This window comes from Candidatus Seribacter sulfatis, assembly GCF_964187635.1.
Taxonomy (GTDB): domain Bacteria; phylum Verrucomicrobiota; class Verrucomicrobiia; order Opitutales; family Seribacteraceae; genus Seribacter; species Seribacter sulfatis.
Map to the genome: position 1 here is coordinate 1 of NZ_CAXLMO010000037.1, position 42507 is coordinate 42507.

At 43.4% G+C, this 42507-nt stretch carries 35 protein-coding genes and 1 pseudogene; 18 read left to right on the forward strand and 18 right to left on the reverse strand.

Features of this window, described 5'->3' with window-relative positions:
• Positions 1-123 precede the first annotated feature (123 nt).
• The gene (gene phnE, locus ACKPQ5_RS04060; RefSeq protein ID WP_407677818.1) at positions 124-966 is read left to right on the forward strand and encodes a phosphonate ABC transporter, permease protein PhnE; all 843 of its coding nucleotides are present in this window, start codon (positions 124-126) and stop codon (positions 964-966) included.
• Here the strand turns inward: phnE and ACKPQ5_RS04065 are convergent.
• The 3 genes from ACKPQ5_RS04065 to purH form a co-directional block, all read right to left on the reverse strand.
• The gene (locus ACKPQ5_RS04065) at positions 952-2331 is read right to left on the reverse strand and encodes a M20/M25/M40 family metallo-hydrolase (protein ID WP_407677819.1); all 1380 of its coding nucleotides are present in this window, start codon (positions 2329-2331) and stop codon (positions 952-954) included. The genes phnE and ACKPQ5_RS04065 overlap by 15 nt on opposite strands.
• Positions 2328-3122 (reverse strand): M48 family metallopeptidase, encoded by a 795-nt coding sequence (locus ACKPQ5_RS04070; RefSeq protein WP_407677820.1) that lies wholly within the window; start codon positions 3120-3122, stop codon positions 2328-2330. The genes ACKPQ5_RS04065 and ACKPQ5_RS04070 overlap by 4 nt, the downstream gene beginning before the upstream one ends.
• 67 nt (positions 3123-3189) lie before the next feature.
• Positions 3190-4740, reverse strand: a complete 1551-nt coding sequence (purH, locus tag ACKPQ5_RS04075) for a bifunctional phosphoribosylaminoimidazolecarboxamide formyltransferase/IMP cyclohydrolase (protein WP_407677821.1) — start codon at positions 4738-4740, stop codon at positions 3190-3192.
• Positions 4741-4871: 131 nt separating this feature from the next.
• Here purH and ACKPQ5_RS04080 point away from each other — a divergent pair, with 131 nt between their 5' ends.
• From ACKPQ5_RS04080 to rph, 3 genes are read left to right on the forward strand one after another with little or no spacing between them, the layout of a single operon-like run.
• Entirely contained in the window at positions 4872-5282 is a 411-nt protein-coding gene (locus ACKPQ5_RS04080; RefSeq protein WP_407677822.1) for a Co(2+)/Mg(2+) efflux protein ApaG, read from the forward strand.
• A complete protein-coding gene (locus ACKPQ5_RS04085; RefSeq protein WP_407677823.1) occupies positions 5279-6631 on the forward strand; it encodes an MBL fold metallo-hydrolase in 1353 nt (450 codons plus the stop codon). Before ACKPQ5_RS04080 ends, ACKPQ5_RS04085 begins: the two co-directional genes overlap by 4 nt.
• Positions 6621-7394 (forward strand): ribonuclease PH, encoded by a 774-nt coding sequence (rph, locus tag ACKPQ5_RS04090; protein WP_407677824.1) that lies wholly within the window; start codon positions 6621-6623, stop codon positions 7392-7394. The genes ACKPQ5_RS04085 and rph overlap by 11 nt, the downstream gene beginning before the upstream one ends.
• Positions 7395-7412: 18 nt before the next feature.
• On the opposite strand, the gene ACKPQ5_RS04095 is transcribed toward rph, so the two are convergent.
• The 3 genes from ACKPQ5_RS04095 to ACKPQ5_RS04105 all read right to left on the reverse strand — a co-directional run bounded on the left by ACKPQ5_RS04095 (position 7413) and on the right by ACKPQ5_RS04105 (position 11145).
• Positions 7413-9368: a toxin-antitoxin system YwqK family antitoxin gene (locus ACKPQ5_RS04095; protein ID WP_407677825.1), complete on the reverse strand. Its 1956-nt coding sequence runs from the start codon at positions 9366-9368 to the stop codon at positions 7413-7415.
• A 222-nt stretch (positions 9369-9590) separates the two neighbouring features.
• Complete coding sequence (locus tag ACKPQ5_RS04100; protein ID WP_407677826.1) at positions 9591-10256, reverse strand: hypothetical protein; 666 nt, start codon at positions 10254-10256, stop codon at positions 9591-9593.
• A gap of 4 nt (positions 10257-10260) precedes the next feature.
• The gene (locus ACKPQ5_RS04105; protein ID WP_407677827.1) at positions 10261-11145 is read right to left on the reverse strand and encodes a polyprenyl synthetase family protein; all 885 of its coding nucleotides are present in this window, start codon (positions 11143-11145) and stop codon (positions 10261-10263) included.
• A gap of 40 nt (positions 11146-11185) precedes the next feature.
• Between ACKPQ5_RS04105 and ACKPQ5_RS04110 the strand changes: the two genes are divergently transcribed.
• From ACKPQ5_RS04110 to ACKPQ5_RS04125, 4 genes are read left to right on the forward strand one after another with little or no spacing between them, the layout of a single operon-like run.
• Positions 11186-11788: a hypothetical protein gene (locus tag ACKPQ5_RS04110; protein WP_407677828.1), complete on the forward strand. Its 603-nt coding sequence runs from the start codon at positions 11186-11188 to the stop codon at positions 11786-11788.
• Positions 11789-11824: 36 nt separating this feature from the next.
• Positions 11825-12145 carry an FmdB family zinc ribbon protein gene (locus ACKPQ5_RS04115; protein ID WP_407677829.1) on the forward strand — a complete coding sequence of 107 codons (321 nt, stop codon included), beginning with the start codon at positions 11825-11827 and terminating at the stop codon, positions 12143-12145.
• A gap of 25 nt (positions 12146-12170) precedes the next feature.
• The gene (locus ACKPQ5_RS04120) at positions 12171-12737 is read left to right on the forward strand and encodes a DJ-1 family glyoxalase III (RefSeq protein WP_407677830.1); all 567 of its coding nucleotides are present in this window, start codon (positions 12171-12173) and stop codon (positions 12735-12737) included.
• Positions 12738-13781: a zinc-dependent alcohol dehydrogenase gene (locus tag ACKPQ5_RS04125; RefSeq protein ID WP_407677831.1), complete on the forward strand. Its 1044-nt coding sequence runs from the start codon at positions 12738-12740 to the stop codon at positions 13779-13781. It begins immediately after the preceding gene.
• A gap of 162 nt (positions 13782-13943) precedes the next feature.
• Here ACKPQ5_RS04125 and ACKPQ5_RS04130 read toward each other — a convergent pair whose 3' ends face one another.
• The 5 genes from ACKPQ5_RS04130 to ACKPQ5_RS04150 all read right to left on the reverse strand — a co-directional run bounded on the left by ACKPQ5_RS04130 (position 13944) and on the right by ACKPQ5_RS04150 (position 22215).
• Positions 13944-15218 (reverse strand): FKBP-type peptidyl-prolyl cis-trans isomerase, encoded by a 1275-nt coding sequence (locus ACKPQ5_RS04130; protein WP_407677832.1) that lies wholly within the window; start codon positions 15216-15218, stop codon positions 13944-13946.
• A 132-nt stretch (positions 15219-15350) separates the two neighbouring features.
• Positions 15351-16823: a sulfatase-like hydrolase/transferase gene (locus ACKPQ5_RS04135; protein ID WP_407677833.1), complete on the reverse strand. Its 1473-nt coding sequence runs from the start codon at positions 16821-16823 to the stop codon at positions 15351-15353.
• A gap of 201 nt (positions 16824-17024) precedes the next feature.
• Entirely contained in the window at positions 17025-17876 is an 852-nt protein-coding gene (purU, locus tag ACKPQ5_RS04140; protein WP_407677834.1) for a formyltetrahydrofolate deformylase, read from the reverse strand.
• A gap of 6 nt (positions 17877-17882) precedes the next feature.
• Positions 17883-21101: a carbamoyl-phosphate synthase large subunit gene (gene carB, locus ACKPQ5_RS04145; protein WP_407677835.1), complete on the reverse strand. Its 3219-nt coding sequence runs from the start codon at positions 21099-21101 to the stop codon at positions 17883-17885.
• Positions 21102-21552: 451 nt separating this feature from the next.
• On the reverse strand, positions 21553-22215 hold the full coding sequence (locus ACKPQ5_RS04150) for an SDR family oxidoreductase (protein WP_407677836.1): 663 nt from the start codon (positions 22213-22215) through the stop codon (positions 21553-21555).
• A 106-nt stretch (positions 22216-22321) separates the two neighbouring features.
• Between ACKPQ5_RS04150 and gltX the strand changes: the two genes are divergently transcribed.
• The 5 genes from gltX to ACKPQ5_RS04175 all read left to right on the forward strand — a co-directional run bounded on the left by gltX (position 22322) and on the right by ACKPQ5_RS04175 (position 29874).
• Positions 22322-23833 carry a glutamate--tRNA ligase gene (gene gltX / locus ACKPQ5_RS04155; RefSeq protein ID WP_407677837.1) on the forward strand — a complete coding sequence of 504 codons (1512 nt, stop codon included), beginning with the start codon at positions 22322-22324 and terminating at the stop codon, positions 23831-23833.
• Between the two features lie 39 nt (positions 23834-23872).
• Positions 23873-25558 (forward strand): glutamine--tRNA ligase/YqeY domain fusion protein, encoded by a 1686-nt coding sequence (locus tag ACKPQ5_RS04160; RefSeq protein WP_407677838.1) that lies wholly within the window; start codon positions 23873-23875, stop codon positions 25556-25558.
• 120 nt (positions 25559-25678) lie between these two features.
• Positions 25679-27244 carry an MFS transporter gene (locus ACKPQ5_RS04165; RefSeq protein ID WP_407677839.1) on the forward strand — a complete coding sequence of 522 codons (1566 nt, stop codon included), beginning with the start codon at positions 25679-25681 and terminating at the stop codon, positions 27242-27244.
• A 102-nt stretch (positions 27245-27346) separates the two neighbouring features.
• A complete protein-coding gene (locus tag ACKPQ5_RS04170) occupies positions 27347-28519 on the forward strand; it encodes a Gfo/Idh/MocA family protein (RefSeq protein WP_407677840.1) in 1173 nt (390 codons plus the stop codon).
• Positions 28520-28641: 122 nt separating this feature from the next.
• The gene (locus ACKPQ5_RS04175; protein ID WP_407677841.1) at positions 28642-29874 is read left to right on the forward strand and encodes a PQQ-binding-like beta-propeller repeat protein; all 1233 of its coding nucleotides are present in this window, start codon (positions 28642-28644) and stop codon (positions 29872-29874) included.
• Between the two features lie 10 nt (positions 29875-29884).
• On the opposite strand, the gene ACKPQ5_RS04180 is transcribed toward ACKPQ5_RS04175, so the two are convergent.
• Positions 29885-30430 (reverse strand): iron-sulfur cluster assembly protein, encoded by a 546-nt coding sequence (locus ACKPQ5_RS04180; protein WP_407677842.1) that lies wholly within the window; start codon positions 30428-30430, stop codon positions 29885-29887.
• Positions 30431-30457: 27 nt separating this feature from the next.
• Positions 30458-32305, reverse strand: coding sequence for a signal peptide peptidase SppA (sppA, locus tag ACKPQ5_RS04185; RefSeq protein WP_407677843.1), 1848 nt, complete (start codon positions 32303-32305; stop codon positions 30458-30460).
• A gap of 88 nt (positions 32306-32393) precedes the next feature.
• Here sppA and ACKPQ5_RS04190 point away from each other — a divergent pair, with 88 nt between their 5' ends.
• Together ACKPQ5_RS04190 and ACKPQ5_RS04195 are read left to right on the forward strand one after the other, a co-directional pair.
• On the forward strand, positions 32394-33857 hold the full coding sequence (locus ACKPQ5_RS04190; RefSeq protein ID WP_407677844.1) for a TonB-dependent receptor: 1464 nt from the start codon (positions 32394-32396) through the stop codon (positions 33855-33857).
• A gap of 69 nt (positions 33858-33926) precedes the next feature.
• Positions 33927-34568: a class I SAM-dependent methyltransferase gene (locus tag ACKPQ5_RS04195; RefSeq protein ID WP_407677845.1), complete on the forward strand. Its 642-nt coding sequence runs from the start codon at positions 33927-33929 to the stop codon at positions 34566-34568.
• An 11-nt stretch (positions 34569-34579) separates the two neighbouring features.
• Here ACKPQ5_RS04195 and ACKPQ5_RS04200 read toward each other — a convergent pair whose 3' ends face one another.
• The 5 genes from ACKPQ5_RS04200 to ACKPQ5_RS04220 are packed head-to-tail and all read right to left on the reverse strand — an operon-like array spanning position 34580 to position 39981.
• Complete coding sequence (locus ACKPQ5_RS04200; protein WP_407677846.1) at positions 34580-35473, reverse strand: endonuclease/exonuclease/phosphatase family protein; 894 nt, start codon at positions 35471-35473, stop codon at positions 34580-34582.
• Between the two features lies 1 nt (position 35474).
• Positions 35475-37340, reverse strand: a complete 1866-nt coding sequence (locus ACKPQ5_RS04205; RefSeq protein ID WP_407677847.1) for a hypothetical protein — start codon at positions 37338-37340, stop codon at positions 35475-35477.
• Positions 37337-38815: an FAD-binding oxidoreductase gene (locus tag ACKPQ5_RS04210; RefSeq protein WP_407677848.1), complete on the reverse strand. Its 1479-nt coding sequence runs from the start codon at positions 38813-38815 to the stop codon at positions 37337-37339. Before ACKPQ5_RS04210 ends, ACKPQ5_RS04205 begins: the two co-directional genes overlap by 4 nt.
• Before the next feature lie 23 nt (positions 38816-38838).
• Positions 38839-39258 carry an ExbD/TolR family protein gene (locus tag ACKPQ5_RS04215; RefSeq protein ID WP_407677849.1) on the reverse strand — a complete coding sequence of 140 codons (420 nt, stop codon included), beginning with the start codon at positions 39256-39258 and terminating at the stop codon, positions 38839-38841.
• A gap of 36 nt (positions 39259-39294) precedes the next feature.
• Positions 39295-39981, reverse strand: a complete 687-nt coding sequence (locus tag ACKPQ5_RS04220) for a MotA/TolQ/ExbB proton channel family protein (RefSeq protein ID WP_407677850.1) — start codon at positions 39979-39981, stop codon at positions 39295-39297.
• A 153-nt stretch (positions 39982-40134) separates the two neighbouring features.
• On the opposite strand from ACKPQ5_RS04220, the gene ACKPQ5_RS04225 reads away from it, so the two are divergent.
• From ACKPQ5_RS04225 to ACKPQ5_RS04235, 3 genes and pseudogenes are all read left to right on the forward strand, one after another.
• The gene (locus ACKPQ5_RS04225) at positions 40135-41244 is read left to right on the forward strand and encodes a PfkB family carbohydrate kinase (RefSeq protein ID WP_407677851.1); all 1110 of its coding nucleotides are present in this window, start codon (positions 40135-40137) and stop codon (positions 41242-41244) included.
• Between the two features lie 12 nt (positions 41245-41256).
• Positions 41257-41907, forward strand: coding sequence for a dTMP kinase (tmk, locus tag ACKPQ5_RS04230; protein ID WP_407677852.1), 651 nt, complete (start codon positions 41257-41259; stop codon positions 41905-41907).
• Positions 41908-41919: 12 nt separating this feature from the next.
• Positions 41920-42507: pseudogene (locus ACKPQ5_RS04235) on the forward strand (hypothetical protein); the annotation flags it as partial.

The following is a 42507-nucleotide window of genomic DNA, read 5'->3' on the forward strand; positions in this document are numbered from 1 at the left end:
ATGGAAAAATTGTAATGTGTGCACTCCATGACCCCCAACTCATTTCCAGGTTCGCCGATTTTGCACTCAGTCTAAACCCTGCCCATCCGGAAGGATGGAACTTACGAGAAGTTCAAAAAAAACATGAAGCCTGAGGAAAAAGAAACAAGAATACCATCCGGATTACCAGGTAGAAATTGGTACGATCGCCTTAATCTGCTCAATATTCTAGTGATCCTTTTTCTATTCCTCACCATTTTTTCAGGAAAAAACCTTCTTCAAGATAATCGACCCGCAGATGTAATGGCAGGGGTTCGTTATTTTTTAAAAAAGTTTTTCCCACCCGACTTTTCTGACTTCCCACTTATCTTAGATTCTCTGGGAGAAACTTTTCAAATCGCAATCGTCTCAACCTTTATTGCGGTCAATCTTTCCTTAGTTATTGCCCTTGCAGCATCAAGAAATATTTCGCCCATCTGGCTCGTTCAACTAACTCGAATGTTTCTCAATATAACCCGAACCTTACCCAGCCTGATTTGGGCATTTTTATTCGTTATATTTTTTGGCCCCACTCCCATTGCCGGGGTCTGTGCTCTCACCTTTTACAGTTTGGGCTACCTCGGTAAGTTTTTTAGCGAAAGCTTTGAATCGATGGACATAAAAGTGGCTCGTGGACTGAAGCTTATCGGAGCGAATCCCATCCAGGCTTTTCTTTATGGACTTTGGCCAAATGTGAAAGCACAGGTGTGGAGTCATTCTTTATGGATGCTGGAATATAACATCCGATCGGCCAGTATTATTGGCTTAGTGGGAGCGGGTGGAATTGGAATGGAATTAAATAAGGCGATGGAGATGGCAAGTGGCTTTCAAAAAGTGACTACTATTTTGATCTGCATCCTGGTAATCGTAATTTTTCTCGATCTATTGGGCCAAGCTATTCGTCGCTGGATAACCCAAAAAATTAATCCCAAATCAATCTCGGATTAATTGCTTAAAGAATTTCTCAAAGGAATTAATGGCACGGTCCATTATGGTAAGATTAAAACTTTCATCCGGTGCATGCAAATTGTCTTCGTTTGTAAAAAGACCGATCATCAGGGAGTCTAACCCCGCTAATTCCTTCAAGTCTTGAATAATGGGAATACTTCCCCCTTCCCGTAGGAAGATCGGTCGTGTCCCAAAGCCAGACTCAATACAATCTTCCGCCACAGAAAAGGCTTTCTTCATCAATTCACTCTCCTGACCACTCGAACCTGGCTTACCCGGTGGGATCACAACATAAGGATCTCCTCCCCCCTTCAATTGTACTTCTACCCGAACCGCAGTGGGACAGGCTTCCTCGATCGCTTGCCGAACCTTATTGGCAATATCTTCTGACTTTTGGTCGGGGACTAATCGACAAGTAATTTTAGCAAACGCTTCAGCTGGGATTACCGTCTTCGAACCCTCGCCCTGATAGCCTCCCCCTACGCCATTAAATTCTAATGTTGGACAAAAACGTATTCCCTCAAGTGAAGAATATCCCGGAGGAGGAAAAAACTTGGGTACTCCAAGGAATTTCGCATAGTCCTCCTCTGTAATTGGTAATTTGGCCAATTCTTCGCGCTCCCACTGCTCGGGCGGTCGAACTGCATCATAAAAACCGGGCACAGTCACCCTCCCCTCCTGGTCATGAAGCGAGGCACATGCCTGCATCAAAGCCTGCAGAGGGTTAAGCAATGCACCCCCATGAACTCCCGAATGCAAGTCCTGCTTAGGGCCAAAAATCTTCACCTCCATAGCACTTAAACCACGTAAGCCGGTAGTGACTACCAATTGATCGGCCCCTGGACTGCCAGTATCTGAGACTAAGAGTAAATCCCCTTGTAGTTTTTGTTTATGTTCTTCTAAAAAACCTCGAAAACTCGGACTACCAATCTCCTCTTCACCCTCAATCAAGTAGGTAATATGTAACGGGTAGTCTGGATTATCTCGAAAAACTCGAGCCAAGGCAGACATATGAACAATTTGCGGCCCCTTATTGTCCGCCGCACCCCGACCATAAAGCCTGCCATCACGCTCCACCGCATCAAAGGGGTCAGTCGTCCACAGATCCAAAGGGTCTGGTGGCTGGACATCATAATGACCATAAATCACCAACCTGGGCCAGGACGGGTCTCCACGGGTCGCTAAAATAATAGGATGTACTGGGGTAGGAATTAAATCCACTTCAAATCCAAGTTCCTTAAGACGGGAACAGGCAAATTCACGCGCCCCACTGACGCCGTCCGCAAAGCTTTGATCTGCGGAAACACTTGGAAAACTGACATACTGACGCAGGGCATCAACAGGAGAATCTAATAATATACTCATGGATTTGGTTTTTCCCCGCGAGCCAACTTGGCTTGTCGATAAAGGGCAAGTGCATGGTCCATATTGGACCGCAAAAATTCAATTCGATTTCCGGGATTGGGATGGGTGGATAAAAACTCGGGCATTTTTCTTTTTTTTCCGCCCTGCATTTTTTGCCAGAAAGAAATGGCAGCCCGAGGATCGTAGCCCGCCCGGGCGGCATAAAACAATCCCTTGTGGTCCGCTTCTCGTTCCTGTGAGCGCGAGAAAGGAAGTGCCATCCCCACAGTTGTTCCCACTCCATAGGCTCCGGTGGCAAGAACTCGATCAGTGGTGCTTTTTTTGCGCATTGCCGTATTTAAAATAACTCCCCCCAAGGCAATGCCCATTGCTTGAGTCATTCTTTTGTTACTGTGGCGAAATGCAACATGGGCAATCTCATGACCTATTACCGCGGCCACTTCATCCTCGTTCCCATTGGCCAAGGTAATAAGACCACTATTCACTCCCACCTTCCCTCCGGGCATGGCAAAGGCATTTGGTTCTGCTTTGTTAAAAACCACAAATTCCCATTCTGTTCCTGGAAGGTCGACCTTTGCGACGCCTGCAATCCGCTTGCCTATCCGCTCAATCATGGCCTGGTGAGAAGGATTAGTGGAGAGCCTTTCCGATTTTTTCATCTGCGAAAACTGACTTTTTGAACGCTTGGCTAAGTGCTCGTCAGATAGCATGGCACTTCCACAACTACTGACTAATGACGCCAAAACGATAGTAACCAGAAAACCGGATGCTTTTAAATAGGGGACATTCATATTGATCAGTTTATATAATATTAAAAACTTAAAAAATCACCAATGAATGCAATAATCACTCAAAATATTAATGTCGAAAATGTCGGACCTTTGTAAATGCCATTGCCATACCACGATCATTGGCCGCCGCAATTACATCCTCATCCCGCACGCTCCCTCCCGGTTGAATCGCAGCAGTGGAACCGGCGTCTGCCGCGGCAATAAGACCATCCGGGAAAGGAAAGAATGCATCCGATGCAACCACGGAACCACCTAAGGACAATTCCGCCTCACCCGCTTTCCAAACCGCGATTTGGGAACTATCGACACGAGCCATTTGCCCGGCACCTACTCCTAATGTTCGCTCATCGCCCGCATACACGATTGCATTGCTCTTTACATGACGCACAACTCGCCAGCCAAATAACATCGATCGCCATTCCTGTTCACTGGGCTGCCGATCGGTAACGACTTGAAAGTCCTTGGGATTAATTCTTTTTTGATCCCGATCTTGAGCAAGAAAACCGCCTGGTACTGTACGAATTTCCTGCAAAGTTTCTGCACCAAAACCGGACTTGGAGACCAATAATCGAAGATTTTTCTTCTTGTGAAAAAGTGCAAGAGCCTCCTCTGTAAATCCGGGGGCAATAATAACCTCGCAGAAAATCTCCGAGATCTTGCGAGCCAAACCAATATCCATGGTATTATTCACTACAATAATTCCTCCAAAAGGCGCTTGTCGATCAGTTGCAAAGGCACGGTCCCAGGCAGTTTCCAAATCATCTGCACTTGCTACTCCGCATGGATTAGTATGCTTGAGGATTGCCACTGTTGGCCTTTCAAACTCCCCAATTAAATAAGCCGAGGCAGAAATATCTAAAATATTGTTATAACTTAATTCTTTTCCTTGGAGTTGATCGAAATAATTCAGGAAATCACCATACAAAGCAGCCTGTTGATGAGGATTTTCTCCATATCGCAGAGTCATTGATTTACTGGACTGAAAATCAAGTGTAGACGGAAAACCAGAAATAGATTCCATGTCTGGTTCGTCTTCCACTTGCTTTGAAAAGTATTCACTAATCGCTTTGTCGTAGGAAGATGTTCTTTGAAACACTTTTAATGCCAGCTCCCTGCGTAATCCACTCCAATCATCATCCAGTTTCATCGCATTCAGGACCCGATCATAATCACTTGGATCGCAAACCACAGCTACATCGCGATGGTTTTTGGCCGCACTCCTTAACATGGATGGACCCCCAATATCAATCTGCTCGATTGCTTCCTCAAAGGAAACATTCGCACGGGCTACGGTTTCCTCAAAAGGATATAAATTCACCACCACCAAATCGATCAGGGCAATGTCATGATCTTCCGCCGCTTTTAAATGTTCCGGGTTGTCACGCAGGCAAAGCAGTCCACCATGAACTTTTGGATGCAATGTTTTCACTCGGCCGTCCATCATCTCCGGAAATCCCGTCCTGTCACTGACATCGCTTACAGGGATGCCCTCCTCTCTCAATAATCGAGCAGTCCCTCCAGTGGAAAGAAGCGTGAAAGAATGTTGATCAACTAAATTTCGGGCAAAGGGAACCAAGCCTGATTTATCACTAACCGATAGAAGTGCGAATTTTTGCATTCTTCCTTTCTGTTTTCTCTGAGCTGAGGTGCAAGCGTTTTTCACATTTTTTTTACATTCTTGTGAATTAGTTCAAAAAGAATTGGTCTTTCTGCCAAGCCTGTTATGGTATGATTAACTAGAATAATATTGTGAATGAAGAAAGTACAGAATTAGAAGGACTACACGCGTCCCTAGACAAATTGGTTCATCATAAAGAAAAATCAACTGTTAAGGGGATCAACTTACATGCCTTCATTTACTTTATTACCATCCGAAATCTGAGTGACCGGAAAGTTTCTCTTCTGGGTCGAAAATGGATTATTGCCAATAGCGACGGAACCACCACGGTGGTGGAAGGAGATAAAATTGTGGGAGAAACTCCGACAATTGGTCCGGGTGAATCATTTTCCTACAACAGTTATCATGTCACCCACTTGTCCGCGGAAGCATCTGGCTCGTTCCACGGGTTGGACGAATTAAACAAGAAAGTTCATGTGAAAATTAATCCATTCAGACTTGATATACCCGACGAGCCCGAATTTGACCCCTCTCATTCATGAAACTCATTGACTTGAACCCGCATGGCGGAATTGGTGCTAATTGCACAGTTTGTGAAGTGGGAGGCTTTCGCTTTGCAATCGACTCTGGATTGCATCCCAAGTATGCGGGCAAAGATTCCATTCCCAGGCACGCGGTCCTAGATCGGGACACTCTCGACTTTATCATCCTGACCCATTGCCACTTAGACCACCTGGGAAGTTTACCACTGCTATCTCGCGAACATCAGGATGCTCCGGTCCTAATGAGTTATCCGAGCTCTGTGCTCGCTCGAAGAATGCTATCCAATTCAATTTCCGTGATGAAAAGACAACGGAATGAACTCAATTTAACTGAACTTCCGCTTTATGGAAGAGACGACCTGACCTCTCTTTATGATCGCGTCAAAATTCTCTCGATCAAACGTCCATTTAGGTTGGAAAAGGATGGACGGGCAATCGATGTAGTGCTTCATCATGCAGGTCATGTGGCAGGCGCAGTGTCCGTAGAAATTAAAACACCCAAAGAGAGAATTCTTTTCACCGGAGATATTCTTTTTGACGGAAGCCGTACATTGGATGGTGCCGAACCCCTCCTTGAAAAAGTGGATACGCTGGTAACCGAGACCACTCGTGGCCTTTCTGTTCGAGAACCATCCCGCCAGCGGGAATCGGAAATGTTAAACCTCCTCGAAGAATCCAGCAAAACATTATCCCGTGGTGGCTCTGTCCTCATACCCGTTTTTGCCTTGGGTAGAATGCAGGAAATGCTTTCCGTTCTGGACGATGCATTCAAGCGAAATGCCCTTCCCAAAGTACCTGTCTTTTGCTCGGGCTTAGGAATGGACCTAGTGAATCACTTTCACGAAATTTCTAAAAACACCAACCGGGTTCGTTTTAACCGAAAAGTACTGAGGAGCTTAGGTGCCCGTCCTCTCCCCCGAAAGCTTGAGCCCGGTCGCGAACCTCCCATGCAAGGAATTTACCTGGTGAGCAGTGGAATGCTGGTCGAGCATACCCCGTCTTATGTAATGGCATCTTCCATGCTTGGCGATGACCGCAACTCCATACTCTTTGTCGGGTACTGCGATCCCAGTACGCCGGGAGGGCAACTTCTCCAATCAGAACCAGGAACACCATTTGAATTTAATGCATACAATCATATCGAGCCAATTCGGGCTAAAATTAGACAATTTGATCTAAGTGGGCATGCAGACCGAGATCAATTAGTCGCCTACGCGGAAAAACTAGCCCCCAAGAATATTTTCTTACACCATGGCGACCCAGAGGCGCGGGAATGGTTTACCAATGCCCTTGCACCAATCGGGGCGAAAATCATCAACCCAGAACCACTTCAATTTTATGAAACCTGAAAACTCCGAACAATCTCCGCTTGCCGAACAGCTCAATCAAGTCTTTGTCCGCCCATCGGGGCGTGCAATCGATGAGATGCGGCAAGTTACATTTCAAACTAATATAGCCCCCCATGCAAACGGGTCAGTACTATGTTCATTTGGGGACACTCAGGTAATCTGTGCGGCCATGGTCGAAGATCGAATTCCAGGTTGGATGCGGCAACAAAAAGTGGGAGGAGGCTGGCTCACAGCCGAATACAGCATGCTCCCCTACTCCACACTTACACGTAAAGATCGCCCTATCAGCAAAGGAAAACAGGATGGTAGGAATATCGAAATTCAACGCCTGATTGGACGTTCATTACGGGCGGTATTAGACTTAAAGAAATTCCCAGATAAAACGCTGTGGATCGACTGCGATGTACTTCGTGCCGATGGCGGTACCCGGACAGCATCTATTACCGGAGCCTGGCTTGCCACTCGCATTGCGATTAATGGTTTATTAGAAAAAGGAAAACTGAAGGAAGATCCGATCCTTGACCACCTTGGCGCAATCAGTGCGGGTGTCTATAATGATCGCTGTGTTCTTGATCTTGACTACCCAGAAGACCGCGACGCCTCGGTCGATGCCAATGTGGTCATGACTGGGTCTGGGAAATTTGTGGAGATACAATCATCCGGGGAGGAAGCCACTTATTCACGCACCCAACTCGATGAACTCCTTGCACTGTCAGAAAAAGGGATTGGGGAATTGGTGGAAATGCAAAAAAGCCACCTGTAATCAAGGTTTCAATCGAACCTACTCGATTTCTTCATTACTTAAGTCAAGGGGCTCTTCGATTATTTCCCCGAGTTCTACTTTAATATAACGAATTAAAGTATTGGGGCCAAGGGGGGCGACTCCCGCGAATTGAATCGTAACTTCGGGATAAATATAAGCTGCACCATCTTGCGAAACTTGATCTGAATAAATGCACAGGTTCGAATATTTACGAATCATCAAGTTTCCATTTCTCATCTCCTCGAATCGGACTCCTGCATCTTGTAAGACTTTGATAAAAGGACCCAGTTTCTTATCGCGGGCATGTTGCTGAGTAAAAATAAAGAGCACTTCTTTTTCCACAGTATCAAAAATCGAATTTCCTTGTGGATCAATTTTCTTCGAAGTCTGTTCTATGGTTCCGTTGTAAGACAATTGATTATTTTCAAACACTAGCTTTGCATTCTCTGTCTCCTCTGCGCGCAAGGCTAAATCTTCCCAAATCAGCCTTTCGACTTTCCTTTTAATCGATTCTTTTTCGCTCCCCAGTGTCAATCCGACTGATTGAAAGAGGTTTTCCAAGTCCCCGATCACAAACTCCCGACTCTCGCCCTGTAACGAGCCCATGAAATCATTTTCATAAATACTTCGCTCCCAAGTTATTGGTCCAAAACGAACAGATTGTGGAATTTCACTGACGAAAAAACCATCTCCTTCGAAAATAATGGCGATCCCCCACTGATTATTAATCCAACTTAATGTATCAACAAGAGCTTCTTTCTGATTGATTCCCCGCTTGGCATAATCAAATAAAGCAATCGCTAGGTCGGCAAAAATTTCATGACCTGAAATCTGACTTTTTTCAAACCTAGCTGTTATGAAATTTACTACCCCTGTGCTGTCATTCGCCCTTCTTATCCAATCTTCTTCCTCGCCCGCCAACTCCAATAATTTCGCCAAAACCGGATCAACTTCCTCGTCGAGCAAAAGGTCATTTACCATCGGGAGAGGATCAACCTGAATGTCGGGGGTTTTCTCCCCATTCTTATAAGTTTCCTCAAATCGTTCCAATCCATTCCTCGACCATTGAATTCGCTTACCGTCGAGCTCTCCGTTCTTATAAACCCCCTCATCATATTTCTGTCCGTCCTTACTCCATAGAGAATAAGGCCCATTTTTGATTCCCTCCAGATAAAAGACCTGTTCTATTTTTTGTCCGTTGTTATGCCACGATACTCTCTGTCCATGTAGCTGCCCGTTCACGAAAGATTTTTCTTCTTCCTTCTGATTGTTTTTATAAAACCGAATCGACAATCCATTCAAAAAGCCGGAACGATATGATTCCTCCAATTGCCTCTCTCCCGTGTCATAATAGGTGGTCAAAATCCCTTTCCCATTTTCCAGCGATGAATGAGAACACCTCACTCCATCTGGCGTCCATGAAAGGCCTAGAAGAACCTTCCCTTTTTCGTACTGCACGAGTGTACTCAAGGATTCGGAATTGGAATAGGTTGCTTTGATCCAACCGGTGTAAGGCAAATCGGCATCCCTCTTTACCATTAAGCCGTCTGCAATTATAAATGAGCTTTTCGTCCAAGCCCTTGAGGCAATGTCCTTTATTTCCTTATCTCCAATAAATGAAACATCAACCTGTTCATCTCTCGTCTCGACACTATTCCCCCTAAATTGAGCAAACAAATAAAGCCCCACACAAACTAGCAAAAGAAAAAATAAGACAGTGGTTAAAATTACATTTAATGAAAGTCCAGATTTTCGGGCTACAATTACTTTTTGCTCATCCTTCCATTCAACTTCTTTTTGATCTATTATTGAATCAGAATTTAAAAATTCACCTAAATCCAACCATTCTTCATTGCCCACGAGGCAGATCGGATCGGATAAAACAAATTCCCCTGCTTCCACTTTTTCACTTATTTCTTCGCGTGTAAAAGGACCAAGATTTTCTCCCTTACTATTGATCCAATATTTATCCATTTTTTGTTATTATCATTCAATTCAATCCATTACAAGGATGCGTTTATTATATTAATTTATTTAATTTATATAATAAATTTTTGAGTTGAAATTCATACGATTCCTTCATTGCTTCTCTTGATTGAATAAGAGGTCACAGCCTAAAAATACCTCTTTTAGGTGTTTCCCGAAAACACGATTATTGAAAGGAAAGTGCTTCCGTTTCGCAGTTAAGTAAAATTCTTAAATTGAGTGAAGCAAAGAAACCGCTTCCCCAAATCGATCAAAGGCATCTTTACCTCCATGAAGTCGAATACGGTCAAAGACACTGGGATTGGATGGTCGTGGAAAAGTGATTTCCAAGTTTTGTAAAAACGGGGGAAAAAGGTCGCTATGTGAACTAAGGAAGAAAGAATCTTTCTCCATTGTACGGACAATTTCATTTTCTACTTTTTTTCGGTAATCTGGCCCTGGCAAGATGCAGTCTTCTATTCCACATGCAATTACACACAAGAGATTGTCGGGTTCATTTTCTAAATAATTCAACATATCTTGCCCGACAACCTTGTAGGGAATCCTTTCCCCCATTCCCGCTTCCCCGGATAGATAGGATAAAATAGATTTTTCCTGTATGTCGCTGTAAAAAGGTTCGACTGCCACATAATTCTTGGCACCACTTCCACTTGCCAATGCATACCCGTAAGACATCATTCCAGCACCCAATTCGACCACTCGCCTCCCCTTCAGCAGGGAGTGCAGTATTTTACCATTGGGGGTAAAAGACCACTCATAAAGGGCCCGGGTAAACTCGCCCCCGGGTGCGGCAAAGCCAGTACCCAAATCCCTTGATTGACTAAGCCGCTCGCGCCAGTCACGGGAATTACCGCCTGCCTGATTTCCTCCAATCATTGAATCAAAATTCCCGATTGAGCATGTATTGGATTAAATCCTGTAAGAACTGACAATCTCCGCCCACCGCATTCAGCGTTTGAAGAGCATTCTCTGTGTGTTGCGCCGCGAGAAGCCGTGCCTCGTTTTCGCCCTTTAGGGAAACCCAAGTGATCTTCCCGTTTTCACTATCATGATGCGCATCCTTACCTAACTGCGCCGTAGTTTGGGTAACATCGAGCAGATCATCCACTGCCTGAAATGCAAGGCCAAGAGAATGACCAACCCTGCCTATCTGGGTAAGTTTTTTCGAGTTTCGCCCCTCCTTTCCGACGCGGAACCCCATCTGGAGGGAAGCTTCAATCATCGCGGCTGTTTTATTCGAGTGTATATATGAAAGGCTCTCTTCATCTGGGTCATTTCCCTCTGAAAGAAGGTCCTGCATTTGACCACCAACTAATTTTTGACTACCCGCAGTCCGACTGAGCATACAAACTAAATCGAGTCCAAGCTGAGGATCTCCTGCATATGCATTGGCCAGGATTTCAAAAGCGAGTGGTTGAAGCGCATCTCCGGCAAGTATTGCAGTAGCCTCATCAAAAGCTTTGTGACAACTGGGCTCCCCGCGCCTAAGGTCAGAGTTGTCCATCGCGGGTAAGTCATCATGAATCAGGCTGTATGTATGAATGCATTCAATGGCAATGGCAGCGGGTAATGGATCCACTGGATTAGGGAATATTTCGTGAGCTGCTAATACTAAAACAGGACGCAAGCGTTTACCTCCAGCATTCATGCTGTGACGCATAGCCTGATGAAGTACTTCTGGTTGAACTGAGCTTGCAGGAAGTGCTTGCTCAAGCCTTAGGTTGAGCAAGTCCTGCCAATTTTTTAACTTTTGTTGAAAATTCATGTCTTGCGAATTGAAATCACTATGTCATTATATTTGAGTTATGCCAAGTTTGGAAGCGGTGTGTGGAAGGCTTTTTGGTCACCCGGGTTGGGTGTCCAAGGCTTTATGGGGGGGTGCATTATGCTTCATTCCCGTTCTCAATCTATTTTCTTTAGGTTATCTTCTGGAATACACTGTTCGTTTGCGTCAAAATAAGGAATGGCATTTACCCGATTGGAAAGAAATGGAACCTGTTTCCCTTTTTTCCGGAGGCTTGCAAGTTTTTCTACTTATCCTTGCTTACGCAGGATGCCCAGTTTTAATTGGCCTGCTTGCAAGTATGCTCGTGGATTTACTCACCTTCAGCTTCCTTGGTATAGTAAGTTACTTTCCATTGGCAGCGGGTGCATTTGTCGCCCCTTTTCTTTTTCTATCTTCCATGCATGTATTCGTTCGAGACGGTTTATATTCGGATGCATGGAGGGTAAATCTTGTATTACAAGTTGCCAAGGCTATGGCACCGAAGTTAATTCTCCCGATTATTGCCTTTTGGGGTGTCCTGTTACTGGCTGTTCCCTTATACGGCTTTTCGTTCTTTCTTGGCATATGGGTTTTACTGGCCTATTCAAGTGCATTAAATTTTTCGAAAATAAATCAGGATTGATTTAATCTTCACTTATTCAGTCCCCTTTTTTAAACTATGCCTACTTACGACTATAAATGCCAAGCTTGCGGACATGACTGGGAATTATTTCAGTCCATGAAGGATCCTCACGTGAAGTCTTGCCCCAAATGTAAAAAACGCAAAGCCAAGCGCCTGCTCGGATTAGGTGCAGGAATTATTTTTAAAGGTACCGGATTTTACGAAACTGATTATAAGAAAAAGGCTCCAGGCAAAAAAGGGGATAATTCTGATTCTTCGTCCGAGACATCCAAAACTAAAGAAAAAGAATCCTCTCCCAAAAAGGACACCCAAAAAGAATCCTCCCCCAAGAAGGATAAGGTAAAATCAACCTCGTAAGTATTTCTGTTCACTTACCTAGAATATGGCTACAAGTGCACTCGTTTTACTCGCGGATAATTTTGAAGAAATTGAAGCAGTTGTACCGATTGACCTTTTACGCAGAGCGGAGATTTCGGTAACCGTTGCCTCCTGTACCCAACACTTACTGGTACAGGGCAGGTCGAGAATTTCTGTGCAGGCAGATTGCATGGTACAGGAATTGGGGGAACAACAATTTGATCTTATCGTATTACCAGGTGGTCCTGGTGTTTTCAAATTGAGGAAAAACCGACTAATTCAAAAAATTATTCAAAATTTCAACAATGAAAAAAAATGGATTGGGGCAATATGTGCGGCCCCCCTGCTTCTTCTTGATGCAGAAGTCTTGGGGAATTCAAAATATACTGCCCATTCAAGTGTTGTGAACGAACTCCCCCACATCATTTCCGGTCAGGATGTAGTCTGCGATGGCACGATTATAACTTCTCCGGGTGCTGGTACTGCAATTGCGTTTGGATTGGCCTTAATCGAAGCACTGGCCGGTTCTGACCAAGCAAACTTAATTGCAGATTCAATCCATGCCCCTCATTCAAAATTAGGAATTGATTAATTGAAAGCATTTAGACGTTTTGCCAAAAAAGAACGGGCCGCACGATTGGAAGAGGTGGCAATTCCGAATCTTCAAAAAAACGATGTCTTAGTAAAGGTATCACATTGTGGGATCTGTGGGTCCGACCTTCATGCTTGGCTCAATCACAAGGGGTATGAATCAGTCCTACCAGAGGTCACCTTTGGACATGAATTATCAGGTACTATCGTACAATCAACTGTTCAGGATGGAAAGTACCATGTGGGGCAAAAAGTCGTCATGATTGCCCTGCAAACTCAACATGACCCGAGTGATCCCTTTTGCCAAAATGGCCTACCACAGCTCTCCCCAAGAAGAAGAGTACAAGGACTGCATTTGGATGGAGGAATGGCAGAATATATTGCCGTGGAGGAAGAATTTTTACTGCCAATCCCTGAGGGTTTATCAATGGAATTAGCGGCACTGACTGAACCTCTTTCCGTCGCAGAACATTGTATTGAAAACCGTACATCTATTCAAAAAAATGACCGTGTTGTGGTCAGCGGCCCAGGCATCATTGGAATGCTATGTGCAATTTCAGCCCGCTCACGCGGAGCGGAGGTCGTAATGGTGGGAACAGAAATGGATGAAGAAATCCGCTTGTCAGCAGCCAGAAAACTTGGTTTTGAAACTATTATAGTGGGTCCACAACTAACTCCTTTATGCAAACAAGTGGAGGAAAAATTTCCAGGCGGAGCGGATGCATTGGTGGAAGCATCAGGAGCACCGGTCGCATTAAGTGAGGCATGGCGTTCGGTTCGACCCAATGGAACAGTCACTGCCATTGCACTCTACTCTCGTACCATCGACTTAGACCTCACGCAATTTCTTCGCAAACAAATTGATCTCCGCACGAGCTATGCCTCCTCTAAACCTGACTACCTTCGTGCATTTGAACTGTTTAAGAACGGACAAGTGAATGCAGAAGACTTGATTAGCAATTACCAGTTAAAAGATGCAGAGCAAGGATTTAAAGACAGCGAGAATTTACGGGTAATGAAAGCGGTACTTAACTGTCAAAAGTAAGAAAAACGCGAGAGGGGCTTTGTTTTTGTGGCTTTGGTTTGAGGGACTACCAATCAGTAGCCAAGAACTGTACCAAAAACTTAAGAAAAAGGGTGTACTCGTAGTTATCCAGTCACTACTTTTTTCCTGGGATGGAAAAGAAACCTCGAGGGAACTTAAAATCTATTCCGACTGATTATTTTCTGCGACTGCAGGATCAATCTGACCTGAAGTTCCACCGGTCACGGGTAGAGAGTTTTTTGTAGCATTAGCCTCGCTCACTTCTACTGGTGCAGGGGGAAGTAAAGGAACACTGGAATTAAGATCTGCAACTGGTTCTTCTGGTTTTGGTATTACTTGTAAAAGCTCAACTTCAAATACCAAAGTTTCATTAGGACCGATCGAGTTACTTCCATTCTCTCCGTAAGCAAGGTCAGCAGGTATGTACAATTTCCACTTTGCACCCTCTTTCATAAGTTGAAGCGCTTCAGTCCAACCTTTTATGACACCACTTACCCCAAAAGAAGCTGGTTCATCACGATCAACTGATGAATCAAAGACCTCTCCATCGATTAGAGTACCATGGTAATGGACCTTCACCGTATCCTCACTGCTTGGAATTATTCCGTCCCCTTTCGTAATCACTTGATATTGCAATCCACTTTCTAAAGAAACCACATTCTTTCTCTTTCCATTTTTTTTCAAAAATGTAATGCCCTTGGCTAAATTCAAGTCGGGTAAGGATTTAGCAACCGCAAGAAATTCATTGGTTTTAATTAAATCTTCCAAACGGGAAAGAAAATAGGATGCATTACTATCACCCGCCAACTTTTCCTTGTGTGAAGAAAGGGAGTCCATGTCATTTTCTGCCAATGACTGAAGAGCAAGTAAAAATCGGGCTTCCTGTCGATCTGCGGGTAAATAACTGGAACTTGTTGCTAAGTTTTCCAAGACAACTTTTCCTTCAGCTCCTTTCATTCCTTCATCTTTAAGTAATGAAACGGCTTGCCCTAAAAGAGCCCTCCCCGCAAGTGGATCACTTCCTAATTCCGTAACCGCCAACTTAAAATTCTCCGCCGATAAACTGTACCGCTTATCCCGATACTGAATCACCGCTGCCCGGTAACGGGCAACTCCGGCAAGAGTATCGTCGTAATCAGACGCGAATGATAAAAAGCGGTCTTCTGCACCTTCTGAGTCTATACTCGCAGAAAGAAATCGGTAGGATCGTTCGGATTGTGTATTCCGCTCAGAGCGATCCCAATAATAGTAAAAACTTACACCAAATAAAATTGCACTAAGAATTATAAATAGCGACTTCTTACTCTTATTCCACGCGTCTGCCTCGCTGTAACTGTGTTCAGCAGCCTGTTCGGCAGATAGCCCCTCCTGGTCATTTTCACCAGGAATGGTGGTATCGTTGTTTTTTTCGGATTCGGATTCTTTATTAGTGGCCATGGAACAGTTTATGGAAAAGGGAATATAGTCCCTATTTTTTAAATAAAGTCAACGGCTAGGTTTCAGAAGGCACGCGATGAAAAACTCATGAATAATTGATTCTTTGTAATTCAATTGAAAAAAAAAGATCGGTCAGTCCAATTTCGGCTGATCCCAAAAGCGATAAGGATCTTCCAACCTGACCATTTCTTTCAGTAAAAGTTCTTCCATCTCCACTAATTTTTTTGAATAACTCGATAAATTGGCTAAGTTAATCTGATTCTTTTTCGGTTGATTTCCAGTCTTCTGAATTACTTCTTTTGAATGATGTTCGATTACTAATTCATCTGGGTTTTCCTTGAGGTTAAAAAGTTGAGTCTCGCGGACTTGTCCATCTAGTGTGTCGTACTTGATTAATTTCCAATCTCCTTTACGAATCGAGCGCATCCCCGGTTTTGTACCTCCGCAATATGCTCCGTATAGGAGTGGACGAATTATTTTCTTTTTTCCCATCAAGACAGGCTTTAAACTTTTACCCTGAGCAGTTTTGGGTATAGGTATGCCTGAAAGCTCACATAGTGTGGGCAAGATATCAAGCAGGTAACTATTGCCCGCATTTCGACTCATGGGCTTTATCCCTGGACCACTTACGATAAAAGGAACTCTCCAGGAATGTTCATAAAGATTCTGCTTCCCCATTAAGCCGTGCCGACCAACCGCAATTCCGTGGTCCGAGGTATAAAAAATATAGGTATTTTCAAACTCTCCGATTTCCTTCAGCTTGTTGATTACTAATCCAACCTGATCGTCAATATTTTCGATACAAGCGTATTCCCGGCCCAATTCATTTCGTACTGTTGCTTCAGTTCGCGAGGTCTTCACCCCGGGAACATTAACCTCATCTCTTAGCTTCGGGTGACCATGATGAAAAGGATGAGCAGGGAGCCAGGAAATGGGTAGCTTCGGAGCTTTGCGATTGATCGTGGTAGGAGGATTCTGAAGATTTTCTGCACCGTACTTATCCAGTAAATCATTTCTTCCATTACGGGCATCATGGGGGTGAGAAAATCCAAAGTAAATGAGGAAGGGTTTTTCTTCTTTTCGTACACGTCTTTCCTCGAGGTATGAAAGAACCTGACTACCATGCCATTGACTGCCACTGTCTTCATCTGCATTCCGGCAGCTTTTATCTTTTACAATTTGAAAAAGTTCGTTTGCCAATCCATAGCTGTTTCCATTTTTACATGTTCTAAAGGTTTCATATCCAGCACGATTAAATACTGCTGGTAGGGTATTTTGGAGAATCTCTACTCTCGGGCCCCTTCCCTCTTCCTGTTTACGATGCTTTTTGCCACGGGGAGGTAAGTTCCAAAGTGTGCGACCACTCATAATCATGGTGCGAGATGGCGAACAGACTGCACCGCTCATTGACCCCATATGATAAGCCTGATCTAAAACCATACCCGAAGAAGCCAACTTATCAATGTGCGGTGTTTGGCATACTTTATTACCATAACTGGATAAGGTATGAGGTGCCTGATCATCAGTGAGAATGAATAGTATATTCGGTTTTTTGGCTAAAACTGAGAATACAAACAAGAAGAGCATTATTGCAGAATGTTTCATAATACCACCCCTAGTATTTCAGACGGGATCGGTCAAGTTGCACAAGACTGGGTGAAACAAAAAAAATTATAATGTCCGAATCAAATATCACCTGGGAGAGTAAACTAAGGACTAGTTCCCCGTAGTAAAAACCAACTTTTGGCAGCGCTGAAAAGGTGGGAAGGATATTAAAAAGGAGAAGAAAATAATACCCGTATCCGGTTAATCGAACACAACTGTTTTGTTTTGATAAACCAGTACTCGGTTTTGCAAATGCCTACGGACAGCAGTGGAAAGAACCAACTTTTCAAGGTCGCGTCCTTTTTCGATTAAATCCTTTGGACCGTGTCGATGACTAACCCGGTTGACATCCTGTCCGATAATCGGACCTTCATCCAGGTCTTCGGTTACATAATGGGCAGTTGCCCCTATCAACTTCACACCCCTAGTGTAAGCTTGATGGTAGGGTTTCGCACCCGCGAAGGAGGGAAGGAAGGAATGATGGATATTAATTACCGGACAACCTACATTTACGAGAAAGTCTTTACTTAAAATCTGCATGTACCGGGCCAACACCAACAGTTCTATTTTCTGATCACGAATCCATTGAATTTGCTTGGCTTCCTCTTCCTTCTTATTTTCTGAGGTCAGGTTGAAGTAGTGGAAGGGAAGTTGATAGGAGGCGGAAATGTCTTCTAAGTCTCTGTGATTGGACAAAACGCCAGTTAATTCAGCATTCCACTCGCCTGATCTGACTCGCAATGCAAGGTCGTGCAGGCAATGATCTGCCTTGGATACCATTACCCCAATTTTGGGCCGGTCATTATGATAACCTATCCGTACAGTCATGCTTAATTCAGACTGTACCATTTCCTGGAAAGCAGTCCCCTCCTCTACCGGGTCACTTCCTAAGGAACATTCCCATTCAACCCGTTGAAAGAAAACATTTTCCTGACGGTCGAGGTGTTGGTCAGCATGTAGTACATTGCTTCCGCGTTCATGAATCCATCCAGCCACCCTTGCGACAATTCCGGGTCGATCCGATCCGTAAAGCAGGGCAGTAATTGAATTCATGAAAAATCAGGACCTGGAATAATCCTGCAAAGACTTCACCGAAAAATTTCGATCCTTAAGCGAACGAATGCCATCCAACGCTGCAAAAGCGGAGCCTAGTGTAGTAATTACTGGAACACCGTGCAGGACAGCTTGGCTACGAATGCCATTTTCATCCCGTCTTGGAATTAATCCAAGGGGGGTATTGATTACGAGATGGATTTTTCCATTCTTGATCAAATCGGCGACATTAGGTCGCCCTTCACTGATACGCAAAACACTCTCTGCTTCTATCCCATGTTCTTGTAAAAAGGCGGCAGTTCCTTCAGTGGAATAAAAAGAAAAGCCAAGCTCAGATAATCCCCGGGCAACAAGGAGGGCTTTTTCTTTATCGGAATCCTTTACACTTAGAAAAACATTGCCCTCAAGGGGTAACGAGGGCTTGGCAGCCATTTGAGTCTTGGCAAAAGCAATTCCAAAATCTTCGTCCTGCCCCATTACTTCACCTGTACTTCTCATCTCTGGTGTCAGTACAATCGGAGAACCGGGGAAACGGCTAAAGGGAAAAACAGATTCCTTAATCGCCCAATGCTTGGGGATAACTTCTTCGGTAAAACCAAGGTCTTTCAGTTTGGCACCTGCCATTACACGAGCCCCTAATTTAGCTAAAGGCACACCGATTGCCTTGCTGACAAATGGAATTGTTCGTGAAGCACGAGGATTTACCTCAATCAGAAATAATTCACCTCCTTTGATCGCGAATTGGATGTTCATTAGGCCAATTACCCCCAAGGCTTTTGCTAAATCATGAGAAGCTTGTCGGACCTCATCAATCATCTCCTTTGCTAATTCATGGGGAGGCAGAACCATTGCCGCATCCCCACTATGCACTCCTGCAAATTCAATATGCTGAAGCATTCCCCCGACCACCGTAGTTTCGCCATCGGAGATACAATCCACATCTAACTCGATTGCTTCCTCAAGAAACTTGTCCAACAGTACCGGTTTACCAGGAGCCACCGCAAATGCCTCCTTCACCACCTTCTCCAGTTCATTCTCGTCATAAACGATGAACATTCCACGACCGCCCAAGACAAAAGAAGGGCGTAACAAAACGGGGTACCCAATACGTGCGGCGGCATCTTTTGCATCTTCCGGTCTGAGGGCAGTTTCATTATCTGGTTGTTTAAGACCTAACTGATTCAGAATTTGCTTAAATTTCTCACGATCCTCCGCCAAGTCAATACTTTCGGGGGAAGTTCCGATCACATTAACGCCAGCCTTTTCTAATCCACTGGCCAAATTAAGGGGAGTTTGTCCACCATATTGAACAATTGCACCGTCACACTTTTCCTGATGGTAAACCTCCAATACATCTTCAAGAGTGAGGGGTTCAAAATATAATCGATCCGATACATCATAATCTGTGGACACTGTCTCTGGATTAGAATTCACCATTACTGTTTCAAAGCCAGCCTCTCTCAAAGCAAAGGAGGCATGGACACAACAATAATCGAATTCAATTCCCTGCCCGATTCGATTCGGCCCCCCACCAAGAATCATAATTTTCTTATTACTGGATCGAATAATTTCATTCTCATCACCATAAGAGGAGTAAAAATACGGAGTAAAAGCTTCAAACTCAGCAGCACAGGTATCCACTAATCTAAAAGTCGTGTGGATTCCTAATGATTCTCTGCGTTCTTTAACCGCGGGAGGTTCACAGGACCAAAAATCTGCTAGTTGACGGTCCGAAAAACCAAACTCCTTGGCACTTCTCATTAATTCATAATCAACCCCGTCCAAAGTGGTTTCCTTCAAGATCGATTCGAGAGAATAAATTTCACTCAGTTGTGCGGTAAACCAAGGATCAATTCCAGATTTCTGTGAGATTTCCTCAGCAGTCATTCCTGATTCATACGCGCAGTAAAGGTACTGCGGACGTTCGGCAGAAGGCCTTTTTACGCCGGCTCGGATCAACGAGGAATCCAAATCAATCTCAGACAATTTACCTGCCTCAAACCCTTGCAGTCCAATTTCTAAAGAACGCAAGGCTTTTTGAAAAGATTCTTTAAAAGTACGCCCAATTGCCATGGCTTCGCCAACGGACTTCATCGCTGAAGTTAAAGTCGAATCCGCTTCTGGGAATTTCTCGAAAGTAAAACGGGGAATTTTGGTAACCACATAATCAATTGATGGTTCGAAACAGGCTGGTGTTTCCTTGGTCACATCATTTTGTAATTCATCCAGCGAATATCCCACCGCTAATTTCGCCGCAAATTTGGCAATAGGAAATCCAGTTGCTTTAGAAGCAAGTGCCGAACTTCTGGAAACACGGGGGTTCATTTCGATCACCACCATTCTTCCAGTCTTCGGGTCCGTTGCAAATTGAATGTTACTTCCTCCTGTCTCCACGCCAATTTCGCGAATGCAGGCAAATGAGGCATCTCTCATTAATTGATATTCTTTATCCGACAGTGTCATCGCAGGTGCGACTGTGATCGAATCTCCTGTATGAACCCCCATGGGATCGAAATTTTCAATCGAACAGATAACCACACATTGGTCTTTGTAGTCGCGCATGACCTCCATCTCATACTCTTTCCAACCAAGAAGACATTCTTCCACTAAAACCTGATTGATGGGAGAAGCATCGAGACCCATGCGAAGCATTTCATCAAACTCCTCGCGATTGTAAGCAATCCCCCCTCCCGTTCCACCCAGGGTAAAGGCAGGTCTTAAAATAATCGGAAAGTCACCTAGTTTGGAGATACAATCGTGTCCTTCCTCAAATGAAGTCACCGAAAAAGAAAGTGCTACATCCAAGCCAATCTCAAGCATTGCCTGCTTAAATAGTTCACGATCCTCGCCTTTTTTAATTGCTTCCGGTTTTGCCCCAATCATTTCGACTCCGAATTCGTCGAGGATTCCGGCATGAAATAATTCAAGAGATAAATTGAGTCCTGTCTGTCCGCCAAGAGTAGGCAACAACGCGTCCGGTCTTTCCTTCTCGATTATTTTGCGAACACTTTCAACAGTGAGTGGCTCGACATAAGTTGCGTCTGCAAACTCTGGATCAGTCATAATCGTGGCCGGATTACTATTGACCAAAGATACACGGTACCCCTCCTCCCGCAAAGCCTTGCAGGCTTGAGCTCCACTGTAATCAAACTCGCAAGCTTGACCAATGATTATTGGGCCAGACCCGATTATTAAAATGTGATTGATGTCGTTTCTTCTAGGCATGCAGAGTTCTGTCGATAATTAAGGGCAAAAAAAAACCCCATATGGAGTCTTTCTTAAAATATTTTGTGCGATTAAATCAAATCCAATTTTAAAAAAAAGTTTAGGATGCCTTTTTTTTACATTTTGAACAACAAAAACCGATAGTGAGAGTTTTTCGTACTGGTTTTGCCGAGAAAGAACAGGATTTGTTATTCGGTTTAGTTTTTTTGATAAAGGCACTCACATTGGCTGCCGCTTTTTTAAGGCAGTTTCCGCAACAAACTCCATAGGATAATGTCTGAGCAGGATCTACTTTTTTACTAGAGATCGGGCATTTTGAATTTATCGTCTTGACCGAGTTAGGTACGGCGAAAGAAAAGTTAAATATTAAAAAAATGGGCAATAATTTAATGATAAGCATCTTTTTCTGATATTTCATTAATTGAAAAAGACAAGATTTGTTTCAAACAAACTATGCAATCGGGGGTAGCCCACCCCCAATAAGTTCGATCAATGCATCCCTTACCTTTTGTCCACCCGAGACGATCTGTAAGGTTTTTCCAATACTGTTCCAATTCTTGAGACATTCGATAATCGAGTCTACTAAGTCTTCCCGTGGCAAGTAACCATGAAAGCCTAAATCTTCGGCCACCTGGACCCGACCTGTCCCCCGTTCATTGATTAAGGTACCGGGAGCAAGTATGGTGTAATCTAACTGCGAGGAACGGAGTCTTGAGTCGGCAACGCCCTTTGCTCTTAAATAGTGCTGGATCCGGGGAGAGTTACTATTCGGGTCTGCTCCAATCGCACTGACCATAATAAATCTCTTTACCCCCGCACTTTCACAATCCCCTATCAATCGAACCGCAGAATTTTGGTCTACATCGGTCGTTTTCTCCGGACCAGTTTGATTGCCAGAGCCGGCAGTAAATACCACCGCGTCAAGCCCCGGAAGGAATGAGGCAATGCCGTCTTCCAAATCGCCCAGAACAGAGGGAACTCCAAGTGCGGTAAATTTTGTTTGCTGACGGGCATCCCGAATTAACCCGACAGGAGAAAAACCGGAAACACCCCATAATTTACCGCATAAAATTGTGCCGACTTTTCCGTTTGCACCTGCAATTAATATTTTCACGATTTAATTCCCTAACCCTTGGTGGTTTAGATTGCAAGATATCGATGGTTAGAATTTGTTCGTCTATCCACGCTGTTATCATTAGCATAATAATCTTTTTTTACCAATGACCCGTCCTGTTAGAACTCGAATCGCCCCTTCCCCAACTGGCGCTCCCCATGTGGGCACAGCCTACATGGCTTTGTTTAATTTAGCTTTTGCTCAAAAGAACCAAGGCAAAATGGTCCTAAGAATAGAAGATACTGACCAGGAACGGTCCACGGAAGAATCTGAAGATGCAATTCTTCAATCACTCCAATGGCTCGGGATTAAATGGGATGAAGGACCCGACCGGGGCGGTGATTTTGGGCCTTATCGACAAAGTGAACGAAAAGATATTCATTCCGAACATGTCCAGCTTTTACTGGATCAGGGGAATGCCTATCCATGCTTTTGCACTGCCGAGCGTTTGAATGAAGTCCGAGCAAAGCAAATGCAGGCAAAAGAAACTCCAAGATACGACGGACATTGCTTATCATTGAGCAGGGAAGAAGCTCAAAGAAAAATGGACGCAGGGGAAAAGTATGTGGTTCGCCTAAAAATTCCATCGGAAGGACAATGTACATTTAATGATGAACTTCGCGGAGAAGTGACAATTGACTGGAAACAAATCGACCACCAAGTTTTACAGAAATCGGACGGTTTTCCAACTTACCACCTTGCCAATGTAGTCGATGATCATTTAATGGAAATTTCTCATGTGATCCGTGGCGAGGAATGGATTAGCAGTACGCCAAAGCATATTTTACTGTATGAATATTTCAAATGGGACCCTCCCGTATTTGCACATCTACCCCTTCTGAGAAATCCAGATAAGTCGAAACTTTCCAAAAGGAAAAACCCAACGGGAATAAATTATTACCGGGACGCCGGGTATTTACCAGAAGCGATGAGTAATTACCTCGGAATGATGGGGTATACTTTACCAGATCAACGAGAAATCTTTTCAATAGATGAATTATCCGAAAGTTTTGACATTTCAAGAATGAGTCTGGGCGGACCGATTTTCGATTTGGCTAAACTAAAATGGCTTAATGGTCGATATCTTCGAGAAAAATTAACTGGTGAGGAAGTGGTAAAACGCTTGCTCGAATGGAAACTTAACCCCGAGTTCCTCGAAAAAATTCTTCCCCATGCTCTCCAGAGATTAGAAAATTTTTCTGACTTTATCCCCTTGGCTGGTTTTCTCTTTGATGAACACCCGACCCTTCACTTTTCTTCGCTCATTGGAAAGATTGAACCAAGTGACGCCAGTAAATTGCTCAAAGTATGTGAATGGGAACTGGAAAAGATAAACTCATGGGATCGGGATAATATTGCACAGGTTTTTCAAAATATTGCGGAAAAGGAAGAAAAAAAATTAAAGGAAATCCTTCCCCTATTCTTCCAGGCAATCAGCGGCAGTAATGTCTCACTCCCCATTTTTGATTCAATGAATATACTCGGGGTGGATTTGGTTCGTATACGACTTCGAAGAGCTCTTGAATTACTCGCATCTGAAGGAGCCGGACTCAGCAAAAAAGGACTCAAGTCCTTGGAAAAACAATACCGGATACAATATGGTGACCGAATTAATTAATATCCGCCCCACTCTTTACATTCCAATTACAATTAATTTATGAGTTCAGAAAATATTGAAAAAAATCTAGATTTTATTCGCACGCGGGTCAAAGAGGATCAAGAGAGCGGAAAAAACAAAGGTGCAGTCCACACCCGCTTTCCTCCTGAACCAAATGGTTATTTACACCTCGGACATGCAAAGAGTATTTGTTTGAATTTCGGAATTGCCCAGGAATTTGGTGGTCTTTGTAACCTTAGGTTAGATGATACCAATCCGGTGGCAGAGAAGGCTGAATACGCCGAAGCGATAAAGGATGATGTTAAATGGCTGGGTTTCAATTGGGAGGAACGGCTCTTTCACGCATCGGATTACTTCGACCAGCTTTTTGAATGGGCCAAGGATTTAATTAAGTCCAATAAAGCATTTGTATGTGACCTTTCTTTTGAGGAGATGAGAAAAGCAAGGGGGACATTAGTCTCACCGGGAGAACACAGCCCATTTCGTGACCGGACAATCGAGGAAAATCTCGACCTTTTTGAAAAAATGAAAGTGGGTGCTTTTCCGGAGGGTACAAAAACATTGCGGGTCAAGATTGATATGGCATCTCCCAATATGAATCTCCGCGATCCCGTGATCTACCGAATCATTCATAAAGACCATCCTAAGACAGGGGATCAGTGGAAAATTTATCCATCTTATGATTTTGCACACGGACAGTCAGATTCAATTGAAGGCATTACCCACTCGCTTTGTACACTTGAATTTGAACATCATCGCCCATTATACGATTGGTTTTGTGAGAATTTAAAAATCCACCATCCACAACAGATTGAATTTGCCCGACTCAATCTGACTTATGTGGTAATGAGTAAGCGTAAAATGCTTCGTCTTGTAGAAGAAGGCCATGTAAGCGGATGGGACGATCCTCGCATGCCCACTCTCCAAGGAATGAGAAGACGTGGATTTTCTCCTCAAACAATTCTTGATTTTTCAGAACGGGTCGGTTTGGCAAAGCGGGAAAATGTCATCGAAGTTGAACTTTTAGAACATTGCTTACGTCAGGATTTAAATAAAAGAGCTCCCCGAAGACTTGGAGTCTTAAATCCACTCAAACTTACTATCGAAAACTACCCGGACGGTCAGTCCGAAGAGATTGATGCGGTAAATAACCCCGAAAACCCGGAAGAAGGAACCCGAAAAGTTCCATTTTCCAGTGAACTTTTTATTGATCGTAATGACTTTATGGAAGACCCGCCCAAAAAGTACTTTCGTTTAGCACCGGGTAAAGAAGTAAGGCTAAAATATGCTTATTATGTAACCTGCAAAGAATTTCTGACAAATGAGGAAGGAGAAATTACTGAAGTTATATGTACCTATGACCCCGAATCTAGGGGAGGAGACTCCCCTGACGGCAGGAAGGTCAAGGGAACCATTCAGTGGGTAGATGCGAAGACATCTACCCCCACTCAAGTTCGATTATACGATCGATTATTTTCTGTACCTAATCCTGAAGATACTGAAGATGGAGCAGACTTTACAGAGAATTTAAACCCTGATTCCCTCCAGGTAATTGATTCATGCCTTACCGAATCGAGTCTTAACGAAATGGAGACTGGACTCCCGTTCCAACTGGAAAGAATTGGCTATTTTTGTAAAGATAAAGATTCTGTGAGTGCAGGACAACTAATACTTAACCGGACTGTCGCACTACGAGACAGCTGGGGAAAAGCTAACAAATCTTAATACTTAAGTAACAATTCAGCCCTTTTGTGAACTGATTCATGCTTGCCATGATCGAATTATTTGAAAAGATCAAAATTGTTAACTTAACTAACAGCCTAACCAAACAGCCCAAATAAAATCATGAGTAATCAAGATTCACAACCTGATATGAAATTGTTTTGGGGGTGCTTTATCGCCCTCATCACAACTGCGTTTGCATTTATAACGAGAGCATTTCTCGTAAATGCTCAACCTTTTTGGCCCACCACTTTCGGTTTGGATCAAGTTCAAGCACAAGAGTTGTTTGGTGCAGGTATCTGGCCCTTCGCGATTAGTATTATCGTTTTCAGTCTAATCATCGATCAAATTGGTTATCGCGCGGCCATGTTTTTCAGCTTTATTTGCTACGCCCTTTACGCAGTCCTTGCGTTCCAGGCGTACGGTGTTGTGACAGCGGAAGGTTTATCCGGAGACGCACTGAAGGAGGCACAAGCGAGTGCGTACGACTTGCTCTACATGGGCTCAATCATTTTGGGCTTAGGGAATGGTACGGTGGAAGCATTTATCAACCCGGTAGTTGCCACTATGTTTAGTAAAGATAAAACAAAATGGCTCAATATTTTGCATGCAGGATGGCCAGGCGGATTGGTAATCGGTGGGATCTTAACAATCCTCCTTGGAGAACAGGCTGCCGAAGACTGGCGTATCCTGATCTACTTGATTGCGATCCCTGCTGTTATTTATCTTGTTATGCTTCTTAAGGCTAGATTCCCAGTTAATGAAAGAGTTTCATCGGGTACCACTTACAAAGAAATGCTTGCTGAGTTTGGTGCGATTGGAGCTTTGATTGCTGGTTATTTAATCTTTCGTCAGCTAGGTATGGTATTCGGATGGGAAGACAATATGGTCTACGGGCTAACTGCAGTAGCCACCATTGCTTATGGACTTTATTGTAAGTCCCTAGGGCGTCCTATTCTGATTTTTATGTGTATCATCATGATTCCATTGGCGACCACTGAGCTCGGAACTGATGGAGCCATATCCGGCTTAATGGAAGAACCCATGAAAGCAGCTGGCCAGCATCCACTTTGGGTACTCATCTATACCTCTGCGATTATGATGATCCTCCGGTTTTGGTTCGCGGGTCCAATCGTGGCCAAGCTCGGTCCACTCGGTTTGCTTGCAACTTCAGCGGTTTTGGCAATCGCCGGTTTATATCTTCTCAGCACAGCCTCTGGGTTGGTGATGGTTTTTGCCTGTGCTACCCTTTATGGATTTGGTAAAACTTTCTTCTGGCCGACCACTCTTGGTGTTGTTTCGGAGCAGTGTCCAAAAGGCGGTGCTCTTACTCTAAACGCGATTGCAGGTATTGGTATGCTCGCAGTGGGGATCTTAGGAGGTCCAGTCATCGGAAAATTAACCGAAGATTCAATAAAAATTTCTGTAGAGGAAGCATCTTCTGTTGAAACCTACCAATCAATCTCCAAGGATAGCACTTACTTCTTGGGTGATTATACTGCCGTAGATAATGAAAAGGTGGGAAAACTTGCTAGTGAAAAGAAAGCTGAAGTGGAAGAAAGTATTCAAAAAGGAAAACAAGGCTCACTCAAGAGTGTTGCTATCTTTCCTTTCTTTATGCTCATTTGCTATATCGTTTTAATTATGTATTTCAAAAACAGGGGCGGTTATAAACCGGTTGAATTGTAAAATTTCTTTTCATTTAACTTTACAAGAAAAGCCATATCCTTTGGGATATGGTTTTTTTGTTTCTCCCACCCTTTAATTAACTAAACTTATATATATAAAATTATGGCTACAAAAAAACCATTACGTATTGGACTAATTGGCTACGGATTCATGGGAAGAACCCATTCGAATGCATTTCGTAAGGTACCCAATTTCTTCGATTTAAAATATGAACCTCAACTTGCCGCGGTTTGCGCTCGTAATAAAGACCGTGCCGAAGCATTTGCCTCCCAATGGGGCTACGAATCAGTTGAAACTGATTGGCGGAAGCTCATTGATCGCGATGATATTGATGTAATTGACATTGCAGCACCCAATAATGTACACCACGAAATTGCAATCGCTGCCGCCAAAGCAGGGAAGGCAATTCTTTGTGAAAAACCACTCGCACTTAATTGTAAAGAAGGCGAGGAAATGGTTCGTGAAGTCGAAAAGGCAAAAGTTCCCAATATGGTCTGGTATAACTACCGCCGTGTACCAGCTGTTTCACTCGCGAAAAACATGATCGAAGAAGGTCGTTTAGGGAAAATTTATCATTACCGCTCGAACTTCCTTCAAGATTGGACCATTAATACCGATCTCCCCCAAGGAGGAGAAGGCTTGTGGAGATTAGATGCGAAGGTGGCCGGTAGTGGAGTCACTGGTGATCTTCTTGCCCATTGCATTGACACTGCTATCTGGTTGAATGGTCCGATTGTTGAAGTCAGTGCAATGACTGAGACTTTTGTGAAGGAACGCGTTCATGCCAAGACGGGAAAGAAGCAAAAGGTCACGATTGATGATGCCTGTGCATTTCTTGCTCGCTTTGCTAATGGATCGCTCGCAATTTTTGAATCGACCCGTTATGCACGCGGTCACAAAGCATTGTATACTCTTGAAATCAATGGTGCAGATGGCTCCCTTGCTTGGGATCTACACGATTTACACCGTCTTGAATATTATGATTACGACAAAGAGGATCCTAAGACACGTGGTTGGCGTTCCATTCATGTAAGTGATAACGGCGGTGAGCATCCCTACATGGATAAATGGTGGGTTCCTGGTCTAAATATCGGCTACGAGCATAGTTTCATCAATCAATTCGCAGATTTCGTGGAAGGATATGGTTCCCGTAAAAAACGTCCACTTCGTCCGGATTTTAGAGACGCATTGGAAACCCAGTATATCTGCGAAGCAGTATTGGATTCTGCCAAATCTGGTCGTTGGAAAAAAGTGGGGAAAATCAAAGCAAAGTGATTAAAACCATCAAACTTTAACTGAGAAGGAGTCACTAAGGTGACTCCTTCTTTGTTTTTAAATATGCAATGGGAATCGAATTTATTGTTGCCCTTCATTTAATGAGCTAAAAACTTTACAGTATGAAATCGTTATTATTTAGTCTCTTGATACTTACCTGTTTTTCATTTTCTCTTTGGTCGGTCGATTGGCCTTCCTGGCGTGGAGAAAATCGAACAGGAGTGACAATGGAAAAGGGCCTTCTTCAAGATTGGCCCGAGGGCGGACCGAAAAAAATGTGGACCGTGAATGATGCCGGACTCGGATACTCAGGTGTTACTGTGCAAGCGGGCTCACTTTACACAATGGGTGCGTTCGATAAAAAAGAAATGCTACTTGCCTATAATTCATCTTCAGGAGAAAAATTATGGGAAGTTCATGTGGGTGAACTTCTTACAAATGGATGGGGGGATGGACCGAGGATGAGTCCCACTATTTCGAATGGTAAAATTTATGCCCTGGGAGCAAGAGGAAACTTACTATGTGTTCTGGCGAAAAATGGTAAGCAAGTTTGGAAAAAAAGCTTAGTTGATGACCTCGGTGGAAAAGTCCCCGGGTGGGGGTACACAGAATCTGTATTAGTCGACCAAGGGAAAGTAATTTGTACCCCCGGAGGGAAAGACGGAGCAATTGCCGCCCTCGATGCAGATTCAGGAAGGACTATTTGGAGGACAAAAAGTTTCACTGATGGAGCCCAGTACTCTTCCCCCATTTCAATCATGCACCAGGGCAAAAAACAATATGTTCAACTAGTTATGAAAAACATTGTGGGGATTGACCCCGGAAATGGATCTGTCTTATGGAAGTCAAAATGGCCGGGAAAGGTGGCAGTAATTCCAACCCCCATTTTTAGTAATGGCCATGTATATGTTACCTCCGGATATGGAGTGGGGTGTAAATTAGTAAAATTAGGCGATAACTATCCGACCAATGTTTATGAAAATAAAGTAATGAAAAACCATCATGGCGGAGTAATTAAAGTCGGAGAGCACCTGTACGGTTATTCAGACGGAGTGGGTTGGGCATGCCAGGATTTCAAGACTGGTGAATTAATATGGAATGAAAAAAAAGCACTGGGAAAAGGTGCGATCGCCTATGCAGATAACCGACTTTACTGCCAAGGAGAAGGAGATGGCAGACTGATACTCATAGATGCAAGTCCAACAGGATGGAAAACACATGGTGAGTTTACCATTTCTCCACAAACTAAGAAAAGAAACCCCAAGGGAAGAATTTGGACACACCCTGTAATTTGTGATGGAAAGTTATATCTTCGCGATCAGGAATATATCCTGTGCTATGATATTAAAAATTAGTCCGAGAAAATTATTCTAATCCGAGCACTTTTTTTCCTTCTTCTGACATCATTCTAGGATTCCAGGCTGGTTCCCATACGATATCGACAGTCACTTCATTGACTTGAGGAAGGCTTTCAATTCTAGTTTTGGCATCTTCCGCGATTACCGGCCCCATACCACATCCCTGTGCGGTTAAAGTCATCTTTACCTCGACGATCCTACTGTCTTCTTCTCCACTTATTTTGAGATCATACACTAAGCCTAAGTCGACAATATTAACCGGAATCTCAGGGTCATAACATCCTCTCAATGCATCCCATACCACCTCCACGCTAAAGGGCTTCTCGCTCGATTCTACTACTCTCTCCGCGGTAACCTCCTTTTTAATCTCTTCCCCAAGTGCCGAAAGTTCGCCCTCCCCCACCCGATACATTCCATTGGCATCGCGTAGAGTGACAGACCCTCCTAAAGACTGGGCAATGCTGTAGGTGACTCCCTCGGCAAGAGTAACTTCATCCCCGGCGGGTATAATAGTGGCAATACAATTTTTGACTAGTGTGACTTCTTTTTTCATAGGTGGATTAATAAAGTTAAATATGAATTATTGTAAAAAACCAAAACCTCCACGATACCAGGGAAGAATTGAGTAGGAATGCCTGGGGTCGTTTAAAGATTCTATTTGTTTAATAAAACCCTTCATTTCTTTTACCGTGCGAAGAAATGGAGAATCGTGTGCAGAACCATTCATCCTGAATGATTGAACATCGAAGATTTCTGTAATGGTATCCATTGGATTTCGAAGTGCAGGAAACTCAACGATTTCATACTCATCCACTCCGGATAGTGCCACCCCATGAGCAATTGCTTCTTTCAATCCACCCAGTTCGTCAATCAAACCTAGTTCTAGTGCATCTACCCCCATCCAAACACGACCCTGGGCAATCTCGGCAACTCGGCTTGCATTAATGTCTCTATTGGAGCTGACTAAATTAATAAAACGATCATAGATTCGACCCACATATTGTTGAACAATACTTAATTCATCGGAAGTTTTCGGTCGGGATACACCCATTAAATCTGCTGATTGATGTGTTTTCACCACATCCCAATGAAGACTGAAATTTTTCATTAGATCCTTTACATTAGGCAACAATCCAAACACTCCAATCGAACCAGTAATCGTCTGTTCATGGGCAAATATCCTGTCCGAATCCATCGCAACCCAATATCCGCCAGAAGCTGCAACTGACCCCATGGAAACTACAATGGGCAATCCTCCAGCCCGGGCACGAGAAAGTTCGCTCAAAATTGCATCCGAGCCAGAGACACTTCCACCAGGACTATTGACCCGTAAGATAATGGCCTTGTAATCGTCATCTCTTGCAATTTCACGAATGCGCTGGGCAATTTCATCTCCTCCCACAGTCGAGCCATCGTCTCCCCCCCCCTCCACAATAGTACCTTCAATATAAACAAGGGCGAGCTTGGCTTCGACAATTTCCGGGGAAGAATCTTTTTCTACAGTAGAGGAAGAACGATCCACATAATCAATAAGATCAACATGGGCATATTCCTCCGAATCTTCATCTTCCACCCCTAATTTCAATAGAGTGTCTAACATTTTCCCATGAGGAGTGATAAAATCGATCAATCCTTTTTCTTTGCAAGACTCAGGGGAGAAAAGAAAGGTTTGATTCTGTTCCATGACTAATTCCTCCTTTTCAATACCGCGATGCAGAGAAATTGTGTTTAAATAGTTAGTCCAGCGTAGTTCCAATAAACGAGCAATCTGCATTCGGTTCTCCTCACTGAATTGGGTCGAGATAAAGGGCTCAACTGCACCTTTGAATTCTCCGACCCGAACAACTTGGACTCCCACTCCATACCTCTCAAAAGCTTCTCCAAAGAAGACCTGTTCATTCGCTAATCCATTTAAAATTAATGTTCCACTTGGGTTCATGTGTAATTCATCACAAATTGAATATACTAAATAATCCAACTGCGATGGGGCGGAGAAAAAGCCGAGAATTCGCTTCTCTGTTTTCTTGAAATCCTTAAGCCCCTGAATCAATTCGTGAATTGCCGAGTACCCACACCCATAGGCATCAGGTCTAAAGCTTCCCTTGACAAAAATCCCTGTAATTTTGGGATCGGTCTGTGCTTTTTCGATTGCATCGAGAACTTCCTTCAAATGAAAACTGGGCGGTTTTCGCTCGTCGGTAATCGCTTCTTTAGTAATGTCCTCAAGGCTCAATTCGGACGGGCGATCAGTCAAATTCATAGAAAGATCGAGAACCAAGTAAGAACCCTTCACTGCTTCCGGTTTGTCTTTATCCAATAATGCGGAAAAAATAGCCTCAAATAAGAACAGGGAGATTAACAAAAATAGAATGGTCGACACTAAGGTGACCGCCATTCTTTTCAATACATCTTTTAAAAATTTTTTCATATAACTTTCGCAAGAAAACACCTCTTTTTGAAGAAGGTCGAAGAAAAACTTTGCCTGTATCGAAAAAAGAACACATTTATTCTTGGGTATGAACGACCAAGAGCTTTCAGCGGATCGAAAAGCACTCCGCATCAATTTAGATTCTTCCAAGTATGGCACATTCGCAGAGATTGGTGCCGGGCAAGAGGTGGCCCGTCACTTTTTCCAAGCGGGCGGAGCCGCAGGAACCGTAGCGAAGACCATTTCGGCCTATGACATGAAGTTTAGCGATGCAATTTACGGAGAAGCGGGTCGATATGTGTCTCGAAAGAGGCTCGTTCAAATGATGGCTCATGAATATGAGCTTTTAGACGAACGCCTATCGGATGCGAGGGGCGGAGAAAGTACTTTTTTTGCATTCTCCAATACCGTTTCTGCACTCAACTTTAGTAAAACAAACGAATGCCATGGTTGGATGGGGATCAGGTTTCAAATTTCTCCCTTGTCGCCGCATCACGATATTATCCTCCATGTCCGAATGCTGGATACTGATAACCAACTCCAACAAGAAGCAATCGGAATCCTGGGGGTTAATTTAGTATACGGCGCCATGCATCTTAATCATGACCCAGATGCATTTATTGATAGTTTAAGCGACAGTTTGGGTATCGGTCGAATAGAGGTCGATATGATTGAGTTTAATGGCCCCTCCTTCGACTTGGTTGATAATCGGGTATTGTGCCTCAAACTCACCGAAAAAGGTCTGACTCATGCCATTATGTTCAATTCTTCCGGTCATGTGGTACAACCCTCAGAGAATCTATACAAAAAAGCATGCTTAATTGAACGGGGAAGCTTTCGACCACTCACCAAGGTTAATTTAGATATGCTTGAAAAAGCAAAGGTTCAATTCGTTGCTCGCGAGGATGTTGAGGAAAGCAGTGTGGAAGTATTCATGGAATTGACTCTTCGAAGTCTCATTAATGAGGGGGACATCGACTATGATGACTTTATCTCTCGAATTGAAGTAATTAATTCATGCGGATATGGTGTGTTGGTTTCGAATTATTTGGAATATTTCAAACTCTCTTCCTACCTGAGAAGATATGTTAAAAAACCAATTGGTCTAGTATTAGGTCTCAATAATCTAGCCGATATTTTCAAAGAAGACTACTACTCCAACTTGGAAGGGGGCATCCTGGAAGCCTTTGGGAAACTGTTTAAGGACAATGTGAAGATTTATGCTTATCCGATCGAATTGAAAAACTTCGAACGCTATCGATTACAAATGGGAATTGGTGATAATGTGGAAACAGATTTGGTCGAAGAACAGGATGGACTACTCACGATTGATAACCTTCTTGTGGCAGGTAATCTCCGTAATTTATATAAATATATTCGAGAAAACGGTTTTCTTGTTACCATTGAAAATTGTGACCGGACAAACATGAACCTTTTTTCTCGGGATATCTTTAAATTAGTTTGTAATCGGGAAGAAGGCTGGAAAGAAAGCCTCCCCTCTTGTGTAAGCGATATGATTGAAAAGAAAAACCTATGGCAGGATTGTACTTAATTCAAATACTCATGATTTACGGAGTCGAACACTCAACATTATCATAGAGTAGTAGGCTCAACTTAAATCATGTACATTTCAAACAAGAAAAGGTTTTTTAAAGTATGCCGAAACCTTGTCTTTAATCCCTCTTACCTTATTCCATATTTAAAGTTTTCGTTATCATCCAATAGCCTGCTAGAACTTGAGCTGCCATGGTGGACATTTGAAAGTATCAATGAAATTAAGTTATATTTAAATAAGCAAAAAAATGTATTTGAATGGGGTTCAGGCGGATCCTCAGTTTTTCTCGCCCAATTAGTAAACAGTATTGTTTCTGTTGAAAACAATCCGAAATGGACAGAACTAGTAAAATCTACTCTTCAGGAAAAAAAACTAACCAATGCTTCGATTCTACAAAGAGAAATTAATTTAGAATCTCCAGATAAATTTCAACATTCTCCTTATGCAAAATCTCTCTCATCCACATTTGATATTATTGTGATTGATGGCGAAGATGGATTCGGTGCAGAGTCAACTTGGTCAGCCCGAGAAATTTGCTTCGAAATATCCCAGAATTTCATTAGTAAAAAGGGAGGTATTATCATAGTTGATGATTCTTGGCGTTATCCCAAAATTTTGAAATCAACTAAAGCTAACAATGTAGTGCAAACCGAATCTGTTGGTCCATGCCGAAAAGGCGTTACTAGCACCGATCTACATTTTTACTAAGGTGACTAAAGCTAAAATCGAAAATCCGCGTAGATTAAGCGATGATCGGATGCAATTCCACTGGTTTTAAAATCCATAATCCTTCCTGATTCCGGCAGATGGTACTTCATCAGGCTGGGACTTGCTAAAATATAATCAATTCGAGAATAACTATCCTGCTTCTTAAAATAGTGGGTCCAAAAGTGACCTCTTGAATCTGCACAGGGAATGGCATTCGATAAAACAGTGTCATTCACTGTGGTAAAACGTCTGAGGGCAGCGGAGTCTTTATGATCATTAAAATCTCCCACGATTAAATAATTAGGCTTACTCTCTGGCGGATATTTTTTTCTAATCAAATTACGCATAGTCCGGGCTTCTTTTTCCCTGCGAATTCGAGCCTGTGGGTCATCTTTTCTTTCCGTCCACATACTTTTTAAATGTAAGTTAAATAAAGAAAAGCCTACTCCTGATTGTCGAAAGTTAACCTCAAGCAAACCACGCCCAGAATTTGCTGATCCCTCAAAGTAGGGAAATGTCAGGTCAAGGTGATTACTCGTTGAAACGGGGGGGTATTTTGAAAATAAAGCAAGATGGCGAACCTCCTTCTCTTCCCTGTTAGGCTTCCAAACTGCATAGGGATAATAGGGACCACCCGTCACATTCAAATCGGCCCATAACTCTACTAAGTGACGATAATCCCCCATCTCCTGTAGAACTAGGATGTCTGGATTGACGGAGCGAATCATCAAGCGAGCTGCCTTCTTTTCAATCTCAGGTTTGGGGTAATCTGGTCGCCACTTTCCCTCCACCATTCGATCGCACGATAAGTAATTCCTGAGGTTAAAACTGGCTACCCGAACAATTTCACTTCCCTGTAGGGAAAAAAGGGAAAAGAGGAACAGAAAAAGAAATAAAATCTTCAATCTATCCCCGACCTCTAATAATATTTACATTAAGCCTCTTGCTCTTTGGAATCTCCAAACGCTTCTTGTAATCACTTGGAGTTTTAGAAGATGCTGCCTCGTAAGAATCTTCAGTTCTATGCACCAAGTGAATTCCCTGGAATGGAAAAGTTCCACTGTACCCCTTGCCCCATCTAAAAACCATTCCACTTAGGCTCGTAGGAGTGACTTTTATTTTATGAGACCCAAAAGGAAAACCCATTAATTCAGCAGACTTGATTGGATTCCATGCATTCCCACTGAATTTCCCGAGTACATCAGTCCATTTATCTAGCAGTGGAATTTTTGCCCGTTTTGATTCTAATGGATCAATGTATAAGCAACCATCCCCAACTAAAGGCTCAATTTCTTTCATCGTTTTATTGGCCACATCGGGTATGAAGTTTGGAGAATAAAGGGCAATGCTGAAAATAGTAGCATTTTCACCCGATTTTTTTTCATCCACTTCTCCCCAAAAACTCAATCCCCTATGGTTGATTTGCATGACATATTCAAAAGTCGAACCATTATCCAAAGTTCCACGAATCGTAGTTTCCTCTCGATCCATAGAAACCTTGGGAGGATTTTCATAAGAAACAATTTTTCGATGCCTCCATTGCTTATTTCGCTCCCCGGGATTGAGGTAATAATACGCACGAAAATTCACGCTTAAAGGAACTCGCTTCGCTCGTTCTCCCAAGGCAGTATCTCCTTCCTTACCTTGGTTTTTTAACCAAACCTTGACAACATTACCACTGGAGTGAAGAGCCACATCATAAACTGCACTTTCTAGTACAGTATTATACCCCTTCCATTTTCCGTCCCCATATCTTGATAATGTACCTCCACTTACAGGCAATATAGCTGGATTTTTGGGCATTAATTTCTCTTTTAATCTCTTCAATCCCTCCCCTAAAGCCTGAGACTCAGGACTGAGTCTTACCCATGGCAACTCATAAGGACGGTTGGGGTTATTTTTCATCAATAATGTAACCCCCTTCTCATTAGCGGCCACAAAAATTGCCTCAATTGCGTTCCCATCCGAACTTTTCCATGAGTGGCTTTTCCCGAGGTCAGCTTCCACTAATGGTGGCACTTTCATGTTCTTTCTTTTACCTGCCAATTGTTGTTGCAGTTTATTTTGTTGGGCAAGCATAGCCTGTAGCTTCTTGGCTAATTGTCTTGAATCCTCCGACAATCTGACCAGTGGAATCGACTGCTCCGATCTGCCACCATAAAGAGCTAAATTGATATTATCTCCCTCCACTGAAATAAATTTCGCCTTGATTATACTTCCTGTTGAACTTTGCCAACTATGCTCCGCATCTAATGAGAGTTTGCCGCTGCCAGCAGGTTTCATGATTGCCACTTCTTTTTTGCTCTCAACGGGTTCCACCTTAGTTTGAGCCCCACCTCCTAGTCTCATTGCCAATGCCTTTGATTCCGGGTTCAAACTAGAGAGTGGTAACGGCACCACTTTGCCCTGCCACTCCACGGTCACTGTGCTTGAATCTGATTTTATAAAAACAGCCTTCAATGTTCTCCCTTGAAGATCAGTCCATGGGTGTAACTGTTTTGGATTCGCAGGGGCTTTAATAGTATCAAACGGATTTACCGATACACTCGGAGCAGATAACTTTTTAGCAAGTGCCTGAGATTCTGGCGAAAGAGTGGCCAAAGGTATGGGGACTACCTTTCCATTCCAATTGATCGTAACAGTCACCCCGTCCGACTTCATAAAGGATGCCTCTAAGGTACGCCCTTGCAAATCAGTCCATGGATGGAGGGCTTGCGCAATTCCTAGGCTCGTAAAAAAAAGAGTAAGGGTGAAGAGGGCTATAACTTTCATGATGTTACGGGTTCGGGTTCAGGTTCGTCGTGGGAATGTTCCCAAGGTAAGGTTGTAGTAATTTTCTTTTGATCCCATGGATTAAAAATGTCAAAAATCTTCCCAGGGTTGAGAATTCCATGGGGATCTAAAGTTTTTTTGATCGCCTGCATTGTTTTCCACTCCGCATCATTAAATTGCATGCGAACAAAGGGAGTTTTTGCCAATCCAATCCCATGCTCACCACTGATCGCTCCGCCTAATTCATGCACTTTTTTCATAAGCCGGGTTAGTGCCTCTACCGCACGACTCGATTCGTCTTGGTCTTCGTGGTTATACATAAAGTTGACATGTAAATTACCATCTCCACAGTGCCCAAAAACTCCAATCTTCAAGTTAAATTCACTCCTTAATTCATGGACACATTCCACTAAATTAATCTGTTCATTTAAGGGGACAACTACATCCTCATTCAATTTAGTATTGGCTAATTTCTTCATCGCCGGAGAGCCCTTCCTTCGAACTTCCCATAATTCCTCGGCCTTCTCATTTGAATCTGCACTCAAGTAACAAAGTGAAGAATCTTCTAACCACTTTTGTAAATGAACCGACTCGGTCTCAATCGAAGATGGATCACCATCCAACTCGATGAGAAGAACTGGATGGGGGGATAAGCCAGCAAATACCTCCTTACCGGTAAAACTCTGCACACATTCTACTGTCCACTTATCAAGAAATTCAAGAATGGAAGGACGAATACCCAGGCGGGCCAACTCAATTGGTGCCCGCAATGCACTCGAATCACTTGAAAAGGCAGCCAAAAATGTTTTTTGAACAATTGGTTTACCAATTAATCGCAAAACTGCTTCCGTGACCACTCCCAGTGTACCTTCACTCCCAATCCATAAATCTCGAATATTATATCCCGTGGCAAACTTTCGTGTCGCTCTTCCCCATTGAACCGCCTCACCAGTAGGTAAGTATCCTGAAAGAGATAGTATGTAATCTCGGGTCACTCCGTATTTTACACACCTCAATCCACCGGCATTGCAGGCAATATTTCCTCCAATGGTACAAAAATTTTTCGAGGAAGGATCAGGCGGATAAAATAAATTTAGTTTCGCTGATTCTTCCTGAATATCTCCCACTACTGCCCCTGGTCCACAACGAGCGTTCATATTATCAGCATCAATTACAATTTTATTTAATTGAGATACATCTAATACCCATCCTCCTTTGATTGGAGTAGCGCCACCAGTCAGAGAAGATCCCGCTCCCTTAGTCGTCACTGGAATTCGATATTCATTCGCGAGTCGCAGGACTTCCCCCACTTGCGTGGCCTGCTGCGGGCAAATCACGGCCTCCGGTGAAAAGGAAACTTTTAGACCATCAAAGGATGCATCATGCAATGACTGGACATCGACACGAACAATTTCACCAAGATTTTTCTTTAAATTGCGTAGTGCCAATGAGTTATTATCTTGATAGGAACTCATGATTTAAGAAGGTATAATAATTACTATCCCGCTTTTGTATCCAAGCTAAGCTTGGTCAAGTTTCTAGACTTTAACATATTAATGACATCCATTATTTCCTGATACGGTAGCGTTCGGTCACCACGCAGATGAATAGTCGGTTGATCCCCCGTACCTTTTGCGACTTGATCGAGAAGTAATTCCAATTCAACTTGTGAGACAGAATCCTGCCCCCAGTTATAATTACCGGAGGAATCGATGGTAATAAATTTGTCCTCCTGCTCCGGAGGCTTTTGATTACTGTCGGAGTTTTGAGAAGGTAAATCGATACGATTGTATTGCTCGATAACCGGGGTTGTAATCATAAAAATAATTAACAGTGAAAAAGCCAGGTCAATCAAAGGGGTTACATTCAGGTCTGATATAACTGCCAATTTATTAGGCCTTTTAAAATCGCGTGCCATAATTTAAATTCTGAATCTCAATTGAATTCGGCTCGACTACTGTTGTTCAATTTCGATTCGATCCGCTAAATTACTGGAAAAATTCTCCAACTTAGTCATGCAGGATCGAGCCGTCCCCAACAATCCATTGTATGCAAATACAATTGGAATCGCCACGCACAAGGCTGCAACTGTGGTAAGAAGTGCCCCCGAGACCCCTGGGGCAAGGTGCTCAATTGTAGCCCCCCCACTCTCCATCGTCCCAAATGCGTCCATCACTCCCCATACAGTACCGAGAAGTCCAAGGAATGGAGCACCTGACACAATGGTGGCGAGCCAGTACATTTTAGCCTCGTATTCTTCCCCCACTTCAGAAAGTGCTCTCTTGATCGCATTCTCAACATAATTCATTCGGATGGAACCCTTATCATTTGTCCTACGGGCTGCCGCCATTGCCCGGGAACAAATTTTAAGGTAGGGACTCCCCCCTCCAGAAAACAGGGCATCATCGTATTGAAAGATATTATCCAGATCGTTAATGCGCTTCTCATCACGTGCATTTTTCGTATTTACCTTCTTAAATAACTGGTGCTTGCTCCACATTAAGCTGAGAGCGTAACAATTCATGACCACCAAAAGGCAAATGACTACTTTACCCGCATTATTGGAATCAATAAAATAATCAATTAAACCAGCACTTCCCAAAATAAAAGCACTCGAATCCAAAGAAGTTAATAATATCATATCAGTCATTTTTAATTTTTATAAAACACCACAAAAAACATATTTACTCTGATTTTCATGAGATCAACTAAAATCTAAATGGGAAGAAGGAAAAATCAATATACTTCGATTAAGTTTGCCCCCATGTTAAAAGAAATTTAATCAAAGTTTCACATGCAAGTTTCCAATCAGATATTAGAAGAGCTCAAACAAAAGACTTTCAACCCCTCCGGAATGAATTCGGTAGTCGGCTTGGATGGATTTGTGGATAAGATTGTAACCCCGGTTGATAAGAGAGATGGATTAGATGAGAACTTCCAGGCAATCGAAACACTTGATGCACTAGGATCACGAATTTCAGCCGCCGCCGGAAAAAGTGCAAATATTGAACTCTTTCCCCGGTTTGATAAACTCGGAGGGAATGGCCCCATCATGGCAAATGCACATGACTCATTAGGTCTCAATGTACGCTACATCGGTGCGCTGGGCTGCCCTACTATAGATCCTGTCTTTGAAGAATTTGCCCGCAAAACAGATGCGATTTCATTGGCTGACCCCGGTATTACCACTGCTCTCGAATTTAAGGATGGAAAGCTGATGCTGGGAAACACTAGAAGCCTCGAGGAGATTGACTTTCAAAGAATAATTAAGGTTGCGGGTGAGGGAGCATTCACAGATATGCTCGCAAAGGCACAATCAGTTTCCATCGTTAACTGGACGATGATCCCCAAGATGACTTCGATCTTACTCGAAATTGTGGAGCGAATCATGCCCAACCTCCCCCCCATCGACACACGCAATTTCTTTTTTGACCTGACTGATCCCGCCAAAAGGTCTTCCGAAGATATTCGTGAGGTTCTTCAAGTAATTTCCCGATTCCAAGCTCATGCGGAGGTTACCCTTGGACTGAATTTCAACGAAGCCCTCCAAGTCTGTGATACTCTAGGATTACAAACCGGTGGAAAAGAGGAGGAGGCACTTTGCTCCATGGCGACTGAAATTCGAAGAAAACTCGAAATTGCCTGCGTAGTAGTTCACCCAATTGAATCCGCAGCCTGTGCCACCAAAGATGGTGCATGGTGGACACCCGGACCATTTACCGAGAACCCTAAGATAACAACCGGTGCAGGAGATCATTTCAACGCAGGATTCTCCGCTGCCCGTCTTTGCGGATTCTCTCCCCTCACCTCCCTGGCATTGGCAACCTGTACATCCGGTCATTATGTTCGGACGGCCCAAAGCCCCTCCACTTCCCAAGTCATCAATTTACTAAGACAAGCATAACCAACCAGCTTCATGAGTCACGAAAACGGAATATTAATATCCTTCGAGGGATCGGAGGGATGTGGAAAATCTACGCAAATTCGCTTTTTAGCAGATCGATTGGAAGATGTTGATCATCGAGATGTTGTGGTAACGAGGGAACCAGGAGGTACAATCATAGGAGAAGATATTCGACATTTGTTAATGCATGCCGATTCTTCTCAGAATATCTTTCCTGAAACTGAACTCCTTCTCTTTGCAGCTAGTCGTGCACAATTAGTTCGTGAGCTCATATTACCCGCAGTTACTGATGGAAAAATCGTTCTTTGCGACCGTTTTCTAGATTCCACAACTGTATACCAAGGAGTAGCACGACAAATTGCCGATGATCCGGTAACGCAAATCAATTCATTTGCGGTGGGAGATGTAGTTCCCGATCTTACCGTAATTCTCGATATTCCTGCCGAAGTCGGTTTGGAAAGAATTAAGCATCGAATTTCTGATATGCCTGACCGAATGGAACAGGAAAATGTTGAATTTTATGGAAAAGTCAGGGAGGGATACCTTCACCTTGCCCGTAATCTTCCTGAACGATTTTTCGTCGTCGACGGAGAAGGTGAGCCTGAGGAAATTGAAATTCTAATTTGGAACGAAATCCATTCTCGTTTTTTCAACGAAGACTAAACTCATTTCTTAATGCTGAGTGCAGCAAATCAAAAAACCGAGAAGTTAAAGACTGAGTTCGTATCCGATGCTCTGCATCACGCTTTGATTTTTCAAGGCGAAAACCTTCAAGTTGTTGACGAACAAGCAATTCTGCTAATCCGCGCGATCCTCGGAATGAATGAGGAACAATGTGAGCACCCAGATCTCTTTCACCTGCGCCCGAGTGGGAAAATGAGAATTATTACCGCCGATAACACAAGATCACTAATCTCAGAATTAAATCGCACCTCGAATCAAGGCGGTTGTAAGGTGGCTCTGATCCATGAAGCCGACCGGATGCGCAAAGAAGCCGCCAATGCATTCCTTAAAACACTCGAAGAACCTCCAGCAGGCACTTACATCGTACTTGCTACGACTCGTCCCTACTCCACGCTCCCTACCATTCGAAGCAGGTGCCTGCAAGTCAGGCTCCCCTCTGAGAATAGCGAAATCGAAAATCCGTTGTGGCAAGAATGGCTGTCCCTGTACGAAGCATGGGTTTTACAATTATTAGACCGCGAAAAACTAAAAAATGATAGGGTAACCCCCGTTTTTGCAGCCTACGGACTTGTGGAAAGG

Bases quoted from the DNA above. Each gene is read 5' to 3' on its own strand.
- phnE (WP_407677818.1), top strand. From the start codon at position 124: ATGAAGCCTGAGGAAAAAGAAACAAGAATACCATCCGGATTACCAGGT.
- ACKPQ5_RS04065 (WP_407677819.1), bottom strand. From the start codon at position 2,331: ATGAGTATATTATTAGATTCTCCTGTTGATGCCCTGCGTCAGTATGTC.
- ACKPQ5_RS04070 (WP_407677820.1), bottom strand. From the start codon at position 3,122: ATGAATGTCCCCTATTTAAAAGCATCCGGTTTTCTGGTTACTATCGTT.
- purH (WP_407677821.1), bottom strand. From the start codon at position 4,740: ATGCAAAAATTCGCACTTCTATCGGTTAGTGATAAATCAGGCTTGGTT.
- ACKPQ5_RS04085 (WP_407677823.1), top strand. From the start codon at position 5,279: ATGAAACTCATTGACTTGAACCCGCATGGCGGAATTGGTGCTAATTGC.
- rph (WP_407677824.1), top strand. From the start codon at position 6,621: ATGAAACCTGAAAACTCCGAACAATCTCCGCTTGCCGAACAGCTCAAT.
- ACKPQ5_RS04095 (WP_407677825.1), bottom strand. From the start codon at position 9,368: ATGGATAAATATTGGATCAATAGTAAGGGAGAAAATCTTGGTCCTTTT.
- ACKPQ5_RS04100 (WP_407677826.1), bottom strand. From the start codon at position 10,256: ATGATTGGAGGAAATCAGGCAGGCGGTAATTCCCGTGACTGGCGCGAG.
- ACKPQ5_RS04105 (WP_407677827.1), bottom strand. From the start codon at position 11,145: ATGAATTTTCAACAAAAGTTAAAAAATTGGCAGGACTTGCTCAACCTA.
- ACKPQ5_RS04110 (WP_407677828.1), top strand. From the start codon at position 11,186: ATGCCAAGTTTGGAAGCGGTGTGTGGAAGGCTTTTTGGTCACCCGGGT.
- ACKPQ5_RS04115 (WP_407677829.1), top strand. From the start codon at position 11,825: ATGCCTACTTACGACTATAAATGCCAAGCTTGCGGACATGACTGGGAA.
- ACKPQ5_RS04120 (WP_407677830.1), top strand. From the start codon at position 12,171: ATGGCTACAAGTGCACTCGTTTTACTCGCGGATAATTTTGAAGAAATT.
- ACKPQ5_RS04130 (WP_407677832.1), bottom strand. From the start codon at position 15,218: ATGGCCACTAATAAAGAATCCGAATCCGAAAAAAACAACGATACCACC.
- ACKPQ5_RS04135 (WP_407677833.1), bottom strand. From the start codon at position 16,823: ATGAAACATTCTGCAATAATGCTCTTCTTGTTTGTATTCTCAGTTTTA.
- purU (WP_407677834.1), bottom strand. From the start codon at position 17,876: ATGAATTCAATTACTGCCCTGCTTTACGGATCGGATCGACCCGGAATT.
- carB (WP_407677835.1), bottom strand. From the start codon at position 21,101: ATGCCTAGAAGAAACGACATCAATCACATTTTAATAATCGGGTCTGGC.
- gltX (WP_407677837.1), top strand. From the start codon at position 22,322: ATGACCCGTCCTGTTAGAACTCGAATCGCCCCTTCCCCAACTGGCGCT.
- ACKPQ5_RS04160 (WP_407677838.1), top strand. From the start codon at position 23,873: ATGAGTTCAGAAAATATTGAAAAAAATCTAGATTTTATTCGCACGCGG.
- ACKPQ5_RS04165 (WP_407677839.1), top strand. From the start codon at position 25,679: ATGAGTAATCAAGATTCACAACCTGATATGAAATTGTTTTGGGGGTGC.
- ACKPQ5_RS04170 (WP_407677840.1), top strand. From the start codon at position 27,347: ATGGCTACAAAAAAACCATTACGTATTGGACTAATTGGCTACGGATTC.
- ACKPQ5_RS04175 (WP_407677841.1), top strand. From the start codon at position 28,642: ATGAAATCGTTATTATTTAGTCTCTTGATACTTACCTGTTTTTCATTT.
- ACKPQ5_RS04180 (WP_407677842.1), bottom strand. From the start codon at position 30,430: ATGAAAAAAGAAGTCACACTAGTCAAAAATTGTATTGCCACTATTATA.
- sppA (WP_407677843.1), bottom strand. From the start codon at position 32,305: ATGAAAAAATTTTTAAAAGATGTATTGAAAAGAATGGCGGTCACCTTA.
- ACKPQ5_RS04190 (WP_407677844.1), top strand. From the start codon at position 32,394: ATGAACGACCAAGAGCTTTCAGCGGATCGAAAAGCACTCCGCATCAAT.
- ACKPQ5_RS04195 (WP_407677845.1), top strand. From the start codon at position 33,927: ATGTACATTTCAAACAAGAAAAGGTTTTTTAAAGTATGCCGAAACCTT.
- ACKPQ5_RS04205 (WP_407677847.1), bottom strand. From the start codon at position 37,340: ATGAAAGTTATAGCCCTCTTCACCCTTACTCTTTTTTTTACGAGCCTA.
- ACKPQ5_RS04210 (WP_407677848.1), bottom strand. From the start codon at position 38,815: ATGAGTTCCTATCAAGATAATAACTCATTGGCACTACGCAATTTAAAG.
- ACKPQ5_RS04215 (WP_407677849.1), bottom strand. From the start codon at position 39,258: ATGGCACGCGATTTTAAAAGGCCTAATAAATTGGCAGTTATATCAGAC.
- ACKPQ5_RS04220 (WP_407677850.1), bottom strand. From the start codon at position 39,981: ATGATATTATTAACTTCTTTGGATTCGAGTGCTTTTATTTTGGGAAGT.
- ACKPQ5_RS04225 (WP_407677851.1), top strand. From the start codon at position 40,135: ATGCAAGTTTCCAATCAGATATTAGAAGAGCTCAAACAAAAGACTTTC.
- tmk (WP_407677852.1), top strand. From the start codon at position 41,257: ATGAGTCACGAAAACGGAATATTAATATCCTTCGAGGGATCGGAGGGA.